The sequence below is a fragment of the Streptomyces sp. NPDC127038 genome, from assembly GCF_042725875.1.
GTDB lineage: Bacteria > Actinomycetota > Actinomycetes > Streptomycetales > Streptomycetaceae > Streptomyces.
This window is the reverse complement of sequence record NZ_JBHXDQ010000008.1, coordinates 57,210-107,834: the sequence shown is the minus strand read 5'-3', so window position 1 is coordinate 107,834 and position 50,625 is coordinate 57,210. Positions and strand designations below refer to the sequence as shown.

Annotated in this window: 81 protein-coding genes (1 of these 81 cut by a window edge); 10 read left to right on the top strand and 71 right to left on the bottom strand. The window is 69.6% G+C overall.

All coding sequences use genetic code 11. The features are described 5' to 3' along the window. The 24 genes from ACFWI4_RS08935 to ACFWI4_RS08820 all read right to left on the bottom strand — a co-directional run. Positions 1-24 carry the start of a hypothetical protein gene (locus ACFWI4_RS08935; RefSeq protein ID WP_387192602.1) on the bottom strand. Its footprint begins 933 nt before the window's first position, so the window shows 24 of its 957 coding nt (coding positions 1-24); the start codon lies at positions 22-24; its stop codon lies beyond the left edge, outside the window. 8 nt (positions 25-32) lie between these two features. Next, a complete protein-coding gene (locus ACFWI4_RS08930) occupies positions 33-230 on the bottom strand; it encodes a hypothetical protein (protein ID WP_387192599.1) in 198 nt (65 codons plus the stop codon). Positions 231-239: 9 nt separating this feature from the next. Further along, positions 240-800: a hypothetical protein gene (locus tag ACFWI4_RS08925; RefSeq protein WP_387192596.1), complete on the bottom strand. Its 561-nt coding sequence runs from the start codon at positions 798-800 to the stop codon at positions 240-242. 9 nt (positions 801-809) lie between these two features. Next, positions 810-3,674: a hypothetical protein gene (locus ACFWI4_RS08920; RefSeq protein WP_387192593.1), complete on the bottom strand. Its 2,865-nt coding sequence runs from the start codon at positions 3,672-3,674 to the stop codon at positions 810-812. A gap of 3 nt (positions 3,675-3,677) precedes the next feature. Continuing rightward, positions 3,678-4,190, bottom strand: coding sequence for a hypothetical protein (locus ACFWI4_RS08915; protein WP_387192590.1), 513 nt, complete (start codon positions 4,188-4,190; stop codon positions 3,678-3,680). A gap of 14 nt (positions 4,191-4,204) precedes the next feature. Continuing rightward, the gene (locus tag ACFWI4_RS08910) at positions 4,205-8,191 is read right to left on the bottom strand and encodes a phage tail tape measure protein (protein ID WP_387192587.1); all 3,987 of its coding nucleotides are present in this window, start codon (positions 8,189-8,191) and stop codon (positions 4,205-4,207) included. Positions 8,192-8,323: 132 nt separating this feature from the next. Next, entirely contained in the window at positions 8,324-8,722 is a 399-nt protein-coding gene (locus tag ACFWI4_RS08905) for a hypothetical protein (RefSeq protein ID WP_387192584.1), read from the bottom strand. A gap of 42 nt (positions 8,723-8,764) precedes the next feature. After that, positions 8,765-9,172, bottom strand: coding sequence for a hypothetical protein (locus ACFWI4_RS08900; protein WP_387192581.1), 408 nt, complete (start codon positions 9,170-9,172; stop codon positions 8,765-8,767). Between the two features lie 3 nt (positions 9,173-9,175). Next, entirely contained in the window at positions 9,176-9,610 is a 435-nt protein-coding gene (locus tag ACFWI4_RS08895; RefSeq protein WP_387192578.1) for a hypothetical protein, read from the bottom strand. Further along, positions 9,610-10,350 (bottom strand): hypothetical protein, encoded by a 741-nt coding sequence (locus ACFWI4_RS08890; protein WP_387192575.1) that lies wholly within the window; start codon positions 10,348-10,350, stop codon positions 9,610-9,612. The genes ACFWI4_RS08895 and ACFWI4_RS08890 overlap by 1 nt, the downstream gene beginning before the upstream one ends. Beyond that, complete coding sequence (locus tag ACFWI4_RS08885) at positions 10,351-10,737, bottom strand: hypothetical protein (RefSeq protein WP_387192572.1); 387 nt, start codon at positions 10,735-10,737, stop codon at positions 10,351-10,353. Between the two features lie 37 nt (positions 10,738-10,774). Continuing rightward, positions 10,775-11,233 (bottom strand): hypothetical protein, encoded by a 459-nt coding sequence (locus tag ACFWI4_RS08880; RefSeq protein WP_387192570.1) that lies wholly within the window; start codon positions 11,231-11,233, stop codon positions 10,775-10,777. After that, the gene (locus tag ACFWI4_RS08875) at positions 11,230-11,814 is read right to left on the bottom strand and encodes a hypothetical protein (protein WP_387192567.1); all 585 of its coding nucleotides are present in this window, start codon (positions 11,812-11,814) and stop codon (positions 11,230-11,232) included. The genes ACFWI4_RS08880 and ACFWI4_RS08875 overlap by 4 nt, the downstream gene beginning before the upstream one ends. Continuing rightward, positions 11,811-12,209 (bottom strand): hypothetical protein, encoded by a 399-nt coding sequence (locus tag ACFWI4_RS08870; RefSeq protein WP_387192564.1) that lies wholly within the window; start codon positions 12,207-12,209, stop codon positions 11,811-11,813. Before ACFWI4_RS08870 ends, ACFWI4_RS08875 begins: the two co-directional genes overlap by 4 nt. 1 nt (position 12,210) lies before the next feature. Then, the gene (locus ACFWI4_RS08865; RefSeq protein ID WP_387192561.1) at positions 12,211-13,260 is read right to left on the bottom strand and encodes a hypothetical protein; all 1,050 of its coding nucleotides are present in this window, start codon (positions 13,258-13,260) and stop codon (positions 12,211-12,213) included. Positions 13,261-13,298: 38 nt separating this feature from the next. Next, the gene (locus ACFWI4_RS08860; RefSeq protein ID WP_387192559.1) at positions 13,299-13,706 is read right to left on the bottom strand and encodes a hypothetical protein; all 408 of its coding nucleotides are present in this window, start codon (positions 13,704-13,706) and stop codon (positions 13,299-13,301) included. 391 nt (positions 13,707-14,097) lie between these two features. Next, entirely contained in the window at positions 14,098-14,616 is a 519-nt protein-coding gene (locus ACFWI4_RS08855; RefSeq protein ID WP_387192556.1) for a hypothetical protein, read from the bottom strand. 95 nt (positions 14,617-14,711) lie between these two features. Then, on the bottom strand, positions 14,712-16,076 hold the full coding sequence (locus ACFWI4_RS08850; protein ID WP_387192553.1) for a phage major capsid protein: 1,365 nt from the start codon (positions 16,074-16,076) through the stop codon (positions 14,712-14,714). 11 nt (positions 16,077-16,087) lie between these two features. Then, positions 16,088-17,167, bottom strand: a complete 1,080-nt coding sequence (locus ACFWI4_RS08845; RefSeq protein ID WP_387192550.1) for a head maturation protease, ClpP-related — start codon at positions 17,165-17,167, stop codon at positions 16,088-16,090. A 55-nt stretch (positions 17,168-17,222) separates the two neighbouring features. Beyond that, positions 17,223-19,250 carry a phage portal protein gene (locus ACFWI4_RS08840; RefSeq protein WP_387192547.1) on the bottom strand — a complete coding sequence of 676 codons (2,028 nt, stop codon included), beginning with the start codon at positions 19,248-19,250 and terminating at the stop codon, positions 17,223-17,225. 190 nt (positions 19,251-19,440) lie between these two features. Further along, on the bottom strand, positions 19,441-20,943 hold the full coding sequence (locus ACFWI4_RS08835) for a hypothetical protein (RefSeq protein WP_387192544.1): 1,503 nt from the start codon (positions 20,941-20,943) through the stop codon (positions 19,441-19,443). Beyond that, on the bottom strand, positions 20,924-21,493 hold the full coding sequence (locus ACFWI4_RS08830; RefSeq protein WP_387192541.1) for a hypothetical protein: 570 nt from the start codon (positions 21,491-21,493) through the stop codon (positions 20,924-20,926). Before ACFWI4_RS08830 ends, ACFWI4_RS08835 begins: the two co-directional genes overlap by 20 nt. A 138-nt stretch (positions 21,494-21,631) precedes the next feature. Continuing rightward, positions 21,632-21,859: a hypothetical protein gene (locus ACFWI4_RS08825; RefSeq protein WP_387192539.1), complete on the bottom strand. Its 228-nt coding sequence runs from the start codon at positions 21,857-21,859 to the stop codon at positions 21,632-21,634. Between the two features lie 57 nt (positions 21,860-21,916). Next, positions 21,917-22,333: a WYL domain-containing protein gene (locus tag ACFWI4_RS08820; RefSeq protein ID WP_387192536.1), complete on the bottom strand. Its 417-nt coding sequence runs from the start codon at positions 22,331-22,333 to the stop codon at positions 21,917-21,919. A 99-nt stretch (positions 22,334-22,432) separates the two neighbouring features. On the opposite strand from ACFWI4_RS08820, the gene ACFWI4_RS08815 reads away from it, so the two are divergent. The 5 genes from ACFWI4_RS08815 to ACFWI4_RS08795 are packed head-to-tail and all read left to right on the top strand — an operon-like array spanning position 22,433 to position 23,781. Continuing rightward, positions 22,433-22,624 (top strand): hypothetical protein, encoded by a 192-nt coding sequence (locus ACFWI4_RS08815; protein WP_387192533.1) that lies wholly within the window; start codon positions 22,433-22,435, stop codon positions 22,622-22,624. After that, positions 22,621-23,106, top strand: coding sequence for an endonuclease domain-containing protein (locus ACFWI4_RS08810; protein WP_387192530.1), 486 nt, complete (start codon positions 22,621-22,623; stop codon positions 23,104-23,106). Before ACFWI4_RS08815 ends, ACFWI4_RS08810 begins: the two co-directional genes overlap by 4 nt. Next, complete coding sequence (locus ACFWI4_RS08805) at positions 23,103-23,372, top strand: hypothetical protein (RefSeq protein WP_387192527.1); 270 nt, start codon at positions 23,103-23,105, stop codon at positions 23,370-23,372. The genes ACFWI4_RS08810 and ACFWI4_RS08805 overlap by 4 nt, the downstream gene beginning before the upstream one ends. Then, positions 23,369-23,539, top strand: coding sequence for a hypothetical protein (locus tag ACFWI4_RS08800; protein WP_387192524.1), 171 nt, complete (start codon positions 23,369-23,371; stop codon positions 23,537-23,539). The genes ACFWI4_RS08805 and ACFWI4_RS08800 overlap by 4 nt, the downstream gene beginning before the upstream one ends. Continuing rightward, positions 23,536-23,781, top strand: a complete 246-nt coding sequence (locus ACFWI4_RS08795) for a hypothetical protein (RefSeq protein WP_387192521.1) — start codon at positions 23,536-23,538, stop codon at positions 23,779-23,781. The genes ACFWI4_RS08800 and ACFWI4_RS08795 overlap by 4 nt, the downstream gene beginning before the upstream one ends. A 62-nt stretch (positions 23,782-23,843) precedes the next feature. Here ACFWI4_RS08795 and ACFWI4_RS08790 read toward each other — a convergent pair whose 3' ends face one another. The 10 genes from ACFWI4_RS08790 to ACFWI4_RS08745 all read right to left on the bottom strand — a co-directional run bounded on the left by ACFWI4_RS08790 (position 23,844) and on the right by ACFWI4_RS08745 (position 28,329). Beyond that, entirely contained in the window at positions 23,844-24,248 is a 405-nt protein-coding gene (locus tag ACFWI4_RS08790; protein ID WP_387192518.1) for a hypothetical protein, read from the bottom strand. A 159-nt stretch (positions 24,249-24,407) separates the two neighbouring features. Beyond that, entirely contained in the window at positions 24,408-24,659 is a 252-nt protein-coding gene (locus ACFWI4_RS08785) for a hypothetical protein (protein ID WP_387192515.1), read from the bottom strand. Beyond that, entirely contained in the window at positions 24,659-25,309 is a 651-nt protein-coding gene (locus ACFWI4_RS08780) for a hypothetical protein (RefSeq protein ID WP_387192512.1), read from the bottom strand. Before ACFWI4_RS08780 ends, ACFWI4_RS08785 begins: the two co-directional genes overlap by 1 nt. Beyond that, entirely contained in the window at positions 25,309-25,821 is a 513-nt protein-coding gene (locus ACFWI4_RS08775) for a hypothetical protein (RefSeq protein WP_387192509.1), read from the bottom strand. Before ACFWI4_RS08775 ends, ACFWI4_RS08780 begins: the two co-directional genes overlap by 1 nt. Positions 25,822-25,834: 13 nt before the next feature. Then, the gene (locus ACFWI4_RS08770) at positions 25,835-26,371 is read right to left on the bottom strand and encodes a hypothetical protein (protein ID WP_387192505.1); all 537 of its coding nucleotides are present in this window, start codon (positions 26,369-26,371) and stop codon (positions 25,835-25,837) included. Then, positions 26,368-27,447, bottom strand: a complete 1,080-nt coding sequence (locus ACFWI4_RS08765; protein WP_387192502.1) for a hypothetical protein — start codon at positions 27,445-27,447, stop codon at positions 26,368-26,370. The genes ACFWI4_RS08770 and ACFWI4_RS08765 overlap by 4 nt, the downstream gene beginning before the upstream one ends. Before the next feature lie 72 nt (positions 27,448-27,519). After that, the gene (locus tag ACFWI4_RS08760; protein WP_387192499.1) at positions 27,520-27,699 is read right to left on the bottom strand and encodes a hypothetical protein; all 180 of its coding nucleotides are present in this window, start codon (positions 27,697-27,699) and stop codon (positions 27,520-27,522) included. Further along, positions 27,699-27,908, bottom strand: a complete 210-nt coding sequence (locus tag ACFWI4_RS08755; protein WP_387192496.1) for a hypothetical protein — start codon at positions 27,906-27,908, stop codon at positions 27,699-27,701. Before ACFWI4_RS08755 ends, ACFWI4_RS08760 begins: the two co-directional genes overlap by 1 nt. Next, positions 27,905-28,138 (bottom strand): hypothetical protein, encoded by a 234-nt coding sequence (locus tag ACFWI4_RS08750; protein ID WP_387192493.1) that lies wholly within the window; start codon positions 28,136-28,138, stop codon positions 27,905-27,907. The genes ACFWI4_RS08755 and ACFWI4_RS08750 overlap by 4 nt, the downstream gene beginning before the upstream one ends. Then, positions 28,135-28,329 (bottom strand): hypothetical protein, encoded by a 195-nt coding sequence (locus ACFWI4_RS08745; protein ID WP_387192490.1) that lies wholly within the window; start codon positions 28,327-28,329, stop codon positions 28,135-28,137. Before ACFWI4_RS08745 ends, ACFWI4_RS08750 begins: the two co-directional genes overlap by 4 nt. Positions 28,330-28,536: 207 nt before the next feature. Between ACFWI4_RS08745 and ACFWI4_RS08740 the strand changes: the two genes are divergently transcribed. From ACFWI4_RS08740 to ACFWI4_RS08730, 3 genes are all read left to right on the top strand, one after another. Then, positions 28,537-28,806 (top strand): hypothetical protein, encoded by a 270-nt coding sequence (locus tag ACFWI4_RS08740; protein ID WP_387192487.1) that lies wholly within the window; start codon positions 28,537-28,539, stop codon positions 28,804-28,806. 5 nt (positions 28,807-28,811) lie between these two features. Continuing rightward, on the top strand, positions 28,812-29,315 hold the full coding sequence (locus ACFWI4_RS08735; protein ID WP_387192483.1) for a hypothetical protein: 504 nt from the start codon (positions 28,812-28,814) through the stop codon (positions 29,313-29,315). A 70-nt stretch (positions 29,316-29,385) separates the two neighbouring features. After that, positions 29,386-29,616: a hypothetical protein gene (locus ACFWI4_RS08730; protein WP_387192480.1), complete on the top strand. Its 231-nt coding sequence runs from the start codon at positions 29,386-29,388 to the stop codon at positions 29,614-29,616. A 47-nt stretch (positions 29,617-29,663) separates the two neighbouring features. Here ACFWI4_RS08730 and ACFWI4_RS08725 read toward each other — a convergent pair whose 3' ends face one another. The 16 genes from ACFWI4_RS08725 to ACFWI4_RS08650 form a co-directional block, all read right to left on the bottom strand. Continuing rightward, positions 29,664-30,443, bottom strand: a complete 780-nt coding sequence (locus ACFWI4_RS08725; protein WP_387192477.1) for a tRNA(His) guanylyltransferase Thg1 family protein — start codon at positions 30,441-30,443, stop codon at positions 29,664-29,666. Then, a complete protein-coding gene (locus ACFWI4_RS08720; RefSeq protein WP_387192474.1) occupies positions 30,440-30,652 on the bottom strand; it encodes a hypothetical protein in 213 nt (70 codons plus the stop codon). The genes ACFWI4_RS08725 and ACFWI4_RS08720 overlap by 4 nt, the downstream gene beginning before the upstream one ends. Beyond that, positions 30,649-30,930, bottom strand: a complete 282-nt coding sequence (locus tag ACFWI4_RS08715) for a hypothetical protein (RefSeq protein WP_387192470.1) — start codon at positions 30,928-30,930, stop codon at positions 30,649-30,651. The genes ACFWI4_RS08720 and ACFWI4_RS08715 overlap by 4 nt, the downstream gene beginning before the upstream one ends. Then, the gene (locus tag ACFWI4_RS08710) at positions 30,930-31,610 is read right to left on the bottom strand and encodes a hypothetical protein (protein WP_387192467.1); all 681 of its coding nucleotides are present in this window, start codon (positions 31,608-31,610) and stop codon (positions 30,930-30,932) included. Before ACFWI4_RS08710 ends, ACFWI4_RS08715 begins: the two co-directional genes overlap by 1 nt. Next, complete coding sequence (locus ACFWI4_RS08705; RefSeq protein ID WP_387192464.1) at positions 31,607-31,825, bottom strand: hypothetical protein; 219 nt, start codon at positions 31,823-31,825, stop codon at positions 31,607-31,609. Before ACFWI4_RS08705 ends, ACFWI4_RS08710 begins: the two co-directional genes overlap by 4 nt. After that, the gene (locus tag ACFWI4_RS08700) at positions 31,822-32,049 is read right to left on the bottom strand and encodes a hypothetical protein (protein ID WP_387192460.1); all 228 of its coding nucleotides are present in this window, start codon (positions 32,047-32,049) and stop codon (positions 31,822-31,824) included. The genes ACFWI4_RS08705 and ACFWI4_RS08700 overlap by 4 nt, the downstream gene beginning before the upstream one ends. Before the next feature lie 171 nt (positions 32,050-32,220). Then, entirely contained in the window at positions 32,221-33,246 is a 1,026-nt protein-coding gene (locus ACFWI4_RS08695) for a hypothetical protein (protein WP_387192458.1), read from the bottom strand. Between the two features lie 81 nt (positions 33,247-33,327). Beyond that, positions 33,328-33,672: a hypothetical protein gene (locus ACFWI4_RS08690; protein ID WP_387192455.1), complete on the bottom strand. Its 345-nt coding sequence runs from the start codon at positions 33,670-33,672 to the stop codon at positions 33,328-33,330. A gap of 35 nt (positions 33,673-33,707) precedes the next feature. Then, the gene (locus tag ACFWI4_RS08685; protein ID WP_387192452.1) at positions 33,708-34,307 is read right to left on the bottom strand and encodes a hypothetical protein; all 600 of its coding nucleotides are present in this window, start codon (positions 34,305-34,307) and stop codon (positions 33,708-33,710) included. Positions 34,308-34,399: 92 nt separating this feature from the next. Then, the gene (locus ACFWI4_RS08680) at positions 34,400-34,603 is read right to left on the bottom strand and encodes a hypothetical protein (protein ID WP_387192449.1); all 204 of its coding nucleotides are present in this window, start codon (positions 34,601-34,603) and stop codon (positions 34,400-34,402) included. Next, the gene (locus ACFWI4_RS08675) at positions 34,600-34,869 is read right to left on the bottom strand and encodes a hypothetical protein (protein WP_387192446.1); all 270 of its coding nucleotides are present in this window, start codon (positions 34,867-34,869) and stop codon (positions 34,600-34,602) included. Before ACFWI4_RS08675 ends, ACFWI4_RS08680 begins: the two co-directional genes overlap by 4 nt. A gap of 181 nt (positions 34,870-35,050) precedes the next feature. Continuing rightward, positions 35,051-35,680 (bottom strand): hypothetical protein, encoded by a 630-nt coding sequence (locus tag ACFWI4_RS08670; RefSeq protein ID WP_387192443.1) that lies wholly within the window; start codon positions 35,678-35,680, stop codon positions 35,051-35,053. After that, positions 35,677-36,132: a hypothetical protein gene (locus tag ACFWI4_RS08665; protein WP_387192440.1), complete on the bottom strand. Its 456-nt coding sequence runs from the start codon at positions 36,130-36,132 to the stop codon at positions 35,677-35,679. The genes ACFWI4_RS08670 and ACFWI4_RS08665 overlap by 4 nt, the downstream gene beginning before the upstream one ends. Next, positions 36,129-37,067 (bottom strand): hypothetical protein, encoded by a 939-nt coding sequence (locus ACFWI4_RS08660; RefSeq protein WP_387192437.1) that lies wholly within the window; start codon positions 37,065-37,067, stop codon positions 36,129-36,131. Before ACFWI4_RS08660 ends, ACFWI4_RS08665 begins: the two co-directional genes overlap by 4 nt. A 71-nt stretch (positions 37,068-37,138) precedes the next feature. Then, entirely contained in the window at positions 37,139-37,975 is an 837-nt protein-coding gene (locus ACFWI4_RS08655) for a hypothetical protein (RefSeq protein WP_387192434.1), read from the bottom strand. After that, a complete protein-coding gene (locus ACFWI4_RS08650; RefSeq protein ID WP_387192432.1) occupies positions 37,972-38,760 on the bottom strand; it encodes a hypothetical protein in 789 nt (262 codons plus the stop codon). The genes ACFWI4_RS08655 and ACFWI4_RS08650 overlap by 4 nt, the downstream gene beginning before the upstream one ends. Before the next feature lie 106 nt (positions 38,761-38,866). Here ACFWI4_RS08650 and ACFWI4_RS08645 point away from each other — a divergent pair, with 106 nt between their 5' ends. Continuing rightward, positions 38,867-39,217: a hypothetical protein gene (locus ACFWI4_RS08645; protein ID WP_387192429.1), complete on the top strand. Its 351-nt coding sequence runs from the start codon at positions 38,867-38,869 to the stop codon at positions 39,215-39,217. A gap of 60 nt (positions 39,218-39,277) precedes the next feature. On the opposite strand, the gene ACFWI4_RS08640 is transcribed toward ACFWI4_RS08645, so the two are convergent. The 21 genes from ACFWI4_RS08640 to ACFWI4_RS08540 all read right to left on the bottom strand — a co-directional run bounded on the left by ACFWI4_RS08640 (position 39,278) and on the right by ACFWI4_RS08540 (position 49,879). Further along, positions 39,278-40,480: a T4 RnlA family RNA ligase gene (locus ACFWI4_RS08640; protein ID WP_387192426.1), complete on the bottom strand. Its 1,203-nt coding sequence runs from the start codon at positions 40,478-40,480 to the stop codon at positions 39,278-39,280. A gap of 23 nt (positions 40,481-40,503) precedes the next feature. After that, positions 40,504-40,815 (bottom strand): hypothetical protein, encoded by a 312-nt coding sequence (locus tag ACFWI4_RS08635; RefSeq protein ID WP_387192423.1) that lies wholly within the window; start codon positions 40,813-40,815, stop codon positions 40,504-40,506. Positions 40,816-41,216: 401 nt separating this feature from the next. Then, the gene (locus ACFWI4_RS08630; protein WP_387192420.1) at positions 41,217-41,705 is read right to left on the bottom strand and encodes a WhiB family transcriptional regulator; all 489 of its coding nucleotides are present in this window, start codon (positions 41,703-41,705) and stop codon (positions 41,217-41,219) included. Further along, positions 41,702-42,286 carry a hypothetical protein gene (locus ACFWI4_RS08625; RefSeq protein WP_387192417.1) on the bottom strand — a complete coding sequence of 195 codons (585 nt, stop codon included), beginning with the start codon at positions 42,284-42,286 and terminating at the stop codon, positions 41,702-41,704. The genes ACFWI4_RS08630 and ACFWI4_RS08625 overlap by 4 nt, the downstream gene beginning before the upstream one ends. Then, on the bottom strand, positions 42,283-42,684 hold the full coding sequence (locus ACFWI4_RS08620; RefSeq protein ID WP_387192414.1) for a DUF6205 family protein: 402 nt from the start codon (positions 42,682-42,684) through the stop codon (positions 42,283-42,285). Before ACFWI4_RS08620 ends, ACFWI4_RS08625 begins: the two co-directional genes overlap by 4 nt. Before the next feature lie 3 nt (positions 42,685-42,687). Then, complete coding sequence (locus ACFWI4_RS08615; protein WP_387192411.1) at positions 42,688-42,948, bottom strand: hypothetical protein; 261 nt, start codon at positions 42,946-42,948, stop codon at positions 42,688-42,690. After that, complete coding sequence (locus ACFWI4_RS08610; protein ID WP_387192408.1) at positions 42,945-43,208, bottom strand: hypothetical protein; 264 nt, start codon at positions 43,206-43,208, stop codon at positions 42,945-42,947. The genes ACFWI4_RS08615 and ACFWI4_RS08610 overlap by 4 nt, the downstream gene beginning before the upstream one ends. Continuing rightward, entirely contained in the window at positions 43,205-43,510 is a 306-nt protein-coding gene (locus ACFWI4_RS08605) for a hypothetical protein (protein ID WP_387192405.1), read from the bottom strand. The genes ACFWI4_RS08610 and ACFWI4_RS08605 overlap by 4 nt, the downstream gene beginning before the upstream one ends. After that, positions 43,507-44,226 carry an exonuclease domain-containing protein gene (locus tag ACFWI4_RS08600; protein ID WP_387192402.1) on the bottom strand — a complete coding sequence of 240 codons (720 nt, stop codon included), beginning with the start codon at positions 44,224-44,226 and terminating at the stop codon, positions 43,507-43,509. The genes ACFWI4_RS08605 and ACFWI4_RS08600 overlap by 4 nt, the downstream gene beginning before the upstream one ends. Further along, positions 44,223-45,044: a phage antirepressor N-terminal domain-containing protein gene (locus tag ACFWI4_RS08595; RefSeq protein WP_387192399.1), complete on the bottom strand. Its 822-nt coding sequence runs from the start codon at positions 45,042-45,044 to the stop codon at positions 44,223-44,225. Before ACFWI4_RS08595 ends, ACFWI4_RS08600 begins: the two co-directional genes overlap by 4 nt. Next, complete coding sequence (locus ACFWI4_RS08590) at positions 45,041-45,571, bottom strand: hypothetical protein (protein WP_387192396.1); 531 nt, start codon at positions 45,569-45,571, stop codon at positions 45,041-45,043. Before ACFWI4_RS08590 ends, ACFWI4_RS08595 begins: the two co-directional genes overlap by 4 nt. Further along, the gene (locus tag ACFWI4_RS08585) at positions 45,568-45,915 is read right to left on the bottom strand and encodes a hypothetical protein (protein WP_387192393.1); all 348 of its coding nucleotides are present in this window, start codon (positions 45,913-45,915) and stop codon (positions 45,568-45,570) included. The genes ACFWI4_RS08590 and ACFWI4_RS08585 overlap by 4 nt, the downstream gene beginning before the upstream one ends. A gap of 82 nt (positions 45,916-45,997) precedes the next feature. Next, positions 45,998-47,200: a hypothetical protein gene (locus tag ACFWI4_RS08580; protein ID WP_387192390.1), complete on the bottom strand. Its 1,203-nt coding sequence runs from the start codon at positions 47,198-47,200 to the stop codon at positions 45,998-46,000. Continuing rightward, positions 47,197-47,496 carry a hypothetical protein gene (locus ACFWI4_RS08575; protein ID WP_387192387.1) on the bottom strand — a complete coding sequence of 100 codons (300 nt, stop codon included), beginning with the start codon at positions 47,494-47,496 and terminating at the stop codon, positions 47,197-47,199. Before ACFWI4_RS08575 ends, ACFWI4_RS08580 begins: the two co-directional genes overlap by 4 nt. Beyond that, positions 47,493-47,681, bottom strand: coding sequence for a hypothetical protein (locus ACFWI4_RS08570; protein ID WP_387192384.1), 189 nt, complete (start codon positions 47,679-47,681; stop codon positions 47,493-47,495). The genes ACFWI4_RS08575 and ACFWI4_RS08570 overlap by 4 nt, the downstream gene beginning before the upstream one ends. Beyond that, positions 47,678-48,109 carry a hypothetical protein gene (locus ACFWI4_RS08565; protein WP_387192382.1) on the bottom strand — a complete coding sequence of 144 codons (432 nt, stop codon included), beginning with the start codon at positions 48,107-48,109 and terminating at the stop codon, positions 47,678-47,680. The genes ACFWI4_RS08570 and ACFWI4_RS08565 overlap by 4 nt, the downstream gene beginning before the upstream one ends. After that, a complete protein-coding gene (locus ACFWI4_RS08560) occupies positions 48,106-48,303 on the bottom strand; it encodes a hypothetical protein (RefSeq protein WP_387192379.1) in 198 nt (65 codons plus the stop codon). The genes ACFWI4_RS08565 and ACFWI4_RS08560 overlap by 4 nt, the downstream gene beginning before the upstream one ends. Continuing rightward, complete coding sequence (locus ACFWI4_RS08555; protein ID WP_387192376.1) at positions 48,300-48,752, bottom strand: hypothetical protein; 453 nt, start codon at positions 48,750-48,752, stop codon at positions 48,300-48,302. The genes ACFWI4_RS08560 and ACFWI4_RS08555 overlap by 4 nt, the downstream gene beginning before the upstream one ends. 80 nt (positions 48,753-48,832) lie before the next feature. Next, positions 48,833-49,222 (bottom strand): hypothetical protein, encoded by a 390-nt coding sequence (locus tag ACFWI4_RS08550; RefSeq protein ID WP_387192372.1) that lies wholly within the window; start codon positions 49,220-49,222, stop codon positions 48,833-48,835. A gap of 81 nt (positions 49,223-49,303) precedes the next feature. Beyond that, positions 49,304-49,612 (bottom strand): DNA-binding protein, encoded by a 309-nt coding sequence (locus tag ACFWI4_RS08545; protein WP_387192370.1) that lies wholly within the window; start codon positions 49,610-49,612, stop codon positions 49,304-49,306. A 3-nt stretch (positions 49,613-49,615) separates the two neighbouring features. Beyond that, on the bottom strand, positions 49,616-49,879 hold the full coding sequence (locus ACFWI4_RS08540) for a helix-turn-helix transcriptional regulator (protein ID WP_387192367.1): 264 nt from the start codon (positions 49,877-49,879) through the stop codon (positions 49,616-49,618). 175 nt (positions 49,880-50,054) lie between these two features. On the opposite strand from ACFWI4_RS08540, the gene ACFWI4_RS08535 reads away from it, so the two are divergent. Then, positions 50,055-50,468, top strand: coding sequence for a hypothetical protein (locus ACFWI4_RS08535; protein ID WP_387192364.1), 414 nt, complete (start codon positions 50,055-50,057; stop codon positions 50,466-50,468). Positions 50,469-50,625: the final 157 nt, after the last annotated feature.

The window sequence follows — 50,625 nt, the reverse complement described above, 5'->3', positions numbered from 1 at the left end:
ATACTTGCGGATGCTGCCTGTCATGGTGCTCCTCATATGACGGTGATGACCTGCTCGTACTTCTGCGCCACCACCGACCCGATCTCGGGCAGCCCGGTCAGAAAGCCACGGACTGCGTTGACCACGTCGATGTCGTCGACGACGTGCACCTCCTGGTTGATCCCGGAGACTTGCACCGAGACCAGCGGTTCCCCGTCGGGGCTCCGGCCTGTGATCACGTAGGTAGCCATGGGGTCTCCTCAGGCCGTCCGCAGCAGTGACAGCCACGAGTCCGTGTACAGGGTCACCGCGGTCGCGTTGCTGACGAGCTGCGCCCAGTCCAGCGAGAACGTGCCCGGGGTCGTCGAGGTGCGGAGGGTGCCGTACACCCAGACCGTGAGCGGCGTACCGCCCGTACCGAGGCAGCCGTAAGACCGCGCGCTGGTGACGTCGTTGGTCTCGAAACGGGTCAGGTAGCCGCGCGCGTCCTGGGTGTCGGTCAAGAACGCCGGCGCTGCCGAGGCGCCGATCACCGGGGAGTGGCCGATACCGATGGCACCCCACTCGCCGAGACTCGATGCCGGCGCCGAGAAGTCCAGGCTGAGGTCAGCGGCCGTCGGCCCGTCGTACTTGACCCAGCCCGACCACCGATACGCCGCGTTCGCCGCCACCTCGAACTGAAGGTGCGGATCCGCAAACGTCGTCGTCACCGCAGTCCGCGGAGTGTCGGACGTCTTGCGGGCGACCTGCTCCTGCGAGGAGCGCAGCAGCGCCGCCGTGATCCGCTGCCCAGCCAGGAACGTGGGGTAGGCCTCAGCCATGGTGCCTCCTTACAGGGAGAAGTAGGTGGGAGTCGCGAGCCTGATGTCGGTGCCTGCGGCCTGCGCCTTGACGACGCCGTTGATCGAGCGGGTCACGGTGAAGGTCTGCGGGTTGACCACGGCCAAGTTGTCGTAGGACACGACCGGGGACACGTTCGTGTTGCCCACTTCGAGAATCGACCGGGTCCCGACACTCGTCGCCGACGAATGCGAACCATCCGCCACCGTCACCTGCCACTCCGGCGTCTCAATCAGATCCGCCACCGGCCAGGCTTTCGCCCGCAGACGGGCACCCTGCCCCTGGAACCGGATCCGGAAGAACGCGCCCGGCGTGTACGTGTACGACAGGACGCTGGAGGCGAGCACCGACTCCGCGCCACCAATCCGCCGCACGATCGCCATCGTCAACACGTTCGCCGTGGAGAACGCCAGCCGGGCCATGAACATGCCGTCGATGTCGATGTACCGGCCGACGAGCGCCGCGTAGATCGGCGCACCCGTCGCCGCAGCACTCGTGGTGACGCTGCCGTAAAGATCGAAATTGGCGTACCCGATGTCGGTGAAACACCGGCGGCTCACGTCCACGCTCCCCAGCGTGTGCGTACCCACCCCAGACCCGACCGCGTAATCGGTGCCGGTGCCGCCCGACGTCGTCCACGCCTGACCGCTGTCCGCACTACCCCAACTACTCGACGAGGTACGGCCGAACGCATCCACCAGCTTCGAGGAGACCGCGGTCACCCGCATCACCTCACCGCCGACCCGGATGTCCCACGGCACCTCGGCCGTGTCGGTGGTCCACAGCATCGACGGATCATTCACCGGCGCCACATCCAACGACGTCGCCCCCGACGACACCGCGGCGAGCAGCGCCGAGTCGTCCGTATCGATCCGCGCTGTCGACCCGTCCAGGTAGCCGATCTGATTGAACGGCGACGCGGGCTGGCAGTTGAACGTCAACCTGTGCTCGAACCGGCTGATCGTCTCCGACGTGCCGAGGACCAGCTGGTCGATCGTGTCCGGCGGCAGCCACACCGGCGGGTTCGTGATCTGGATCCGGTCGCCCGCGCGGATCGCGAGGATCGCCCGGCGCATCGTCGGCGTAATCGACGGGTGTGCGAGGTTCACGGAGACCGTGGGGAAGCGGGCCTCGTCAACGGTGCCGAGGTGTACGCGCCAGGCCGCGTGATCGAGCAGCGTCGGCGTATCCGAGGTGGCCAGGTTCAGCGTCGTGTCCTGCCCGTACACGCCCACACCGGCCGGCGGCAGCGCCGTCGACAGGCGTCCTGACGTCTCCTCGTAGGTGCCCGTGATCCCGTTCACCGTCACGGTGACCCGGTTTTGGATGTACCGGTCGTCCTCCACCGGCGTCGGAACCTGCGCCAACGCCGCGCCCGCGTAGTCCAGCGCGAGCACCGCGTCCTGGTTGCAGAGAGACGCCCGCGTGCGGTAGCCGAGCCCGAGCACGCTGCGGTTCTCGTACAGCATCCCGCCGTCCGCGAGCACCGCCTCCTGAACCAGCGACAGCATGTTCTGCTTGCCCTGCGCGCCGAGCGGCACCGTGTCGTCGAGGTCGCCAACCCAGTCGAACGGAATGCCCTCCTCACTGCACAACCGCTGAATCCGGCGCCCGGCCGGCTCCCCGACAGGATTCAGCCGGCGCCCCAGCGCATCGACCGCGCTGATCGCGTTCTCCACGGTGCAGTGTCCGACTGCGACGCCGGGCAGGTACTGGGTGCCGATCGGGCTCGTCACCGAGCGGGATGCCGGGCCAAACTGAACCCGGGTCACACGGGTCAGCTGGGTCAGACCAGCGGTGCTGGACACGTTGGCCGTGGCCCCGGTGGAAACGTTGGTGATGCGGACGGCGCGAGTGATGCCCGTGCCCGACTCCTGCAACTCGACCGAGACGTACAGCAGTTTCCCGCGGACGTCGTAGTCCGACTCCAGGTCAGCACCCAGATTGGTGCCGTCAGAAGCACAGGTCCGCAGCGTCAGCGACGTCGACGTGCCGGCGAAATTGCCGTAGTACAGCTCCCAGAACTGGGTGGCGCCCGCGCTGTAGTCGACCTGGTCGATCGAACAGATCACCTTGCCCGTGGTCAGCCCCGTCGCCGGGATGAAGACAAGGAAGCGGACCTGGGTCGCCGTCGGGTCGTCATACTTGGCGACACCGCCGGACACGTACCCGGAGGACAGGTCGGGCAGCGGGTCCGACGCCCCGAACCCCGTGTACGAGGCGAGCTCCGGCGTACCCGTCATCGTCATCGGCGACCCCGACGGCAGCCCGGAAGCCAGCTTCGTCGACCCGGACACATCCTCCATCGGCCAGTACCCGACCACCTGCGAGCCGATCGGGTCCGTCACCGCGTTGTAGATCACCGAGCGGTCCGGCACCGGGCCCTGCGCGAGGCGCCGCAGGATCCCGGCCGCCGTCGCATCCGTCCACACGTCGCTGCCGCTGGTGTCCCAGTTCGGGACCCACTCCGAGATCTCCCCCCACACCCGGTAGCTCTTGCCACCCATCCCGTCCGGCACCGACACCCTGACCGGGGTGTTCCTGCCGATTGCCCCGAAGTACGGGCCCATCGGGTTCCGCGGCGAGAACCGGCCGTCCCGGTTGTCCAGTTGGAGCGAGCAGGTCCCGGCCTCAGTCTGTGAGCCCTCGTCCCGGATACCACGGCTGAGGCTGATGTTCCCGGAGTCGTCCCGGACCAGCGTGTAGCCGGTGATATCCACCCACGCCCCGGACACCCACAGCTCCACCAGGACCGGGTTGCCGTCCGAGGCCTCACCCGAGCTGCGCGCCGGGGCAGGCAGCAGCGCCAGACGGCGCCGCAACCCGGCAACCTGGGGAACGAGGCCCGGGGCCATAGGTCAGCCCACCTCCACGAAGGTGATGAAGCACCGCATGTCGCTCGCGGTTGTCGGGCACGTCGCCCGGATGCGGAGGAACTTCGAGAGCGCGACGATCGGCCGGTCGTCCGGCATGAACGTCCGCACATAGGACAGCCCGGACTCACCCGACACCGAGGACAGCGACACCGTGTCGAACACACGCGTCGCCGTGATCGTCCCCTCGGCCGTGGCGGTGTAGCCGGTGAGCGCGCTGCCGCCGATGCACAGGGAGTTGGTGCCGTTCGGGTCCAGGTTGATGATCCCGGTGGCGGTCGTATGCGCGGTCACCGTGGCCGCGACGTCCGTCTGGAGCAGCTCGATGACACCGTCGGCGCCCGGCGGGTCGTCGAGGCTGAAACCCCACTCCAGGATCTGGATCATCCTGGTGCTCGGGGTCGCCACCTGGAGCATGGTCTTGATCGCGGTCCCCGTGGTAACCGACTGCTGCGCCGCCGTAGTCGGCGCCGGCCCGTTCCAAGTCGTGTACGGCATACGTTCCTCTCCTCTTACCGGCCGCGAGGCGGCTGGAGTGTTGCCTCGATGCCGCCGCGGGCCCGGACCTGCTTGCGGCCCGTGTCCACCCACAGCTCGCCGAAGTCCTTGTCGCCGATGCGAAGCTGAATCACGAGCGGCGCACCGTCCCCACCCGCCGGCGCCCCGCCAGCAGCAGCAGGAGCCCGGCGGGGGGTGTTGAGCATCGACGCCCACGGAGCCTGAGCCAGAGCGAGCCGCCGCATGCTGTCCGGGTTCGACAACACCCGCGACCCCACCGGCAGCTCCGCCAGCTCGGGCCCCTGCTCGCCCACCCACGTCAGCCCCGACCGGATACCGCCCGTGGCGGCCGCGCCGACGATCCCGCCGCTGGCTTTGCCCTTGATCGCCTTCTCGATCAGCTTCTCCATGGACTTGGCCAGCTTGTCCATGCTCTTCTTCAGGCTGTTCTGCGACGCGGTCAGCGACTTCACGACCGCGGTCTGCGCCTTGATCGCAGCCCCATACACCGCATCCGAGGTGGTCTTGCCTGCCGAGCCAGCAGCAGACTCGATCTGCCCCTGCACCGAGTTGATCGACGACACCTCAGACGACGACGCCTCCAGCAGCGCCCCGGCCGTCTCCAGGCCGCCGCCGTCGACACCGGCCTCAGCGACCTGCTGAATGATGCTCTTGCTGTAGCCCTTCGCCTTGAGCTGCTTCAGCGCGGACGCGAACGCGGTCACCTTGTCCCGCGACATCGTCATCTGCCCGCGGATCGACCCCAGCGTCACCGTGGTGTCTGCCCCGGCGCCCTTGGTGATGTTCGCCGAGCTGATCAGGCTGGACTTCACCGAGTCCTTCAGCTGCGATGCCGCGTCCTTCAGCGAGTTCAGCTTGTCCTTCGCCTTGTCCAGCGACGCAGTGACCGAGGTCAGCTTCTTCTCGTAGTTGATCAGGCTCTTGCCCACCGAGTTGAGGTGCTTGAGCAGGTTCGACTCGGTGCGTCCGTGGAACGCGGCCTTGATCTGCCCCGCCGCCTCGTTCAGCGACGACACCAGCGCGTTCACATCCGACGGCGCACCCAGATTGTGCTCGAACGGGGTCCGCTTGTAGCCCGCCGCCCGCCCGAAGTAGCTGATGCCGAACTCGCCGTGCAGCTCGTGACGGGCGTCGGACTCGGCCTTCGCGGCAGCCTTCGCCTGGGCCTGCGCCTTCTTCTGCGCCTTGGTCAGCTTGACCTTGCCGCCCTTGGCGAAGTGCGGCACCCGGTCCTCGTTGATCGCCTCCAGCAACGCCCGGTACTTCGACGTCTGCTTCTTGTTGACGATGAACTCGCCGCCCATCGCCAGCAGCGGCACATCATCCTGCGTGCCCGAGCCGCCCTCGATACCACCGCCGTCGGCGTAGCGGCGCACCATGCCGCCGGCCGCGTACTTGCCGCCCTCGTGGAACACGGAGCCCGCATTCGACGTGGACGTCTTGGTGATGACGTAGGTGGTGGCCGTCTTCCCATCCACGGCGTTCATCGCAGCGTTGACGTTCGAGATCGCGCCGAGGGCCTGGCCGTCCTTCGCGATGATCTGCACCTGGCCGTTCTTCAGGTGCTTGATCTTGAACCCGAAGGCTTCCAAGACCTTCTCGCCGCTCTTGGACAGCGCCTTCAGCGTCACAGACTTCGAGCCGGGCGTCTTCTTCACGGCTGCGTTGAACGACTTGAGGTCCGCCTCCGCCGCCTTCTTGTCGACCTTCAGCTTTGTGGCCTGCGCCTTCGGGGGATTGAGGAGCAGCTTGGCCAGCTTCTCTGCTTCCTTGCGGGTGTCACCCATCGCCATCGCCGTGTCGATGAACGCCTTCCGGCCCTTGGCGTAGGCCTTGTCGACCTGGTCAGCAGCGAAGTGCTGCTTGTTCATCTTGTCGATGTAGTCCTCGGTCTTGGCCGCGAGATCCGACAGCACAGCACGGTTCTTCCGGCCCGCGTCCGTGTGGATGTTGAGGGTGCGCCCGTTCTCCTTCACAGCCTTCGAGGAGTCGGAGATGGCCTGCTCGAACGCCGTCTCAGCGTCGAACGCAGCGCGGTGTACCGCGTTGAGCGCCATGATCGACTGCTCCAAGCCCTTGGCGCTCATCGCCTCAGCGTCGAGAGACTTCTGGGTGTCCACGGCGGCCTGGCCGAACGTGCCCATCGAGTCGGCCGACAGCTTCTCGCCCAGACTCACGCCCCCGAGCGCGCCCTCGTAGTCGTCCATCGTCGCCTTGAACCGCTTCGCCGACCCGCCCCCGGCGATCCACGCCTTCTCCAGACGCTCAGCGGCAGCGCGCGCAGTGTCCGCATGCCCGTTCTGCACCAGATTCGCGAGGCTCTTGTCGACCGCGTCGACGTTCTCCTTCGCCCGCGAAATACCCGGCCCGCTCGCGAGACCACTCCACGCACCGAAGTCCGAGACCCAGGTGGCGAGCTTGTTGTCAGAGGCGCCCTTCGACACCATCGCGATGCTCGTACTCAGATCCGCCAGGTTGTGCTGAAGCTCGCCCGTCACCTTCCCGGACCGCCCCAGATTCCCCAGCGACGTCGTCAGCCGGTCCACGTCGATCGGCGCCCGGTCGTACCCGGCAAGCTCATGCAGCGCCAGGACCACCGCGCCGATGCCGGCGGCCACCACGCCCAGCTTCGCGCCGGTGCTCAGCGTCGAGAACGCGGCCCCGAGACCACGGACCCCGCCGCCAGCCGCGACGAATGCCCCGCGCATGTACATCGCCTTCAGAGCGACCGTCTCGAACACGCCCTGGACTGCGACGGCGCCCTTCGAGAGACCGCCCCACACCAGCTTTGCCGCGGCGATCGCCTTGATAGCGACAGAGACCGTGACGGCTGCCGCCGCGAGCCCCACGAGAGCGCCAGCGAAAGCAACTGTTGCGCCCTTGTGCGCGAGCATCACCCCGACCACCGACTGAAGCGGCGGGATCAGCTTCTCCCCGACGGTGATCGACAGCGCCTCGAACCCGTACTGCAACTCCTTCATCTGAACTGCGAAAGTCTTCTGCGTGTCCTCCCAGCTCTTGCCGAACTTGTGCGCCCCCTCTGACAGTGCCGGGTACTTCGACTCCAGGCGATCCATCTGCGACACGAGAACGTTCAGGCCCGCGCCCGCCTTTCGGCCGAACGCCTCAGTGATGACCTGACCCTGCTCCTTCGAGGAGATCCCGGCCTTCTTCATTCGGGCGACAAGGTCTTCCAGAGCGAGCTTCAAGCCACCCTTCTGCATGTCCTTCGCGAGAGTGTTCTGGGTCAGACCGAGCGTCTTGAGGGCGGCCTCGGACCCCTTGATCGGGTTGGCCAGAGCCATCACCGACATACGGAGCTGGTTGCCCGCCAACGCCCCGCGAATGTTGTTGTCGCCAAATACCGCCAACGCCGCACCGACGTCGTTGATGTTGAGGCCGAATCCCTTGACCGTGGCAACCATGCCACTACCAAAAGCCGAGGCGAGATCCTGCATCTTCATGTCGCCGACACCGACAGTGGCGTTGAGGACACCCATCGCCTTGTCGAAGTTCTGCACACCGGGAATGCCCGAAGCGACAGCGGCCGTCAGCGCATTGGTGACGTCGACGAGATCCGCGTGACCGACAGTCGCGCCCTTCGCTGCAGTCTCGGTCAGCGCCAGAGCCTTCTTCGACGAGATGCCCATGGACTCGAAGTTCGACTCGACGTGGAACAGCGACTCCGCGAGGCTGTCGGGGTCCTGCCCGACCTTCGCCGCGAGACTGAGCACGCCCGACTTCAGCCCGGCCATCTTCGATTGCGCCACACCCGCCTGCGTGTGCAGCAGCGTCATACTGGAGTCGAAGTGTGCGGCCATCTTGATCGACTCGACGCCGATTGCAGCCAGCCCCGCGCCTGCGAGCAACGCCGTCTTGTGGAATGTCTTCATTCCCGAACCGGCCTTATTCACCTCGGCGTTAACCGAAGCCATCGCGGGGCCGGTGAGATTCTTAGCCGTAACCAGAATCTCCACCACGTTCGCCATCTTCTGGATTCACCCCCAATCGCTCGATCTCCAGCAGGCGGAATGTCTCAGCAGGCTCGGCCTCAATCTCCGACGGCGTCTTATGCCACCGGTCGCAGAGGTTGAGAATCAGTTGGGCGTAGGTCAGCTCGCCAGGCTCGGTGACAGGGCTTCCGTCGGAATGGAGGCCACCTGGGAAATCTCGCCAGAGGGTGAGGGCATCTCCAAAGGGGCGGGGACCCCGGAGACGGCTTCCATCCACTTGTTGATGATGTCGAGGATCAGGTCGTCGTCCTCGCCTTTCATCGCCTCCAGCGTGGCCGGGACCGGAGTGCCCTGCTCGTCTTCGAGGTTCCAGTCGACGATCCGGTCGGCGAGGAGCTCGACGGTGCCCTCCAGGCCGTCCTTCCCGCTGGCGCTCTTCCCGGACTTGGCTTCCAGGAGCTGGCCCATGTTGAGGGAGCGGATGGACACTTCGAGGCCGGAGTAGTCACCGTCCTCCCACTTCAGGCGGTAGATCTTGGGGTTGCGCTTGAAGCCCACGTGGGCCCCCTCTCTAGAAGCTGACAAAGCGGGACGTTTAGGTCAGGCCCAGGTCGGAACTGCGCCGTCCGCGAGCACGCCAGGCACGGCAAACGTGAGCTCGCCGCCGTCCGCCCTGGTCAACGGGTAGTCGGTGAACAGCACTTCGTTGGCGAGCGTCTTGCCGGACACGGTGAGCGTCACCGTGCGGTTCACCGACGTGGACGGCACGGTCTTGAACACGTCGTGCGACATGTTCGACGCGGGGTTGAAGACGCCGTTCAGCGTCACCGAGAAGTCGGCGAGCAGCAGCAGCCGCTCGTAGGCCGACTTGTCCACGCCAGTGATGTCCTGCACGCCGCGCGGGGTGGCGAACTGGAGGTTCGTGAAGTCGTTCTTGATGGCCTGCGGCGTGCCCGACGAGTCGTCCACCGATGCGGTCGACCATCCGAGGCCCGAGCTCTTCGCCATGGGTCAGCCCCTCTCAATCTGATCTGCGATGTTCTGCTGGTGCTCGCCGAAGTCCTCCACCCAGAACTCGGGCTTCTGGTGCATCCGCGTCTTGGTGCGGCGGGGGTTGCCGCGGTGATCGCCGTCCCGGACGAGGTACAGCTCCGGCTTGTCCAGGCGCAGCCGGTGCTCGCCGGCGCGGAAGCAGGGCTGGCCGGCCTCGAAGTGCAGCCACGTCTCGCCCGCCGCGATCGGCATCTCGACGAACCGGCGGCCGGACGTCTTCGCCGCGTGCAGCAACTCCTCGTCCAGGCCCTCGACGCGGACGCGCCAGCCGTTGAGGTAGTCGGGGCAGTCCGTCTCGGCGCAGGTGGCCTTGCGGAAGTGCGATGAGGCGGGCGCGACGATGGAGTACGTCTTGTAGGCCTCGGCGCCCATCTGGGGCTGGATCCGGTTCATCAGAAGCTCACCGCCGTCGCGTTCTTCACCACGACGACCGAGAACGTCAGCGAGGAGAACCCGCCAGTCGTCGTGGTCACGGCGCGGAGGTAGCGGCGCACGGTCGCCGCGGACGTGGTGGCGACCCGCTCGCTGGTGGGCCCGGCGGTGATCTGCGTGAAGGTGAGCCCGGTGACGTCGGCGAAGCTGGAGTTGTCCGCCGAGTCCTGGATCTTCACCGTGGCGTCCGTGCCCGTGAACGGCGCGAAGACCTGGAGGTACGCCTGCGCGCCGAACGCGGCTGATGCCGTCGTATCGATCGATGTTCCGTTTGTCGCCGCAGTGTCCGTGCGCTTCCCGGCGGTGAGCTGCTGGCCCCACTCCACGCCGAAGCCGTTGCACTGCGCCTCGACCGCGAACGTGAACTCGCCGCCGTCGGCCCTCGTGCCGTCGTAGTTGATCTGCTTCGACGTCTGGCACGCCGCCGGGTTCCCGAGGGTGGTGCCGCGCGCATACGTGCAGATCACGTTCGCTGTGGGGAGCGCCGCGAGCACGTCGTGCGTCAGCCCCAGCGTCGGGTTGAAGAAGGCCTTCCACGACATCGCGCCCGTGCGCACGCCACCGATCCGCTCATGCGCACTCTTGTCGATGCCGGTCACGTCGAGCGTCGCCGGGCCCCCGGACACCGTGATGCTGCCGATGTCACCGGACATGTCGTAGCCCGCGATGTAGAAGTTGTCGCCCAGCCCGCTGCTCTTCATCTACGCCTCCTGCGACTTGTAAGGGCGCCAGTTCCGCGACGCAAAGCCGTGACGGCGTCGGTTCTTTGCCTGCTGAGAGCGAGTTGCCCACCGGCAGTTCTCCGGCGAGTAGGGGCCGTCGTTGTCGATCCGATCAAGGGTGAGCCCCTCCGGGCGACGGCCCATGTCTGCGATGAAGTTCTCGAAGCGCATCCAGCGCTCGCAGACGGTGATGCCTCGGCCGCCGTAGTCCTTCCACGCCGGGTCGCGAGGACGCAGGCAACGGCGCTTCATCGCCTCCCAGACCTTGTATTCCGGGAGCTTTGACATGCCGTGAGTGGTCCGTGCTTCGGCAACCTTGCGGCGCCCCTCGGCGCCGAGGGCGTGACCCGTCATGGCCGCGCTCATCTTGGCCCGGTACTCGGGAGACCGGACGTACTCGCCCCTAGGCACTTTGGCTCCAAAGATCATTGACGATGAGGGGAAGGGTGATCGTGAGCACCCGGTATTCGGCCCCCGACGTCGTCAGGTAGCCGGCGCGCGCCCCGAGCGGGTCGCCGTAGTGGCCGAGAAGGTCGACTTGGCGGACGAGGCCGTCGAGTTCGAAGTCGCCTGAGTAGGCGGCCATGAGCGCGTCGAGGGCGGTCATCATGTCGGGGTCGATGGCGTCTTCCGGCTCGGACACCATCGACGTGTAGAGGCGGACGTTGAGTGCGAGGCGGGCGCTGGTCGAGTCCAGGCCGGAGCCACCGCGGGCGGGCCCGATCTGCTCCACCCACACCGCGCAGGTAATCCCCGACTGCGGCGCGCTCTTCGGTTCGTGACCGTTCACCGCGGAGAAGAACCCGCTGCTCAGGGCGTGGGACTCCACCGCGTCGAGGATGGTGCGAATGTCGAGGCTCACTCGAACCTCCCCTCTCGCTTACGAATGCGCACGATGGTCGTCTTGCCGCAGCCCAGGGCGTCGGCCAGTTCCTGGAGGGTCTTGTTCGGGTTCGCGCGGACCCACGCAACGTCGGCGTCGGAGAGCGTCACCTTCCGGCTGTTCGCCGCCTGCTGACGTGTCGTCGCCCAACGGCAGTTCTCCGGCGCGTAGGGGCCGTTGTTGTCGATCCGGTCGATCGACATGCCGGGCGGCCGCTCGCCCATGTCCGTGAGGAAGTTCTTGAACTCCCGCCACCGCTCGCACACCGTGATGCCCCGGCCGCCGTAGTCCTTCCAGTCGGCGTTGTTCGTGTTGGTGCAGCGCTGGAGCATGGCGCCCCAGATGTAGTACGTCGCGGTGCCCTGTCGCTGCTCGGGGCGGCGGCGGGCGTGCCCGTGCTTGGTCCGGTCGCGGGACATGCGCTCGCGTGCCTCGTCAGAGATGACGCGCGGGATCGCGCGCATGGCGGCGGAGCGGTTCCGCTCGGCCACGTCGGGGCGCTTTTTGCCCCTCTTCGATTCGGCGATCTTCCGGCGCCGTTCCAGTTCTTTCGCGCTCACAGCAGCCCCATCGCCTTGTACCGGGCCAGCAGTTGAACCGCGATCTGACGCGCCTTCTGGTCCACCAGGGGCTTCGTCCGACGAAATGTCGAGTACCCCGGGAACCTGGTCACCGGGCTGTTCCTGCTTGAAGTTCCTTCTAGCCATGGGCCATAGATTACGTTGCCGTCAGACACCCGATAGCCCTGTCCGGCCCGGTCCACGCTGATCCTGGACTCGTAGTAGCCGGTCGGGTGCTGGAGCACAGCCTTGAGTCGCTGGCGGATGAGCTTTTCGCCCTGCTCGGCGATCCGCAGGCTGATCTCGTCCTGGAACCGGTGCATGGCCGCGGCGGTGCGCCCGTCGAACATGGGGCCCCTCTTGGCGACCCGGATGTCGAACATCGCTTCAGGCATGTCACACCGCCCTGTGGCGGGCTTTACGCCCGTGCTCGGTGTACGTCTGATCCCGCAGCGTCTGGAGCGCGTCCGCGGACACCTTCGCCGCGCTGTTGCCGGTGGTGGAGGCCTTCAGGAACCAGCCGGAGCGCTCCTGCGTGAGGATGGTGATCGCCTCGGCCTTGGCGAGCTGGTGGACCAGGCCGGGCGGGACCCAGCGGTTCACCGTGGTGCCCGAGTTGTGGCTCGCGGTGGTGGTGCCGAGCGCGCCGCGGGTCACGGTCAGCGTCCGCGGCGCGTAGATCGGCGCGCTCGTGTGCGCGGCCAGGACGGTCCCGTCGTAGGCCCGCTCGACAGCCAGCACGTTCCCTGCGATGTCGTCGATCCGGATTCGCTCCGCGTCGAGGAGCAGCACCTCGTCCACCGCGTATTCGGTGCCGTCGGCGACGGTGAGGGCGACGTCGCTCTTCCCGCCGCCGAGCGTCCCGGTCTGCCCCGTGGACGCCTGCGTGCGGCCGATGACGATCAGGCGCTCGGAGCCCAGGCGCAGCAGCGACCCGACCCCGACCTCAGCGGACGTGGCGCCGTCCACCGTCACCGTGGTCTGCGTGTCGTCGATCGCGCCGACCGTGTCGCCGAGCGCGGCCTCTACGAGCGCGCAGCCAGCCCACACGCCGTCGACTTGGATGTCGCGCTGGTAGGTGGGGCCGCCGCCGAACGAGGCGTCGGAGCCGATGTTGAGTTCGAGCCTGCTGTAGGGAGGCCCGGTCCGGTTCGGCTCCAGCAGGACGTCAGAGGTGGAGATCGTCGTGCCGCCGCTGCTGATCGAGTTCAGCGAGGCGAGCTCACTGTCGTCGAGCCACACCCGCCACGCCGTCCCGTACTGCGGAGCCGGCCAGTCGAAGTACTTCGTGGCCAGCACCGGGTAGAACGTGCGGTGGCAGAGGCTGTCGACGCTGCGGGAGGCGGCGGCGAGAGCACTGTCGATCTCCCGCCGGTTACGGGCCGACTCCTTCACGTCGAGGGCACGCATGACGTCCTCGCGGGTCGCGTACACGGGCTCGTCCATCTCTCGTCACCTCCTCTCAGGTGCTGATGTGCTGTCGGTCAGGCGCGGCCGTACAGGCTGAACCCGACCCCGGTGAATGTGGGCGAGGCACTGCCAGTGATGGCCCAGCGGATGCGGCCCTGGTTGCCGAGGCTGTAGCCATTGGTGATCTGGCCGTAGGTGTAGCCCGAGCTGTTGAGGACGGCGCCGCTGATCGCGGTCGCGTTCGAGGTGAGGACCCAGTTCCCGAACTCGTCCGCGACCTCGAAGAACACCGCGAGCGTGGGGCTGGTGCCGGTGGGGGCGTTGGGGGCGTGGACGACGAGCAGGCCGCTGGAGATCGTCGAGATGTCGATCGCCTCGATACGCCCGGTCTGCGCGTTCGTCACGCCCGCGCTGACGTGGTTGGTGCTGGAGTTCAGCATCAGCCCGGACGCCTTGAAGATCAGGTTGTCGCGGATGGTCACCGTCGTCCCTCCCCTCAGCCCTCGTCGTCAGCAGTGCCGGTCTCGGGGCCACTGCCATCCGTCGAACCGGCAGTGGAGGACGCCGCTGTCCGGCCCGGCTTCGAGCGGCTCCCCGCACCGCGGGCACGCGATGGGCGGGCGGGCTCGCTCGGCCCGGAACTCGGCGACGGCGTCTCGCTGGATGTCGAGGAGCTCGTACCAGCTGATACGTCCTCACCTCCTTCACCCTCGGCGGCGTTCGTGGCGCCGCCATGGACGCTGATCTTCGCCATCTCGTCCTCCTCCGAAGGCTGCGTCTTCTCGTTGACTCGCACGGTCGACCCGCACTGCGGACACCGCGGAGCGCCCACCGAATAGGCGGTGGTGCACTCCGCGCACTCCCAGACCGCCATCAGCCCAGCGCCGCCGCGAGGTTCGCCGGCGCGCGGCCCGCGGTCAGGTCGTGGAGCAGGTAGAGCACGCAACCGAGCTGCGCGTTCGTGCCGACATCCGCGACGTCCAGGGACACGTAGGAGTAGCCGTCCGACAGGCTGGTGCCGAGGACGGGGATGGCGATGATCTGCTGCGACTCGGCCGACGTGCCGGCGCCGCCCGGGTCGGCGATCGTCGCGGCCGCGGCCTGCGACACCCGGGACCAGGTCTCCGTGCCCGCGAGGGTGGTCGCGTTCTTCAGGTAGTAGTGGTCGATGACCGCGAGGTTCGACGACGTACCCGAGGACGACGCGGTGTGCTGCTTCAGCGTCACCGTCGGGTCGTCACCGGCCGTGCCCGCCGCCTTGAAGACGACGATCGTCAGCGCGCCCGCCTTCTTCAGGCTCACCCGCTTGCCGGTGGTCGCAGCAGCGGACAGGTCGACCGGAGCCGCGCCGATGCTGATGTCGAACAGCCTGCCAAGTCCTTCGGATGCCATGGGCTTTCTCCTGTCTGGATATCCGGTCCGGGGCGACACTGCCGGCCCGGTCGAAGCCGGCCGCGGGGTGTAAATGCCGCGGCCGGCCAAGGGTGTTACGCGGCGAGCTCGATGAACGGGCTCAGCTTGTTGGTGCTGCCGTTCTGGGGGGTGATGGCGGCCTGGATCCAGGGGCGGCCGTCGACGCGCTGGATGATCCGGAACGTCGTCTTGTCGGAGCCGAAGTTGTAGTCCGTGCTGGAGTCGGCGGTCATGATCTGCCGGTCGCCCACGAGGTAGTACGACAGGTCGACGAAGGACAGGTCACCGCGGGCGCCGAGCGCGCCAGCCTTCTCCGTGATGATCAGCGGGCGGCCGAAGATGGACATCGGCATCCCGGCGGCCGCGTTGACGACGAACACGCTGTTGCCGCCGGTGCCCACGGTGAGGCTCATCTGGAGGAGCTGCGGCAGGACGTCCGGGGAGCACATCCACACGGCGCGCGAGAGGCTGGAGGGCAGCATCTGCGCGAACATGTTGACGACGTCGGGGTACTTGACCTGGCTGGTCGTCGTGCGCGCTACCGCGATCGCGGCCGAGTTCGTAGCGCCGCGGAAGCCCTGGGGTTCACCGGTGCCGGAGCCGGTCTGGAACTTGGCGTCCTCCTCGAACGCGAGGGCCTGCGGCCACAGCGTCTCGATGAGGGCGGAGAACGAGACGATGCTGTCCTGGAGCAGCTCGTTCGGCACCGCGGAGAGGCCGGTGAGCTTCTTCGCGTCGAGGGTGACACGGCCGAACTTCGGGTTCGAGTCGGTGAGCGCTGCGCCTTCCTCACCCCAGTAGGCGACCATGCCGCCGAACACCGAACCGCTGTTGGTGGTGGTGTCGATCATCGGGAACGGCACGCGCGCGCTGTCCATGGGGACGACCGTGGCGAGAGGGCGGACGACCGACTGCTCCAGCGCGAGCTGAAGGAGCTGGCTGCGCAGGGTCTCCGGAACGAGGAACCCGCCGTCCGCAGGCGACACCGACGACGCCGCGTTGCGCAGGGCGCCGAGCTTCTCCGCGTCCGCGTTCGGGTTCTTGTGCCAGATGTTGCGCACGTAGTCGATCGAGTTCTCGAAGTGCTTGTCCACCTGCGCGCCAGCCGCGGCCGCGTTGTAGGCGGTGCCCTGCCGGTGCGAGGTGAGCATGCCGCCGCGCTTGGCCTGCGGGTCGAGGTCGAGCCGCTTGATCGCCTGCGCGGCGTCCTTCTGGCTGGCGTCGGCGCCATGGTCGCGGAGCATGGCGGCGAACTGGCGCTGCGTTTCCTCGGCGATCTGCCGGTTCAGTTCGGTGCCGTCGCCCTGCTGCCGGTTGGCGTACTGGGTGATGAAGTTCGTCAGCGTCTCGGGAGACTCGACGATGGGTGCGGCCGTGGCCGGGTCCGAAAGCATCTCCGCCAGCTCGGCGTCGTTGCTCGGGAGTGTAGGTGTTGCCACTGGTGCCTCCTTCAGGCTTCCTGCGTCGCCGAGCTGTCCGCCGACGTGCTGGGGGTGAAGCGGGCCACGAGTGCGGCCCAGGGGTCTCGTGCTGGCTGGATGAGGCGGGCGACAGCGGCCGTCCACGGGTCGACCGCTGGCGCTGCCGGTTCGGGCTGGAGGTCGAGGAGTTCGGGCCCGTGCTCGCCGCGCACCTCAGCCGTGGGCGCTTCCGGCACGGCCTCGTGAACTGGCTCGGGCTCCGGAGCCGGGGTGACGGCGGCACGGAGCTGCGCGGCGACTTCCTCGCCGATCAGGGAGCGGACGTCCGCGGTCAGCGTGGGCTCGTCGGTCTGCGGCTCAGCCTGTGCGACGGGCGGCGGGGTGGGCTGCGGCGCCTCCGGCCGGGCGGGTCCGGTGTAGCCGTAGGCGGTGAGGTCGAACTGCTGCCGCATCTCCGGCTCCTCAGGCCCCGCCGCCCGGCTCGGGCCTACCTCGTCAGCAAGCCCAGCAGCCACGGCCTCGTCGGCCAGGAACCACGTCTCGTCGACCATCCGCTGACGCCACTCGTCACGGGTCCCGCCGGCCTTCGCGGCGTACATATCGGCGATATTTGCCGAGAGGGTGTCGAGGACTTCGGCCATCTTGGCCATCACCGACGAGTCCCCGCACGCCTCTCCGGCGGCTTCGTGAATCATCAGCGTCGCCCCGGGCATGACCACGAGCCGATCGCCTGCCAGCGCGATGACGGACGCGATGCTCGCGGCGATCCCGTCCACCCGCACCGTGATGTCCGCCGGGTGTGTGCGCAGCGCCGAGGCGATGGCCAGACCCTGGAACACCGAACCGCCGGGGCTGTTAAGACGGACCGTCAGCCGGGGTGCGCTGATGGCGTTGAGTTCTTCGACGAACTCGTCCGCATAGGTGCCGAACCATCCGCCGATGTCGTTGTAGAGGAGCAGTTCAGCCTCGTCCGGGGACGCGGCGTTGGTGATGCGGTAGCAGCGGCGCCCGTCGTCGGCGGCCTGTGCCTGCGGACCGCGGGCCCTGGCTTGCACGTTGACGAACGCGGACACCTCGGCGGACGGGTTGAAGCCCTGCATGCGGCTCATGGCGTGGCCTCCTCCTCTGACCGGCTGACCCGCAGCGTGTGCGGCTGACGGGCGCTCATCCGTTGTCTCCCTGATCCCAGAAAGCCTCGACGGTGCCGCGGCAGCGGATGCCGCCCTCGCAGTCGATGTACGAGCCGGCCCCGTAGGCGGCGGTCACCTCGTCGAGCGTGGTGAACTCGGTGCCGTCGACTGCGGCGCAGGGCTGGCAGGTGTTGATGTCGTTCGCCTCGCTGGCAATCCAGCGCGCGGTCGGTGCGGCCTTCAGCGTTGCGATCCGGCCGGTGTTCTGCGCCCGGTGGACAGCACCGCCGAGCTGGTCGCGCTTGAACGTCCCCTTCAGGGTGCGGAGCATGCTCTTCACCGCGGCCGCCACCTCAGCCGCGGACACCCCAGGCAGGAACCGCCGCACAGCCTCCTGCGCCGCCGTCGAAGCGAAATTCGAGGCGATCAGCGCGGCAACAGCAGACGCGATAGCCGTCACCAGCCCGGCAACCTGCGGCACTGCCACAGCCATACCCTGCCGGCGTGCCTCGTCGGCCATACGGTCTGCGGCCTGCTGCGCTGCGTCTTCGAGCGCGGTCCGCACCACATCAGCGGCGCGCGTGGAGTCGAGGGAGAGTGCGGCCAGGGCTGCCGCGTCGGCAGCGTTGACGGCCTGCTCGATCTGAATGCCGAGGTTGACGATCCAGTCGTCTTCGACCGGGGCGAACGCGAGGAGCAGCGCGGCGAGCGCGGCCTCGTGGTCGCGCCGCATCTGGTCAGTGTCGCTGCTCGCGTTCCGGATGGCCGGGGCGGAGCCGAGGAGCCCGGACACGGATGCCGTCCATGCGGCGGCCGGCTCGGGCGGTGCGGGAGGCAGGGCACGCGCTGCCGGTGCGCCGGTGAACGCGATCTCGGGCAGTCCGACTGCGGAGAGGACGTCGGCCGGGTCGAAGCCTGCGGCGACCAGCTGTGCTGCTGCTCCGGATTGGGCGGTGAGCTGCTTGGATTCCATCTCGACGTCCCCGGTGACGGGGTCCTCGAAGTCGAACTCCAGGCCCTTGCCCATTGCCCCGTACATCGGCAGTAGGCGCGTGTTGAGGACTTCCTGGATGCGGCGCAGCCGAGGCCGGATGAGCCAGCGGCTGAACATGTCGACGGCCGCCTCCATATTGGCTCTGTTGGCGTCGTCGACGGTTCCCAACATCGGCTTGGGGAAAGCGAAGGCCTCGCGGATGACCTCGCGGGATGCGTTGCGGAGCTCCGCGAACTGCATGTCCGCCATCGAGTAGCTGCGGTCGACCCACTCCAGGCCGTTCTCCAGCAGGGCAACCCTGTGGGCGTTCTGCACGCCCCGGTGCTGTTCGTTCCAGCGGTCGCGGAACTCGTTGAACTCGTCATCGCTGAGCCGCTGGCTGGCCTGGACGATGCCGCCAGGCTGCGCCGAGTTCCTGAAGAAATTGGCGTTCCACTCGGCGCTCGCGCGGCTGGAGTCGAGGTCGGCGAGGAGCGTCTGTACCGGGCCCCACCCGCGGTACGGGTCCAAGGGGTTCGGCCTGCGGAGCATGATGACGTCGTCGAGTTCGAGGGGGACCTGCTCCCCTGTGGGCGACGAGTACTTGTACCCGGACAGGAAAGTGTCGCGGTCCGGGATCGGGACCATGCGGTCGGGACGGGCGAACCAGAGTTCCAGCGGGATGTCGAACCGCTCGTCCTTGGTGATGATCCACCACTGCTCGCCGGTCAGTTCCTCGTGCTGCTGCGTCGCCTCACGCCACTGCGGGCCGGTCATGAACGGGTTCGGCTGGTTCCACAGGTCGAGGGCGGCGTGGGAGGTGACCTCGACCCGGTCCTCCGGGCGGCCCGACTTGGCGCTGCGGTACAGCTTCCACTCGACCTGGCTGTACGAAGTGGTGATCCGCTCGACGATCGCAAAGAGAGTGCCCACCGACCCCATGGCCCGCATCTGGGCCTCTTGGCCGGCGGGGCGGAGGTAGTTGGTGATGAGCCCGGAGCGGCCCGCAGTGGGGGCAAGGGCGATGGGTGAGCGGTTGGTGAAGGTGGAGACGGTTTTACCGAGGGAGCCGAAGAGCGTCTTGCCCATCGGCCACCTCCTTCACGTCAGTCGCTGTCGAGCACCCACTGGAGGACGCACGTGAGGATTCCTCCGGCGATGAGACCAACCCCTGTGCCGAAGATATTCCAGCATCCTGCTGTGATGAGTGTAAATCCTCCTGTCAAGAGGGTGGCAGGCCGCAAATCTTTCAGTCTCTTTAGGTTCACGTGACCTCTCCTCATCCGACGAACCTCACCCTCGGGCGGCCCGCCGCGTAGTACGCGAGCAGCAGTGCGTCCGCGTTGTCCGGGCTCCGGCCGAGCCGCTTCCTGATCTCGTCCTTCGGCTCCACCCGGATCCGCCCCTTCGGGTCCACGTCCCAGCGGGGTTCCAGCAGTTGGGCGACCGTCGTGTCGCCGTTCTCCATCGACGCCAGATCCCAGCCGCCCGACTCGGACAGGCCGCGGCCCAGCTCCCACCACATCTCGGCCCGCAGGTTGATGAACTTTTTCGGCTGTGAGGCCGCCTCTGCCACGTTCACGGCCATGACGTGCGCATGGTGCTCGCCGCGGCCGGCTGCATTGCGGAGTTCGCCGATCACGCCGAAGCCGACGCCGATGCTGTCGACCTTCACGGCGGTGGCTCCGGACTCTTTGATGGCTTGCAGGACGAGCGGCGCGATCTTCTCCGGCCGGTCTGTATGCGCCCGCCACTCCCGGCCCGCACGCCGGCCGCGGCGCTCCCGGATGACGGTCTCGTCCCCGCCGCCACCGACGTCGACGCCGAGCTCCACGGGCAGAAGGTCGTCGGCGGCCGGCCGCCTCTCGGGGTCGATGCGGCAGCGTGCCACGTCGGATGCACGGACGACCTTGTTCGGGGCGTCCTCGCTGAACTCGCCGAGCACCTTGGACTTATAGAGAGGGTTGTCCTCGCCCCACTCGCGGGCCTTCTCCTCCACCCACTCACGGCCGACGAGGGCCTGCGCCACCTCGTCAGGGACTTCCTCGCCAGTCAGGTTGGGCGACTCGAACGCGCTGATCCCGATGACGTGCCAGCCGGAGCCGGGCTGGCACACCTTCCGGAAATGCGACGACGGATTGTCGGGGTTGCCAATGGCGAGGATCCGGCAGTCCGCGTTCGTCGTCAGCGCATCCGCGGCCACCCACAGCTGCTCGGGGATGCCGCAGGCTTCGTCGAGGATGACGAGGACGTAGCGGGCGTGGATGCCCTGGAACGCGGACTCGTCGTGGTCGGCGGGCTTGCGGCCGAACGCCACGAGTTCGTCGTCGAGGTGCCATTCGGTCTGGTTCACGCGGCCGGCGAGCTTGCCGCGGCGGTGGGTGCGGCGGATGTACCGCCAGAGGATGGCCCGGACTTGAGCAAAGGTCGGTGCGCTGGTTACGACGAAGGCTTCGCCGGGCGGGTGGGTGTCGAGCCACCACGACGCAACCAGACTGGCCGTGTGGGACTTGCCGACGCCGTGACAACTGCGGACGGCGGTGCGCCGGTTGTCGCGGACGGACAGCATGATCTCGCGCTGCTTCGACCACACCACCTGCCGCAGTCGCTCCTGCACCCAGCCGACGGGGTTGCCCGCGTACAGGCGGGACCGCTGTTTCAGGTTGCGGTGGTCTACCTTCCGTTGCAGCCCGTCCCGGATCTCCTTCAGCGCCTTCGTGTCCCCGGCGCGCACCAGCTGCTGAATCTGCTGGTGCACCTCTTCACGCGTCGGTGTCGTCACCAGCCGCCTCGCCCGGGTCGTCGAGGGCCGCGTCGAGGAGCCGGCCAATCTCGCGGCCGAGTTGCTCGGCTTCGATGCTGACGCGGGAGGGTGCGTCGAGGCCGAGGAGCTTGCGGCGGGATTCGCCGTTGCGGCGCCGGGAGTCTTCGATCTTCAGGAGCCGGTCGATGGCTTGGAGGACGGGCGCGTCGTCGAGAAGGGGTTCGCCCTGGTGGTGAACGATCTGGCCGCCGGCGGAGACGGTGACGTGGTGGCGTTCGAGGACTTCGCGGGCTGCGGTTTCGAGCTGTTCGAGGCGGCCGAGTTCGGCGTCGAGGCGTTCGAGTTCGAAGTGGATGGCGGCTTCGGCGGGTTCGCGGGCGATGTCGTTGATGGCGCGGCGGACAGCGTGGTGGGCTTCGCCGCGGTCGCTGTAGCCGAGTTCGTCGGCGATCTGCTGGTAGGTGCGGCCTTTGGCGCGGAGGTCTGCTGCGGCTGCGTCGCGGCGGGCGTGGTCGGGGGTGCGGGCGAAGCGGCCTTGGCGGTCGTGGGCGGGTTCGGGGTTGGCCACGGCTTCCCCTTCCTGGCGTTATACGTATGACGGTGGGCGTGCTTTGATGTTAGCGATGCGTGCAAGGCGGGCGGCGTGGCGCGCAGGGCGAAGGCCCCGGTCCTGGATGGCAACCGGGGCCTTCTGCTGTAGCGGGGGTCAGGGCTGGATGTCGTCCAGGCCGTAGATCTTGTCGAGGCTGGCGGCCGCGTCGCGGAACGTCTGCTGGAACTGGGAGCGCGCGGCCTGCCAGTTGTCGATGACGTCGCCTGCGCCTGCCTCGGTGAAGCCGCCGCGCTGCGCGAGGGCGGCGATGGCGGCGTCGCGGGTCATGTCTCCTGCGTCGACTGCGCGGCCGTAGAACTCGATGTCGTCGGCGATGGCCATGGGGTCAGTGTCCTCCGTGCGCGGCGGTCATGGGGTTCATCCTGTCGTGTCGGCGGGTCAGGCGGCGAGTGCGTCGGCGAGGATCTCGACGCGGCGGGCGATGGGGCAGTCGACCGGGTAGAGGACAACCACGGTGGCGAGGCTGGTGGTCCGGGCCGGCTTGTCGCTGGCGGCCGGGCGCTCCACCAGGTAGCGGGTGCGGTGGATCGAGTAGGTCCGGATGCGGTCGAGACGGAAGGAGCGAGCTTCACCGGTGCTGCGGTCCATGGCCTTGATGAGGATGTCGCCGGCCTGGCTGATGACCACGTCGAAGATCTCGACGGTCCGGACCGTCTCGACGAGGGCGCCGGTCTTGCGGCCGGCTTCGCCCTTCTCTTCCTTCAGGTAGGCGACGGTGACGGGGTGCTGGCGGTCGAGTGCCTTGATGAGGCGGGTGAGGGTGGCGGTGGTGGTCTCGCGTGCGGTGTGCCTCATCGGTGGTCCCCTTGCTCGGTGGCGATGCCTCATAGGATAGGCCTAATCCATGAGGCATGTCAACTAGGCTAGGCCTAGTTCATGAGGCATACTGGGGGTATGGTCACCCGAGACGACGTCACCAAGATCCGACAGGCCTACGACGAGGCCATCGCCGAAGCTGAGCAGCAGCGCGCCAAGGGCCTCGCCGAAGCAGCCGACCACCTGCCGCAGAAGGACATCATCGAAGCCACCGGCTACAGCCGAGAGACCGTCAGGCGCCTGATCATGGAAGGGCGGGCGGCTCAGTGAAGTCTGGCCACGCGTCCTGCTACCACACGGGTTACTCGCTGACCTGTGCCGAGTACGACGACCTGCGTCGCCTCGCCAAGGGACGCTGCAAGATCTGCAAGGCGGAGACGGCTCGTCTCTTCATCGACCACGACCATGCGCTTGGCGTGTGGGCGGTGCGCGGGTTGATCTGCCACCGCTGTAACCAACACCTCAAGGTTGTGGACGCGGGACGCGGCGCCCCCGGTCCCGACGTAACGCGCTACCTCGCGAATGCGTGGCACCGGCGTCAGAGGTCCAGCGCTGCGAAGGCGGCGCGTGTGAAGGCGCAGCGCGATTGTCCCGCGTGCGGGAAGCTGACGAGCGTATACGCCAACGGCAACCTGCACCGCCACTGGTCCCGGCTGCCGGGCCAGCACGACACGATCTGCCCCGGCGCGACCCTGCCCGAGCGGCCGGAGCGCCTGGTTCGCATGGTGAGCAACGAGGAGAACAGCGCATGATCACCGACGCCTACGTGCAAGAAGCCGCCGCCCCCTTGGTCTTCGCCTTCCGGCAGATGGGCGGCATCGAAGGCGAGGTGACCGTGAGCGCGCTCGATGCCGACGGAGTCACCCACACCCCGAGCCGGGTCGACATGCGCCACCCGTACACCGGCTTCCTGGTGGAGATTCGGGTGAGCCTCGACCCGGGCTGGGCGTACCCGGCGCGGGTGATGGTGGACTGGGCGGAGGAGCGCCCGGTGGGCAGCGAGGAGAAGACCGCATGAGCGATGTCGACTGCCCGCACTGCCACGCCACGTTCGACAACCTGGACGTGCGCCTCGTCGCCCCCGGGCCGGGTGGAAAGCCTGTCGCGATCAAGCACACGAAGGACTGCGTCGACTACCCGGGGGACGCGGGTTCGGTGCGCCCGGGTGAGGGGCCGACCCCATGAGCGGCAGAGCCACGCTGAGCGGCCACCCCGACGGCCCCGTCGTCGTCGCCCTGCCAGACGCCTGGAACGAGCCGCCCCCTCTCGCCTACGTACACAAGCTCAGCGAGGCGGGCCGCTACCTCAGCGACTCGCCAGGCGTGTTCGGGACTCCGTTCCGGCTCATGACGCGAGGGGACGGCACCCCGGTCGTCCTGCCAGACGGAACGCTGGAGTACTGGTACGCCCCGGAAGCAGGGCGCTGACCCACTGCATGACGGAGGCCCCGCCGGACCGAGATCCGAGCGGGGCCTCGCTACGCCCGGGGTCAGTACTCGCCCGACGCCCGCAACTCGTCCAACACGGCGCCCGAGTTCTTCGGGCAGTACACCTTCACCCCGGCCACGAGCAGCGTGTCCGCGTCCGCCTTCGCCGTACCCCAGTCCTCACCGACCGGGTACAGGCCACCGTCGTGGATCCCGAACAGCCACTTCACCGAATGCCCGGCGTCGAGGCCCTTGCACCACAAGTCCGGGTACAGCAGCAGATCCCCGTCGGTCGGCGTCCCGTTGAACTTGATCTGTCTCGCTGCCTTCAGGTAGCGGGCGTCGTTGCCCGCGGTGGATGAAGCGGACGGCTTCGCGGCCGACTTGTCGTCGCCGCCGCTCGACCCGCATCCGGTGGCGGCCCCGGCGAGCAGCAGGCAGGCGAGCAGAACGGTGGTGTGGCGCATGGTCCCCCCAAGGCGTTGGTGCCGGGGATGCTAGCGCCGGCCACCCACAGCCGGGGCGGGAATGCGGACAGCTCCACCGCATCGAGGGGGCGTTGCGGTGGAGGCGTCTCCCAGGGTGCCGGTTCGCGGCCGACGCTCCGGCCAGTGTGGCAGCCGCAGTTACCGCCCAAAGGCGCGAACGAGGAACTCGGCCAGGGCCAGCAGCCCCAGCAGGCCGAGCGCCGCGCCCGTGCTCACGTACCGGCCGTCCGGGTCCGGGGTGCTGCCAGGGACGCGGACGATGGCCTCGCCGTGCGGGACGAGTCCGCCGTGTTCGGTGTCGCGGTGCTGCTGCCGGGCGTCCTCGGCGGCGCGCCGCGGGCCGGGCGGGCTGGAGGCGCGGCAGCTGGCGCAGCGGTAGACGTAGGGCATCAGGCGCTCTCCAACCGCTCTCCGGCCGACTCTCCACCCGGAGAATCTACGGCCTGACCTGCGTCTCCATCCGGCTCTCCGTCCAACTCTCCGACTGGGGAGGGGAGTGCTTCGAGAGCGGCCCGCGCCACGCCCGAGCGGCCAGCGACGCCGCCGATGCGGAGGCTGCGTTTGACGGGCACGCCGAGGGTGCGCAGCGCGGCCCTGAGGTCGGGGTCGCTGCGCCCCTCGTGGCCGGGCAGTTGGCGCATCGCGGGGTACAGCTCGCGGAGGTGGATGCCGGGGCGGTCGCCGATGAGGTCGAGGAGCCATCGGACGAACGCGTCACGGGCATCCGGAGCAGCCACCTCGAAGGGCTCCTCGGCGGGGGCTGGTGGTGCTGCCCACCACGCTGCCACGCACCAGGTGACGACGGCTCCGGGGACCGCGAACTGGGCCGCGCGGGGGGCGTGAACGGCTCCGTAGCCGACGAGGTAGCCGGCCACGGCTAGGCCGCCGAGCCGTTCCCACAGGCTGTACCGCTCCCCGAGCCGGGCCCAGCAGCGGCGGACGAGGATGCACGTCCCGGCCCACAGGGCGTAGCCCGCCCCCGTGAATACGAGGACGGGCCGGATCTCCGCCGTGAGCCACGCGGGCAGGCGCGGCTTCATCACAGGACACCGATCGCGTGCGCCCCGGTGAGGATCAGGGCCTGCGGCAGGCCCCAGATCCCTCCCGCCTGCGCCCACACCCCTGCGGCGACGATCCCGGTGATCGCTGCCTTCCCGGGGGGCAGCTCACGGAAGTACATGAGGCCGGCGAGCACGAGGGATACGGCGCCCATGCCAGCTGCGCCGAACCCGCCGTTGGTGAACATCCCGGCGAACGCATCGGAGACGTTGCGGCCGATGGTCCAGATCGACCCAGCCGTCATGTACAGCGTGCCCGCGGCGACACCGGTCCACTGGGCCTGCTCGGAGGTGAGGCGCTTGCGGATGCGGGACTTCTTCCCCCCGCCCCCACTGCCGGGCGCGCCTCCAGCTGCTGCGCCCTTGGGCTCGCGGATCCCGGCGACGAGGATCACGGTGAGGGCCGTGGCGATGCCGCCGGCACCGACCGACCCAAGGATCTTCCCGCCCTCGACGCTGATCTCGGGTGCGGTAGCGAGCATGTTCGCGATCACGTGTTCGTCCTGTTCAGGAGGCTGCGGGCGCCCAGAGGGCGAGAGCGAGGATGGCGGTGGCGAGGGGGATGCGAGCAGCCCAGGCGATGCCGGGCCACCAGTGCCGGGTACGCCGGTCCCAGAAGTGCGCGACGACCACGCAGCCGCCGACGCCGAGGACCAGGGCGCCGCTGACGCTGTACTGCCGGCCGCAGTCGGCGAGCGCGTGCGCGCACTGCTGGTAGAGGCCGAGCCCCCACCCGGCCCCGGCGGCCGACGCGTTGTAGAGGGCGCGGCGGGTCTTGGGGCTGACCGCAGCAGCGGCACGGTCCGGGACCGCGGTGAACACGGCGGGCATGTGGGGGCGCGGGTAGTAGTCGGGGACCGGGGCGAACACCGGGCCCCGCTGCTGCTCCTCCTGCTCGTCGTCGGCCTTCGTGTCCGTCTCGTCGTAGAGGTCGTTCCACCAGTCGTCGGTGGCCATGAGGTCTCCGTGCGCGTCGGGGCCCACGCCGTGGCGGCGGAGCCAGTGCTGTACGCGGCGCTCGTCGGGGCCAGGGGTGCGGCTCACGGGTAGAACCCCGTTCCTTCGCTGAGCCGGCGCTGTGCGGCCTTGAGCCGGCGGCCGCCGGTGGCCGGGCTCACGCCGAGGAGTTGAGCCGCGGTGGTCTTGGTGAGCTGGTCTCCGGCCCTGAGCCGTGAGGCGATGGTGATGATCTGCTGCTCGATCTGATCCGCCTCCGGCTCACGGTCTGGCTCACGCGGCTCAGGGCTCGGCTCAGCGGGGCTCGCGGTGAGCGGCTCAGGCGGGCTCAAGACGGGCTCACGTGATCCCTGCTGGTCAACGGGCTGCACAGGCAGCGGAGGTGCGGCCGGTGCAGGCTGGGGCGCGGCAACGACGAGCGCCGTCTGAACGGTCGTCTCGAAGCCCGGCTCACGCGCGGGCTCAACGCCCGAGTCGGGCTCAGGCTCACGGCTCACAGGCTCAGCAGGGAGCAGCTCAGGGCGAGCCGGCCGCCCGGTCAGCAGCTCACCAAGCGCCTCGTCCGCGCCCTCAGTGAGCCGCTCCCGCTGCACCGTGACGAGCCCGGCACCGAGCTGCACGTCGCCCTCGCCAGCCCGGCTCAGGAGCCGCCACACCTTGAGCGTCGACCGCTTGCGCACCCACTTCCACGGGTGGCGTTCGGCGCGCGCCCGGTGGTAGGCGATCTGCCGCAGCGTCGAGGCGTTGCGGCGCTGCGCCTCGATGTCGATGTCGGTGCGGTGCACGACGATCCGGCGGGCGAGGAAGGAGATGCCTTCGGCGGCCGCGGTCATGGCAAGAGGGGTGAGGGCGAAGACGACTGCCTCGGCCAGGGTGGGCGCGATAGCGAGGCCCATCACGGAAGCCGCGGCGGGGAGCAGCCAGAGTGCTGCGCGGACGATGCGGGGCGCGGTCTGGCCGAGCATCGTCACGACGATCATGACGAGCGCTGCGACGAGGGTGGCGCCTTCGCCCGCGGCAACAACGCCGAGCGCGGTCTCCTTGCGGTGGAGGACGGAGTCCGCGTTGGCGTAGGTGCCGATGGCGCCGCCGATCCCGACCGCGATCATGGGAATCGTGGTGATGACGAGGACGGTGATCTGTCCGCCGGTCAGCTTCTTCACGGTGGGTCTCCGGGGTGGAGATGGGGCCGCCCCGAGCGGGGGGATTTTCGCTCGGGGCGGCGGTCGGTGGGGTCAGGTCCAGTCGCGGCGGCCGCGGAACTTCTGGCCGGCTTGGTCGCCGTCGCGGAAGACGCGGGCGCGGTGGCCCTCTCTGCGCTTACGGGCGGCTGTCTCGCTGGCGGACTCGCGACCCTGGTACTGGGTCTTGGCGCGTTGGCGGTCGTCGCCGAGGACGCGGTCGAGCCAGCCCATCACGCGTCCTCCGTTCGGACGGTGGCGCGCATGAGTTCGGCGCGGGTGTGGCCGGCGGCTTGGGCTTCGGCCCAGAGTTGTTCGATGCGGGTTTCGTTGGCGCGCCAGGCGGGGTTCTCGTCGTAGCGGGCGCCGACCTGGCGGGCGATGTCGCGGCCGGTTTGGACGGCGGCGGCGTAGCGGGCGACGAGGGGCGGCAGGCCGCTCATGCGGTCGCCTCCGGTCGGGGCAGGGCGCGGCAGCGCTCGGCGTGGCCTTGGGCGAGTTCGCGGGTGCGGCGCTCGTTGAACGAGGCGTAGCCCTCCCCGCAACCGAGGCACGTCATGACGCCGTGGTCGCTACCGCCTTGGACGTCCACGGTGGCGCCGCCGACGGTGAGGTACCGGCCGATTACGCCGTCGGGCCACGGCGCGGCGAAGGGGCCGGACTGCTGGCTCATGCGGTCACCGCCGCGGTGAGGTTCTGGTCGGCGCGCTTCCACAGCTTCCGGGCGCGGGGCTCGTCGCCGGCCGTCTCCGCGTCGTGGGCGGCGTTCGCGTAGAGGAGCCCGGCGAGGTGGGTGAGCGCGTCGGCTTCCGCGAGGGCTGCGGGGGTGGGCGTACTTGCCGTACCGCCAGTAAAGTCGTGCACGTTGTTCCTCCTGGTCACATCAGGCAGGGATGGCGCCCGGCCCGGCGTGTCACCGCCGGACCGGGGTTGAGGCGGGGCCCGGTGTGTCACCACCGGGTCTCGCCGTCGTTCAGCCCCGGCCCGCGTGTCACCGCGGGTCGGGGCTTTGCGTTGTCGAGACTACGGGGAGTACTGGCGCTTTGACAAGTACTCTGGGAAGGTGAGGGCATGCCCGACGCAGGAGAAGGGGGCGGGTTCCCTGAAATGGTGACTTTCACCGAGATCGCCAAGCGGCTCAACGCGGGCGACTACATGCCCCGTCCGATCACGCGTCAGGGCGTCCGGCACATCGCGGAGACCGACCCTGCGTGGCCGGTGCCGCGCGACCGGTGGATGCGGATCGGCAACGCGTGGGCGCTGCCGTGGAAGCCGGTCGAGGAGTTCTTCAAGGCGCGCACCACGCGGGGACGTGGGCCGACGAAGCAGACGGAGGCGTAAACGCTATGAGCACCATCGACCTGATCGGCCGCATCCGTGCCGCCACCCCTGGCGAGGTTGTCGGCATGCTGTACGACGCCAGGGACTTACTGCGGACCGCCGAGTGGGAGGACGCCGTGCAGGCCGCTTTGACCGCCGGGCCTCACGACCGGACGAACCCCTACGACGACAATGCGGCCATGATGTGGACCGCTGTCGAAGCCCTCGTCGAGGACGCGGTCGACAACATCGCCGAGTACGTTGCCGACGACAACGACGTCGCCGAGGTCGCACTCTGGCGTTCCGTCTGCCAGCCGGACCCGTACAGCAGCATCCGGACGGTGCCCGTTCAGCAGCTCGTCACGTGGGAGAACGTCCGCGACGCGATCAAAGATGCTGCGCTGCCTGCCGTGCGGTTGGCGATCGCGCACGCGGCGGGCGGCGGGGCTGTGAAGGAGTTCATCACCCCGGAGCAGTACGCGACGCTGACGGCGTTCGTGCCGGGCGGCAGGGAGCCGAGCGAGCCGTAGCCTGCCGCGCCCTGGGCCCCTGCCGCGCGCCGTGGTGGGGGCCTTCTGCTGCCCGTGCCATGATCATCGTGTGGACCTTCCCGATGATCTGATCACCCTCGAAACCACCGCCGAGACGGAGCGGGCGAAGCTGGAAGGGCTGGCTGGCGCTGAGCATGGCGCGCAGTGGCGGGCCTGGCGCGACGCGGCGGAGCGGGTGCAGGCGGCGATCACCGCGCACGCGACGGCGGTCGGGGCGAACCGGGTGGACGTCGAGATGGCGGTGAAGCGGATCGTCCGGCACGAGGGGCCGGCAGAGTAGCCGGACGCGACGACGCCCCGCCTCGGGGGACGAGGCAGGGCGCAGCGTCAGATCGCGGTCAGGATGGGCAGCGGCGGCACCACCCCGGCCAGCCATCCGCCCGGCTCGGTCGTGAAGTGCGGGGCCGGGCTCGACTCCCACCACGACCGCATCGCCACCACGGTGCGCAGCTCCCGGGTCCGCTTGTGGGTGAACGTCGTCTCCCGCTGCCCGACCCGGCGCACGGCGATGCGGCCGCGTTTGCAGCCGTCGGGGTAGTCGTTCCAGTTCACCCCGGCCTCGGACCACAGCAGCTCTTGCATGCCGCCGCTGTTGACGCCGTGGAGCCGTTTGTGGGGGAAGTGCGCCTGTGCGGCCATGCTGATGCTGTTGCGGACGGCGTCGCGTTGGCGCCACAGGAAGTAGTTCGCGACCTCGACGGGGTCGCTGATCGTGAAGACGCGGGCATCGAACAGCGCCCGGTGGCCGGGCCGGCGCTCGTTGAGCACGGCCGTCGCGAGGGACGCGGCGATGGACAGCTGCTTGGCGACGACGCCGCCGAACCAGGGCTCCGTGTTGTGGGCGCCGAAGTCCGTGGCCAGGACGCTGATCTCGTCGGACTGGGTGTAGGCGAACCGGGCTCCGGCGATCTCGGCGCAGAGGGCTTCGGCGACGGCGTTCATGTCGGCCATGAACTGCTCGTCGAACGGCTTGGTGGCGCCGCGGAGGTAGGAGTGGAAGGCGCGCCCGTCGACGCGGAGGATCGTGTACGTGCGGCGCGGGAGGAGCGTGCGGGTGGTGGCCTCGTAGCGCTTCATGCGGTCGCCGATGGCGCTGTTGTCGGTCACTGCTGCTCCTGTCCGTCGAGGGCGCGGATGGTCGGGCACGGATACGGCACGCCGGACTCGTGGGTGCACTCGGCGCAGGTCCCGTACTCGTCCCGGTGGAGGGCGCGGACGCGCTTGATCCGGGCGCACGCGGCGGCGTGCATCTCGGCGAGTTGGGCCGCGTCGTAGGCGATGAGCAGCGCCTCGGCTGCGGGGGTGGGCTCGGTCATCGCTGCTCCTTCGGCATCAGCGCCTGGATGTACTTCGTGATCTCCGCAGCGGTGAGCGGCGGTGGCGCGCCCGGGGTGGGACGGCAGTGCACCTCGCCCGGTGGGATCTTGTCGTCGTAGACGAGGGGCCAGCCCGTCAGCCGGGCCGCGGCGAGGACTTCCGGGTCGGCGCGGGGCTCGTGGTCCTTGGGTCGGAGGATGTCGCGCAGCAGGTCGAGAGTGCCGGGCTCGACGGCGACCTCTTGGACGGGGTCGACGCGGACGAAGAGGATCTCCATCAGTGCTGCTCCTTCGCGGCAGCGTCGTGTCGCGTGGCGCCGGCACTGTGGTCCGTCCACAAGGTCCGGCCCGCCGTGCCGCGCTTCGGCCCGACGTGGTTCTCCGGGTGGCCCGCCTCGCGGGTGCACTGGACGGGCCCGCCGCCGAGGACATGAGGGCCGTCGATCGTCGCGGTGCAGAGGGGCTTGTCGGTGGTGGTCATGGGCTGCTCCGAGTGTTCTTCGGCGAGGATGGTGTCGAGGGCGTCGGCGATGTAGCGGGCGCCGGTGATCTCACGGAGGTCTGCGCGGAGTTCGCGGACGCGGGCGAGGGCGGACTCGGCCTGCCTCTGGCCGGATGCGTGCTCGCACTCGGTCACGTGGGCGTGGCGCAGCACCTCGTCGGCGGAGGCCGGGTTCCGGCAGTCGCTGGTCGCGCAGGTGACGTGCCCACCGAAGCCGAGGAAGAGGCTGGCCCGCCCGCAGGCGGGGCAGTGGCCTTGGACTTGGGGGAGCCCGGCGGCGAGGGGTGCGGTCGAGGCGGGCTGGTTTGCCTCGACCGTGGCGTACAGCTCGGCGGTGGTGAGCAGCCCTTGCCGGTGGAGGATGACGGCGTCGCGGACGCGGGCGAGTTGGTCGTAGAGCTGGTCGAGGTCGTCGTCGTTGATGGTGTCGGCGGTGTGGCGGATGGGTTCGGTCACGGTGCTGGCCTTTCGTCGCGTGCGGCGCACCAGGGGCAGTCGGTGACGGTTGTCGGGTGGTGCTGGTCGTGGGTGTCCCAGTGGTGGGTGCATCGGTCGCGGCCGAGGATGCGGACCGCGGTGTCGGTGAGGGCTGCTGCGAGTACCGGGTTGGTGATGCCGTGGGCGGCGAGGGTGCGGGTGAGCGCTGTGTGGAGCGGGTCGGAGGCGGTCATGACTCCCCCTCGGCGCGGGGCGGTTCGAGGCCGAGTTGGACGGCGGCGAGGGCGACGGCGTCCCGGATGGACAGCCCTTCTTCGGAGGCGGCTCGGAGGGCGAGGGCTCGGGTGTGGAGGTCGTCGGCGAGGGCGAGTTGTTCGGGGGTGAGGGCGCCGGGTCCGGTGCGTCGGTGGAGCTTGTCGGGGCGGCTTGGCTGCCAGCGGTCTTCGGTGTCAGGCATTTGGGCCTCTTCTCGGGGCGTGAGCGGGGCATGGAGGGGCGTTGGGGGCTGAGTGAGAGTGCGCGGCGGGAGAGGGGGGTTCAGGGGCTCAGGGAGTTAACGGGCGGGTAACTTCGGGCGGGGCCCCGTCACGGCCCCGGCTGCCCGCATCGACAGCCGGGGCACGGTGGGTCAGGGGCTCGGGTCCCGGTGCGCGGGCGCGGCCTTCGGGTTGCCCAGCCCCAACTCCCGCTCCGGTCCGCACGCGTCGTACAGGGCCGACACCTCCCGCCACGCCGGGTCTCGGGCGTCCGGGTAGGCGGCGCCCTGGGGCCGCTGACTGCGCTGCCGGGCCGCGTACAGCTCGGCGGTGAACCCTTCGGCGCCGAGGGCCTTCAGGTCCGCATAGGCCTGCTCCAGAACCGGGAGAGTGTCGGGGGTGATGGGCTCGCAGTCGGCGCCGCCCCACGCGAAGACGTCGGAGACGTTGGCGTTCAGGTGGACGGTGCCGTTGTCGACGCGCCAGAGCAGGTCGTCGTAGGCGTCGGCGTGGGACATGGAGAAGATCTCCAGGACGCGGGTGACGAAGGCGGGATCCTGCGTCTCGGCTTGTCCGGTCGTGTCGTCCGTGTCGTGCGGGCCGGACACGGCAGCCATGCGGCGAAGCTCGGTCATCACGTCCAGGGCGCCGTTGCTGCGCTCGAACTCGTGGTGCTTGCGCAGGCTCTCGGCGACGTCCTCGGCGATGTCGGCCGCCCGGGTCAGTGCGGCGGCCCGGTCGGTGGTCTGGTTGGCGGGCAGCACGGCCAGCACCGCGGCCACGTCCCTCAGAAGGCCCTCGGGGTACTGGCCGCTACGGTCACGGCTTCCTGGCCGCAGCGCCTCGGCAATGCGGTCGCGGAGTGCGGTCTCGTCGGTGGGCGCGGACGCCGGGACCGAGACGGCGGCGGGCTCGTACCGCTCGGCGAAGTCGGCGGCGGCCAGCACGGCCCAGTCGCCGCTGGCGGGGCGGACGATCCAGTCGCCGGGCTGTGCGAGTTGCTCGCCTTCCGGGGTGTCGAGCAGCAGGGTCGTGGTCTCGCCCATGCCGGACGGGTGGCGGAAGCGGACGCCGTTGCCGAGCAAGGTGCCGACGATGGCGCCTGCGTCGATCATGCTTCCGGGGTTCCACTGCAAGGCGGCGATCTCGATGGGACGGTGGCGGTAGCGGTCGGTCACGTCAGGGCTCCAGGGGTACGAGAGGATGGACGGTGCGGGCCACCCGCCTGTTACCGGCAGGCAGGTGGCCCGTGCTCGTGATCACGGGGTGCGAGGCGGCTTGCCGACACCCGGGCAGGGCTTGCCGGTCGAGAAGCCGGACGGGCTGACGCCGGTGTGGCGGTGCATGGTGCCGTCGGCCTTCACGCGGTACGGGAAGCCGCATTCGCCACAGGGCTGCGAAGTGCCGACGATGGCGCGGGCCTTGATCTCGTGGGCGATCCGGCCGACCTCTTCGAGGACCAGGTCGCGCTCAGCCTCGTTCGGGAAGTAGTGCTCCGGGTCCCAGCCGGCGCGCAGTGCGGTGATGAGGATCATGGCGGCGTGGTGGGTGGCTGAGCGGCGTAGCTCCTTCGCGCGGGCCGGGGTGATCAGGGGGTCGGTCATCGGGTTCCTTTCGCGGGTTTGGGTGCGGGCGGTGGTCAACGGGCGGGCACGACAGCAGGCGCGGCGGGGTCGGCGGCCCACTCGGCGGTGTCCGCGCGGTGGTGGCCGTCGTGGCCGGGCTCCAGCTCGCACCAGTCGCCGTCGTTCGGGTCACCACAGATCGGGTCCGCGTCGGGCTCGTCCGCGACGGCGCGCATCTCCTCGGCGGCCGGGACGTCGACGGTGCGCAGCAGGTACGCGGCATTCGTCTCGCCGGTCTCGTGCAGCCACGCGGCGGCGTCGGCGATGCCCCGCGCCCGGATGGCGGCGAGTTCGGTGCGGAGGCGGCGGACTTCAGCGACGAGCGCGGTTGCCACCTCGGGCGGCATCGCGGCGATGTACGCGGCGTCGGCCTGGACCTGCGCCCAGTCCTCCTCCGCGGTCCAGTCGCGGTGCGTGGGGTCGTTGTCGAGGGGCTCCTCGTCGAGGCGGGCGATGGTGCGGCGGGCCGTGTAGCCGCAGCCGGTGTCCTGGAGGTCGGCGGCGATCTCGATGAGGCTGTCTCCGCCGTACTGGTAGATGCCCCACGGTCCGGGGGTGGCGGCGTTGGCGCGGGTTTCGATGGCGTCGAGGTCGAGGGGCTTCGGGTCGGTCATGATCGCTCCTTGTTGACTGAAAGTCAGTGGTTGGTTTGGCTGCGGTGTTGGTCTCGGGTGGTGTCGTGGGCCGCGACCGAGTGGGGCACGGGTCAGGCGGCTTCGGTTCGGATGAGTCGGAGGTGGCGGCGGGTGGTGGAGAGGCTGGGGTCGTCTTGCCAGTGCCAGTTGTGGAGGGCGTCGAGGAGGCCGGCTCGGTGGGCTGCCTGCTGCTCGGGGGTCCAGGGGGCGCGGCCGGGGGCGGGGGCCGGCCGGACCGGGATCTCTTCCTGGAGGAGCCGTTCCAGCGGGCTCACAGCTGGTGCTCCTTGATGTGGGCGGCTTCCTCGGCGGCGTCGGCGTCGAAGCAGCGGACGCAGAGTTTCTCGGGCGGCAGGCCCTCGATGCGGCGGGTGCACCAGTGGTCGCCCTGGTCTTCGATCTCGGAGATCAGGCGGGCGGCTTCGATGAGGTCGACGCGGCCGAGGACGTCGATGCAGTCGTGGTCGGGCTTGCGGGGGAAGAGCGGGCGGGTTTGGCGGCAGCGCCCGCATTTGCCTTCGGGGGGCGAGGTGGTGGTCATCAGAGGCTCCAGAGGGTTGGTTGCATGGGGCGGAGGTCGAGTGCGGTCTGTCCGTCGATCTGGCCGGTGGTCGGGGTGCGGATGACGGGCGGCAGTGCGCGGAGTCGTCGGGCGCAGGTGGGTCCGTAGGGGCCGGGGCTCGAACGGAGGGGGCGGTGGCAGCCGGCGCAGCGGCGGGCGGTCACGCGGCTCCTCCTGCGGCGTCGACGCGGGCTTGGTGGGCGTCCTTGCGGGTGCGGCCGTGGGGGGTCTTGCACGGCTGCCGGGCGGCGGCCTTGCATCCGTCCTTCGGGCAGGGCACCGAGAGCTCGGGCGGACGGGCGTCCATACCGACGGACTCGCGGAAGTCGGCGGGCATGTACGGCTGGTCGTCGTCCGCGGGGATGAGCCGGCCGACGCCTTCGAGTTGGCGGACGACGCGGGGGTGGGGTCCGCCGGTGAGGGCGCCGACGGGGATGGCTTGCTCGCGTCCGTCGGCGATGGCTGCGAGTTGGGCGCGGCGGCGGGTGACGAAGTCGGCGCCGGTCTCCGGGGAGACGGGGGGTTCGTAGGCGGGGATGGTGGGGCCGAGGCGTTCTTCGCGGATCTTCGTGCGGGTGGTGCGGACGTGGTGGGGTTCGATCCAGCGGCGGCCGGTCTCGCCGGGCTGGGCGGGTGCGCTGTAGAAGCGGGCGACGGCGTCGAAGGTGTCGTTGTCGAGGGGCAGGTCGCGCAACGCGGCGGCCCATGCCTGCTTGGCGATCTCGCTCGGCTGCCGGTTGTCGAAGGCGGCGCAGGCGGCAAGGAGGCGGGCAGCCTCGTCCGGGGTCATCGGCCTTCCGCCTTCCTCTTGCGCTCGACGTAGGCGCGCAGCGAGACGACGGCCATGTCGTAAAGCGCGCGCAGTCCGACGCCGAGGTCGTCCGGGCTGTCGCGGTAGAGCGCCATGTACAGGGCGTCCGCGGTGTCCTCGTCCCGGTTCGCCCGGGCGGTGATGAACTGGCTGGCGAAGCGGATGCCGGGCGGGAAGGCGTCGATGCTGCCTGCTTCGCCGGTGTCGATGTTCTCCACCACGATCCCGAAGTGCTCGCCCGGGCGCTGGTTCTGGAGTGCGTCGAACGAGGCGGCCTCGGCGAGGGCGCAGAAGGTGGCGTACATGGCCTGGTTGCTGCGGCGCACGATCGGGTCGAGCAGGCTCCAGGCGGTGTCGTCGTCGCCTGCGCATCCGTGGGTGAGGGCTTCGAAGATCTGGCGGCTGTCGGCTTCGGTCTGGGGGTTCTTCACTGGGTGTCGTCTCCTGAGGCGAGGGCGAGCCAGCCGGCGACCTTGGCGTCGGTGCCGGTGAGCGGGGCGCCTGGTTGGCCGGGAAGGGCGATGACGTTCGAGGCGCCGAAGCTGGGGCGGCGGTCCGCGGTGCGCTTGGCCTCTTCGCGGATCCACTTCTGCCAGGCGTCGGGCCAGGACTTCCGGCGGGCGCCGGTCGAGCGGTAGTGCGAGATGAACTGGGCGGTGACGAAGTCGATGTCGATCAGCGAGGCGTAGCCGTCCCGGTGTGCCCAGCGGCGCATGCCATCGGTGAGGGCGAAGTTCGCGGCGTCGATCGGCGCGAGGGGATCAAGGTCAGCGCCGCTACTACCGGTAGATCCCTCTCCTACATCAGCCACGTCGTAGTTATGGGAGGGGAGGGGAGGGGAGGGGACAACCGTTGCACCCTCATGGGTGTCACGCCGTGACAGGTCGTCCTGACCTGCGGTGGAGTCTTCAAACAGGGGGTCTTTTCGGGCCCGATTCGGAGCCGAATCCGACTCGTTTCCGCTCCGATTCGGAGCCGAATCCGAGCCGATTCCCGCGTGATTCCGGTTCGCGCGGGCCGTTTCCCGCCCCCGGTTCTGCCTCTTCCGGGCGGCCTCGCGGGCGGCCTCGATCTGCGCGCGGGACTTGTTGTAGTCGAGGTAGTCGTGGATGACGTAGTCGCCGTCGGCCGGCTGCTGGCAGCGCGGGCAGGCGTGCCCGGCGCCGTGGAGCATGCCGACGGCGATCAGCTTGCGGACGTTGGGTTCGGTGCCGTAGCTGCGGACGATGTCGCCGTCGAGGTGGCCCTCGGTGAGGTGCCGAGTCGCGTGCACGCCGAGGCGCACGAAGAGGCCGACCGCGGCGTTGCCCGCCTTGCGCACCTTGGGGTGCGTGTCGAACCCGTCATCGAGGGCGAACCAGGCCATGAAGTGCTTCTCTCGTCCGTGCTGATCAGGGAGATGGGCGGGGCCGCCCGGGAGCGGCCCCGCGGGTGGGGCTACTTCGGCATCGGGAACTTCTCGGGGCTTGCGCCGCCCGGCTTGTAGCGGAGGAACGTGAGCTGCTCGCCGTCCCGGTACGCGTTCCACGCCTTGATCACGAAGGCGAGGAGGAAGTCCTCGGGTACGCGGCCGGCCTTGTCCGCCTCCGCCTGGATGCGCTTGCGGAGAATGAGGACGGGGTGGGTCTCCGGGACGATGGCGCCGCTGATGAGCAGGTGGAAGAACTCGGCCGCGTCACCGGTGTCGAGCCGGGAGAACAGCCAGTGCGTCAGGCCGGCCACCGACCCGGGGAGCGGGATGGCTGTGCGTACCTGCACCGCGAGCTGCGCGGAGCGGCGGAGTTCCGGGTGCTCCTCGAAGAAGCTGAGGGACTCCTGGTTGGTCGGCGGCTTGGCGCCGACGTTGCGGTAGATCCCCTGCGTCCACATGTGAGCGCGTCGGATGATGGCGGCCGTGGCGACGGCGTTGGATTCGCCGCGGAGGGTGAGGGCGTCGGCGAGAGTGCGCTTGCGGCCGTCGTCCATGGTTTCCTGCGCGGTCGATTCCAGCCCGGTGACGACCAGCATGGGCAGGGTGACCTTGGCGAGGGTGATGGCGGCCAGGCGGTGCTGCCCGTCGAGGAGGGTTCCGTCTGCGGCGAACTTGATGCTCTCGCCGTTCTCGGCCCAGCGGCCGGCCTCCATGTCGCGGGCGTAGCCGAAGACGGCGCTCTCGCGGACCCTGCGGTTGTGCGTGTTGTTGGCGAGCCACTTCTCGGCGAGTTCGGGAGTGACCTTGACGATGGCGTAGGACGGGCCGTCGGCGTCTGCGCTGGCTACGATGGTGTTGTTCACTGCTGCTCCTGTTCGAGGGAGTTGGCGACGTCGGTCAGGGCGTCGGAGATTTTGTGGAGGCTCGTCGCCCACCAGCGGCGGGCCTCTTCGTTTGCCTGGGCCTGGTCGAGGCGCATGGCCTGGATCAGACGGGTGGTGTTGTCCAGCGCGCCGAGGAGTTCGGGGAGCTGGTGGTGGGTGGTGTCCCGGTTCTTGGTGAACCGGTCGTCTTGGGTGAGGCGGTCGAGGCGTTCGGCGGCGCGGGAGAGGTCGCGGCCGGCTTCGGTGAATGCCTCGGGGAGCGGGCGGCGCTTGGGCTTGGGGGGCTCGGGCCTGGTCGGCTCGTCGACGATCTCGGCGTCGACCACCTCGTCCGCGCCCGGCTCGACCCAGAAGTTCTCTTCCGCGGCTGATGCGGGGCGGGTAGCGGGACGCTCCCTGCCGTCTAGCGAGAGCACTGTGCGCGGCTCGTCTGTCGGAAATCCGACAGACGACTGAACGTCGCGATTCACGGTGTCGTGGTGCACCCCGATAGCCGCTCCGATGGCGCGAGTGGACATGCCCGCGGCGGACATTCCGGCGACGATCTCGCGGCGCTGTTCGCGCGGGAGTCGCACACGGTGCTCGCCGTACTCGCCGTCGAGGTAGGCGTCCCACGTCTCGTAGCCGAGGGTCTCCCAGTCGCGGGCGGCGTAGGCGGCGATGACGTCGGTCTGCCATTCGGCGAGGACGCGCATGCCGGAGCGGATGCGGTCGGCTCGGGCGCGGGCTTCCTCAGTGTCGGGTGCCTGCACGATCTCGGTCACGCAGTCCTCCTTTCGGTTGTTGGGCGTGGCTGGATCTGCGCTCTGGCGGTGCCGGGGCAGCACTGCCATACTACTTTAAAGGTTGGAAAGACTGGAAGGATTGGCAATGACTTACACTCTGGCCATGGCCCTGCACCCGAAGATCGAGATCAAGAAGGACGGCGTCGCCGAAGTCGGGATGACTGACGCGCGCGCCGCGCTGACGTCGTTGATCCGCGAGGTCAGCTGGGGCCAACGACCGGGCGCCTTCACCGAGCGCGGGACCCGGGTAGCGATGCTGGTGCCGCCCGAGTTCTACGCACAGGCGGTCCGGGACCGGGCGATCATCGACGAGCTGCACCGCAGGACGGAGCCAGTCGAGGGCGTCAAGCCCGACCAGGTGCTCATCTCCCGCACCGTTCGCGAGGCGCTGCACTCCGCGGCGCTGGCCGTGGACGCACGGGCTGCTGAGTCCTGACACCGTCTCCTCCTCCCTGTCGCCGGGCCTCGCCGTGTGCGGGGCCTTCGTGCTGTGCGGCTACTCGTCGTCCTGCACGTAGGGCGCGACGTGCTCGGGCCGGATGGCCCGCCACAGGTGGAGTCCGGTCGGCTTGCCGTCGAGGCGGAGGAACATCGCGGCCTTGGTGCCGGGGTCGGTGATCGTCTGCACGGCTCGGGCGAACGCGCCGCGGTCGTGGGCAAGGCCGGAGACGCCTGCGTAGGCCAGCTCGACGAGCCCCAGGCGCTGCGTGTGCTCGTTCTCCAGGCGGGCGGCGACGGATCGGACCCACTGGTCGAACTCGTCGGGTACGGCGTCGAGGAGCGCTGCGAGCGGGTCACCCGTGGTGGCGCCGACTTCGGCCGCGGGGCAGCCGAGCGCCTTCGCCACGAGGTTGGCGGGCTGGTCGGCGAACTTGCGGAGGCCGAGCATCCGCCAGATGTCCCGCTCGGTGATCCCGGTCAGCACCTTGTGGAGGCGGACGTACTCCGACAGCTTGACCTTGGCGCGCTGGCCGGAGGCGTAGCGGATGACGTAGCCCTCGGTGGAGATCCCGCTCGTCGGGGTGCCGTCGGGGCGGGAGTTGGCTTCGGCGAGCTTCACGAGGTCGGCAAGCGGCAGGGTGCCCAGACCCCACCAGGAGCGGACGACGGATCCGATCGGCTCCCAGTCCGGGGCCGCCCACTCCAGCTGCGCCTCGCGGCCGTCGGGCCAGTAGGCGCCGAGGAGGATGAGGTCTTGACGGTCGCCGTAGTCGACGACGATCCGGTTCTCCGGGTAGACGATCTCGCACAGGTAGGTGACGCCCGGGATGAGCCAGCCGCTGTCGGCGGTGTTGAGGCGGGCCTGCGCCCACGCCGCCTGCTCCGAGGTGAACGAGCCCTTGGAGGCGACGTGCCAGCGGCCGTCGTAGTGGAAGACGATCCCGAGCGACCCGTCGGCCTTGTCGTAGATCCGGAACGGCTCGTCGGGCAACGGCGCCGCGTAGTCGTGGCCGAGCTGGTGCTCGCCGACGTTGAAGAACTTCGGGAACGGCCACGCCACGATCTCGCCGGTGGTGTCGTCGGCGATGAGGCCGCGGCACCGGAGCGTCGCGGTCGTCCACTGCCGGGAGTACTGCGCGGTCCGCGTGTAGGTGTAGATCGACAGCGGCAGGGTGGGGTGCTGCTTGCGGGTGACGAGGCCAGCGTCGATCGCGGCAGCCAGGTCGGCGGCGGGGATGAGGTCGTGGAGCTGGGTCATCGGATGTCCTCAGGTGGTGGTGGTCAGGCGATACGTGCGGCCTGCGCTGCCCGGGTGCCGCGCCAGCGTCGGCAGGCGGACTTGTCCCGGGCGAGGCCGAACCCGTCGTAGCGGACGACACCGTCGCGACGGAGGTGGCTCATGAGCCGGGCCCAGTGGAGTTCCTGGCAGGGCGGCTGGGGCAGGTCGTGGGCTTGGGCGATGCGCCAGCAGACGAACGGCCGGCCCGACCGGGCGGCGGCCACGAACGTGGGCCAGACCGTGGTCTCCCAGGTGTCGTAGTCGTCTGCGGGGGTGGGGAGGGTGCCTTCGAGCTGGGGTTGTTGTGCGGGCATGGGGTCCTCCTGTCGTGCTGGGTGGGGTGGGCGCCCCGCCGGGGAGGTGGCGGGGCGCCCGGTGACGGCCGCAGCGCCGCTGGGGGGAAGGGCGCTGTGGGGCCGGCCGTCGATTCAGGTGGTCTTCTGGACTGCGGCCTGCGCCGCCCGGTACGCCTGCTGGCTGGAGCGCCGCTTGCCACTGGCCACGGCCCGGTCGTCATGGACCCGGGAGTCAGACAGCGGAGACGGCGTCGTCCACGCGGTAGCCGGGAGACCCGGGCCCGGCGGCGCCTCCGGCAGTCCACGGATCGCGTTCGGCGTATGCCGCGAGCAGCGCCACCCCGCAGGGAACAGCCGTGGCCGGTCCAGCCCGTGAGGCAGCCACGGCACGTCACACCCGCGGCGGCGCCGGGGCCCGCTCACGCCGCGACCTTCGACGTGCCCGTGCGCCGCAGTCGGTTGTCCGCGTCCGTGTTCGCCTGACGACACGGGGCGCAGATCGCCGACTTCTCCCGCTGGTGCTTCTGATAGCCGGCGCGGGTCCCGCACTTCGCGGGCTCCCGCTTCTTCACCGGCGGCTTCGGCTCGGCCTGCTCGGTCTTCGGCTGCCGGGACTGGCGCGCCTGCTCGTACCGGCTGCGGCGCCCCTTCGGACCCAGCCCGCCGCGGATGCCGTGTCGGCTCTCGCCCCCGCGCCCGCCCTCAACGCGCATGGCATCGGCGAGACACTCGGCTGCCACCGGACAGGCGGCGCAGATCTGCTTCGCGGCGGCGGCCTTGGCCGTCTCTCCGGGGAGAGGGAAGAACAACTCCCGGTAAGGGGCCATGTCCTCGCGGGCGCAGAGGGCTTCGGTGCGCCAGTCGACGGGGCGTTCGGTGGCGGGGACGGATCCCGTGTAGTGGCTCACCGCTGCACCGCCTCGCGCTCGGGCCACTTCACGCCGGCCAGCGCCTGCATCTGCCGGTCCGGGATGTCCGCGAGCGGCAGCCCGAGCCAGGCGTAGCCGGCGGCGGCGAGAGCGAACCCGTCGCACTCGTCCGCCGCGGCCGGGCCCTCGAAGGTGCGGCCGTAGTGCTGTTCCGCGGCGGCGCGCATGGTGCTTTTGGAGGCGGCGCCGTGGCCGGTGAAGAACAGCTTCAGCGAGCTGGGCGGGACGATCGCGAACGGGATCTCGCGGCGCCACAGCCAGTGCTGGACCATGCCGCGGAGCCAGGCGAGTTCCTCATGGCCGCCGAGTCCGGCGTGGCCGAACGAGGGGCCTTCGAGGACGACGAGGTCCGCGTTGCGCAGGTACGAGCCGATCTCCTGGACGAGGAACGCGAGCCGCGGGTGGCCGGTCAGACTCTTGGGCCGGACCGCGTCGGTCCAGTCCGCAGACCCGAGCCCGGTCGATCGGAGCGAAAGATCCGCCCCGATCACCAGCGGCTGGCCCGCGGCCGCGACCACGGGGGCCGGCGGCTTCGGGGCGAGTTCGAAGAGGGTGGTCACGCCTGTCCCTCCTCGTCGGGCCAGAGGATGCTCGGGGTGACCTTCACGGCCCGGCCGTTGCGGACGACGACCCGCCACAGGTCCCCGGCTTCCTCGCCCTCGCAATCCAGACGGCCGCTGAAGGTGTGGCCGGGGAAGGCGTCGATCATGTGCTGGACGTGGTCGACGAGGTGGTACGCCTTGAAGGAGTCGTCCCAGGCGGGCACGAGCGCCGAGCAGGTCTTGCGGACGAGCTGGCCGTCGTCGGTGTCGACGGTCTCCTCGTCGATCTTCAGCCGGACGTCGTACTCGGCGCGGCCGGCCGAGGTCTCGGGCAGGAGCGGGTTGTTCTTGATCTCCGCCCAGGTGAGGGGCGGTTCGATGCGGATCTCTCCGTCGACGCGGGTGTAGTAGCCCATGGGTCAGTTCCCCTCGGTGTCGTCGTTGATGGCCTGCTGGATCCGGTCGAACCCCGCGTCGGGGTCGGCCTCGGGCAGGTCCCAGATGAGGGCGCACGCCTCGTGCAGCGCGCTGTCAGTGCCCCAGCGGGACTCGTCCTCCGCCGGGGTGAGCTCGGCCGGCATGACCGTGACGCGCGTCCGTGGACGGGCCCGGTAGATGGCGATGGCCAGGGCGATCAGCCCGACCGCGACCGCGATGTTCGCGGCGTTGGCCCCGGTCATCGGGCGTTCTCCCGGGTGAGGTGGCCGCACTCGCACAACCGGCCACCCAGCCGCAGGAAGTGATGCCGCCGGTCCCGGTTCTCCAGCGGGCAGTACGCGACACCGGTCTCCAGCACCTCCCGCGACCGCATCGGCGAACGACCCAACCGACGCCGGCCCGTCGTGCGCGGGGCGGCCGGCGCGGGCCACAGACGGGCGACCGCCGTGGCCCCGGCGAGGCTGAGGAGGAGCGCGCACGCGCCCACCGAGATCGGGTTCACAGCGGCCTCCGTTCCATCCGCGAGAGTTCGATCCGCAGGTCCACACCTCGCGCCCGGAACGCGTGCTGCAACGCGGCCGCCATCGACGGGGCGTCCGTCAGCGCGGACGACGGGTCGCTGGCAGCGGCGATGTGGTGGGCCACCACGTCCTTGAGGACGGACAGTTCGCCCGACACCCGCAGCAGCGCGGACGCGGTGGCTCGGGCCTCTTCGATGTGGGCGTTGCGGTCTTCGATCAGGGCCTCGATCCGCGCGGCGCGCTCGTCAACGCGTGCGGACCGGGAGCGGCGGAGCAGTCTCATGCCGCACCCCCGCGCTGCGCCGGGATCAGCGGCCACTCCGGCGCGCAGTACGCGCTCGGATCCGACTTACGGAAATGCGCCTGGAGCCCCGCCTGCTGCTCCTCACGCCACGCCTGCTGCGCCAGATACAGGCGCTGCGGGTCATAGGAGTTGAGCCGCGGGTGCCGCTCGTACAAGGCGTCGACGATGCCCAGCGCGGCAATCGCGTCGGCCTCCGCCTCGTGCCAGTTCTCCAGGTGCACGCCGTAGTGAGCGGCGACGACCTTCAACTTCCGCGAGCCCTTGCGGTACCTGTCCGCCTGCTTGTCCAGGACCAGGCCGTCGACGAGCGTGAACGCCGGCCCGCCGAGCCGGTCGGCCATCGTCGGCAGGCCGTGCCGCAGCAGCTCGAAGTGCAAGACCGACCAGTCGTAGGCCATGTTGAACGCGACCAGCGGCATGCCGTATCGGATGGTCCGGGCCATCGTCTCGGCCATCTCTTCCAGCGCGGCCTTCGGTTCGACGCCCTCGGCCTGCGCTTTGGCGTCGTCGATTCCGTGGATCGCGGTGGTCTCGGGCGGGATCGGTACGCCGGGGTTGATGAGCCACGTCTGTACGTGTTCCGGGGACGGTCCGCCGCGTCCGACGAGGGCGGCGGTGACGATGCGTGCCTCCGACGGGTTGGTCGAGGTGGTCTCCGTGTCCCAGCCGATCCGACGGGAGTCGAGGTACGTCATGCCGCACCCCCGAGCTGCTGCTGAGCCGGGTATCGGTCCGCGAAGAACGCCTTCCACACCTTGTCGAACAGGGGCCGGTCCGACTCCGTGTACGACTTGACCGGCCGCTCCCGACCGTCGACCAACCCGAACGACTCCTTCGGCGCCTGGCCGTTGTGCTCCAGCTTGTAGGCGGCCACGAGCTGTCGGCCGAAGGGCGAGCGCACCGCGCGGCACTCATCCCGGGACAGGCCACGGTCCTTCAGGTAGGTCTCCACCAGCAGCGCCCGGTCCTCCGGAGCGATCTCCGGGACCTCACCCGTTGCCTCGGCGTAGTGGTGCAACTGACGCGAGCGCTTCCACCGCGGATCGACGCTGTCGTCCATCGCAGCGATGATCTGGATCAGGCCGAGCGCGCGACGCGCACGGCGCTCCTCGATCTGCTGCTCCAGCGCGTCGAGTTGATCGTCCGTGGCGCGCTCGTTGATGGCCCCGCCCTGCGTCCAGTAGTCGTTGACCGCTGAGGCGGTCTCACGCTGGTAGGCGACAAGCAGCGGGCGGGTGGCCTCGGCGACCCTGGCCTCGTTGACCGTGGCCAGCCACATGAGGAAGGTGCGGACGTCGACTGCGACCATGCGGTACGTCTTGCCGTCGGCACCAGTCGTTGCGATATCGCTACGACTGGCCCACGACCGGTCGTTCAGCTTTCGCAGCTGGGCCGGGTAGCTGAGGCCGATCGCCTCGACCGCTGGACGGAAGACGACGTGCGGTTCCCCGTCGACCATGACCGTCTCGACGGCCCCAGCGGAGAGGTTGATGCGTGCGATCTCGGTGCTCATTCGGCTCCTCCGGCAGTGAGTTCGGGCAGGGCAACAGCGGCGAGGCGGCCGTCACGCCAGGCCTGCATGACCTGGTCGCGGCCGTCCTTCTTGAAGCGCAGCGAGTGGGTGCGCGCGCGGGACGGGGCGATGGCTACGCCCGGCACCTCGTGGATCACGCCGGTGTCCGGGTCCGCCCAGTCCGTGCTCCCCGCCGCGGTGAGCGCGCCGAGGACCTTGTCCCGGAACGCGGCCCGCACCTCGGTCACGAACCGGCGCTCAACCTCGGTCCCGTAGTGGGCGATCACCCAGGCCGTGAATGCCTCCTCGTCGGTCACCTTCGCCGCCGCCTCACCGGAGGAGAGGCTGACGGTGGCAATGTCCGGGCCGTCAGGGAGGGCGGCAGCGACTTGACGGGCGCCCGACTCCTCAGCTGCCGCTTCGAGCGCGGTCCGGGTGTCCTTGCGGGCGGCGTCGTAGGCGCCCTTGACGGTGTCGAGCAGCGTCTTCAACGCGGCTTCCCGCATCGCTGCTTCCTTGAGGTTCATCGCAGAACCCCCCGCGCCTTGAGCACGAGCGCCCCGGCGTCGGCCTTGGCCGCCTCGGTCTCGGACTCCGACCAGTAGCCCTCGGCGCCCTGCTTGATCCGGTCGTTGAGGTGGTCGATGAGGGTCTGCGGTCGGTCGATGTGGGTGAGGCCGTCGCGGCCGGTCATGTTGAACGGGGACGGGCACGAGCAGCCGGAGTCGTCGGCGAAGTACAAGGCTCCGGTGGTGGTGTCCTGCCAGACGACGGTGAGGTCGAAGCTGTAGCAGGCATCGCCCCACTGGACCTCGCCGATGGTGCGGAGCCCGTACTTCTCGGGGCTCCCGTAGATGTCGCTGTACGACATGGGTGGTGTGGTCTCCTTGCTGGGAGGGGCCGGCCTGCCTGCTGTCGACGGGCAGGGCGGCCCCGTGCTGCTGACGGTGGGATCAGGCGGCAGAGCCGGTGAGGAGCGCGGTCATCTCCCGCAGTTGCGGGGCGCCGGCCTCGCCGATGGGCAGGCCGAAGCTGCGCTCGAACTCCTCGTCGAGGTTGTCGAGCCCAGCCGTCGCGGCGGCCGCCCGGAGATCGCGCTCGGCGATGTCGGCCTCGGTCTCGCCCTCGGCCACAACTTCGACGTCCGTCACGCCCTCGTCGGCCTGCTGCTCGCTCGGCTTCGGCAGGACCGCCCACCGGCGCCCCAGGTATTCGCGCAGCGTGTCGGGCTGCTCCGTGTCCGGGGCGACGATGCGGGCGTCCGCGGGCAGGTCCCGCTTCGCCTCGTCCACCAGGCAGTTCAGGACCATCCGGTCCTCGGCCGCGGCGGCACGGGCTGCGAGGGCCTGCGCGTCAGCGTGCGGCTCGAACGTCTCGGGATGCGGGCCGGGCGCTGACCACGGGTCCTGCTCACCTGGCTGCACCCGGCGGAGCTGCTGCACCTGCGCGTCCATCGGCACGCCGTCCTCACCGACGTTCGCGCTCAACTCCTCCGGCGTGTAGTGCAGCCCGAACAGCACCTCCTCACACGCATCCCGAGCCACCTGCGAGATCGCGCGCGCCTTGAGCATCGACGCCGCGTACTTCTTCCACACGTCCTTGTTCAGCAGCCCCGCCTCCTCGGCGGACGGGTTGCCGTTGGCGTTGCGCCGCAGCTCCCACGTCACCGAGTAGGTGAACTCCGGGTCGTCCGAGCGGATGATCTGCGCGGTCGCGGACTGCCCGTTGCCGGTGACCCGCAGCTTGTGGCCGGCCTGCCGCACGAGCCCGGAGATCAGGGCTGCCGACGCGGACGGCTTGCCCTCGATGACGTGGATGCCGGTGATCGCGGCGATCGGCGTGATGCCGAGGGTTCGGCCGTACTCCATGGCGTAGAGCACGTTGGCGGGCTGCCTGCGGTACTGGCCGGGCAGCAGGTTCGCGTTGGAGAGTTGCTCGGCGTAGCGGACCATGTCGGGAAGCGAGGCCCCGTTCATGGCCTGGTGCTTGACGAGTTCAGTGCTCACTTGCTGTGGTCCTTCCGAGAGTTGCGGGCTGCGCCACTCGACGCCGTCCTCGCTTGCGTGCCACTCGTGCGGGCCGCGCTGAATGCAGCGGCGCAGCAGGTCGATGTCGGGGCTGTACAGGCCTTCCGGACACTGAGGGGTAGTGGTCAAGACGGCACCTCCGTCATGACGTGGCGCTCCCACGCCGCCCCGAACACGTCGTCCCGGAACCGGTCCGGCCGAACCATGCCGAGCTGCTTGCCGCACTGGCAGGTGCCGTAGAACTCGCAGTCCCCGTACTCGACGATCAACGCGTGACCGCCTTCGAGCGTGGTCTGAAACTCGGGGTCACCGAGCCCGGTCGGGGTGCGGGGCTCCTTGTCGGCGGCCTCCATCCGGGAGGTGGCTTCGCGGTCCTTGTAGCCGGCGCGCTGGAGGGCGCCGAGGATGTCGGTGCGGGCGGTCACGAGCGGGCCTTTCGGTGGCAGGGGCAGGGGAGTACGGCGAGGGCGACGGCTGCGGAAGCGGTGCCGGTGGCCACGCACAGCGCCCATCCGGTAGTCGGGTCGGCGACGGGCAGGAGACTGACCGCGAGGACGGCGGCGCAGGCGATGGTCAGGACGGCGACGACGTAGCCGAGACTGCGGATCACGCTGACCGCCTGTCCTGCTGCTCCGGCAGGGGCTGCGCCTTCAGGAACTGGCGAGTCGGCCGCATCGCCGGGTGCTTGATCTCCGACGCCCCCTGCTGGAACCGCGACGTCACCCGCTCCACCACCGTCACCTCGGCCAACAGCCGACGCACATCCGGCGCCTTCACCTCGACCTGCGCCGTCTCCATCCCCGCGGCGTCCTCCACCTGCTCGACCGCCGCATCCAACTCGCCCTCCCGGCCCGTGCCGGCGACGACCGCGGCCAGCTCGTCGAGCGCGGCGATGATCTCCTCACGGGTCTTCTCGTCCGCCCACCCGGTGACGAGCTGGGTCAGGGTGTCGAGACGGATCCGGTCGGCGCGGACGACGCCGTGGAGGCGGTTGGAGCCGACGGTGATGGACAGTTGGGGCTTCGAGGACTCGTTCATGACGTGGCGCCCTTCGACGGTGCGGCGAGGATGAGAAGGAGGAGGACAGCGCAGGTCAACGGCAACTGCCGGAGCCAGCGCGGGGTGAGGTGGTCGGCGCGCGCCCACCGCATCAGCGGCAGCAGCGTGGCCAGGACCAGGCCGGCCGAGCCGGCGACGATCGCGGTGATCTCGGAGGCGGACTCGTGGATCACTGGGCACCGCCCGGGGCGGGCAGGTCACGGCCAAGCCGCCATTCGTGGTGCAGCGGCGACTCGTACTGGTCCTCAACCTCGGCCCGCAGCACGTGCACCGGCACGGTCAGCCGCGTGATCCCGTCCAGCGGGGCGGCCAACGGAATCCCGAAGATCTGCCGCAACTCCGGCTGCGAGACGTAGTCCTCACTGACCAGACGGCCCCGCTCCCAGGACTGGCCGGCCCGCAGACGCTCCGCGAGAGCCGCACGCTGCGTCTCCAGCTCGGCCAGCCGGGCCCGCAGTGCCTCGTTGGTCGTCTCCAACTCGGCGATCTGGTCCCGCTTCTCACGCAGCGCCCGGGCCGCGTCGTCCACCGACTCGTTCGTCGAATGCCGTTCCTCCCGCAGACGGACCAGCTCCGCCGCCGCCTCCGGGGACATCAGCAGCTGCGCCGCATCCAGCGCCATCGCGACACCCGCAGCCGTCCGACGCCCCTGCGCCCACGCCGCCTGCACCACACCAGCCGCCGCGTTCACCGCTCTGGCGTTCACCGGGCCACCGCCGCAGCGATCTCGTGCATCACCGGGGCGCCCGTCGCCTGGACCACCGTCACGAACACCGGCACCACCGGGAAGTTCGGCGAGTCCGACCACGTCCGCGTCGCCAGCGTCCACACGGTCTGACCTGACGGCAGGTCAACCGTCGTGATCTTCCCGCCCATCACGAACAGCCACTCGGCGATCACGTCCAGGTCCGTCGCCGTTACCAACACCCGGTCCGACAGCGCCTGGTGGGCGACGTGTCCCGAGTCCGGCAGCTCGCGGTAGAGGACCGTGCTGCGGTACGCGGAGTCGTTCCGCTCCTGTGCGTCATGCTGCTGGCCGAAGGTCAACTCGACCGTGGGCGCGGGGGTGAGGGTCTGAGAGAATGTGGTCACGTGATCCACTCCTTGCTTCGTGCTCAGTGGGTTGCGAAGGGGTCGTCGCCGGGTCCAGCCGGGGGCGGCCCCGCATTGCGTTCAGGAACCGGCGAGCGCCGGCTTGCGGGCGGCCGGGCGGCGGCGCTGACGGGCGACCGTGCGGCCCTGCCGCGGGTCTCCGGCGCTGCGGATCGCGTGGATCGCGGCGCGCTGCTCGCGGTCGGTGACGATCCGTCCGCCCCGTCCCTGGCCGTTGCGGCCGCACAAGTTCGGGTTGTCCCGCAGGAGTTGGCGGAGCCACGCCATCCCGCAGCGCAGGACGAACGCCGTCTCCTGGACGGTCATGAACTCCTGGTTCAGGTCGGCCGGCTCCTGCGGCTGGTGGTACTTGCTCTTGTCCGTGGGCACGGATCAGTCCCTTTCGTGGCGTGGGGGTGGGTCCTCGGTGGGGCGAGGAGGGATTCGCCGGAGGCGCTCGTCAGTCGCTTTGAGGGCGGTGCGGAGCGCGATGTACAGCTCGGGCGACGGATGCCTGCGGGTGCCGTTTTCGAGGTGGCAGATGTAGCGGCGGCTGGTTCCCACCTGTCTGGCCAACTCGACGCGGCTCAAGCCCGCTTGCATGCGCTCCTCGCGGATCGCGTCCCCGTCGACCTCGAAGGTCGTCGGTTGGTGCATGGGTAGAAACTAACCCTAGTTGACTCTGGTTGTCTACCCTTTGATGGACCTAACTGACCCGAGTTAACCCGTGTGCCGAAACGTCGCTGGTTGGAGATGGTTGGGCCGTCTCGAATTCCGGCCGTTTACCTAGTTGGAACTGGTTGGAACTGGCTCGTGCTGCCAAGATGTCGACATGGCAACCCGCGATCTAGGCCGCCTCGCGACCCGCGTAAAGGCGCACCGACACGAGCAGTACCCGTCGCGCGACGCCGCGGCCGCTGCCGCCGGTGTCACCCGCAACACGTGGAAACGCGTCGAAGAGGGGCTGGAGGTCCGCGAACTCACCTACGCCAAGGTCGACAAGGCACTCGGCTGGGTCACCGGGAGCTGCATCCTCATCGCCGAGGGCGGCGAACCGTTTCTTGCAGCCACCTTCCCCCCGCACCAGCCGGCCCCGCTGGTCCCCTCAGAGGACGAGGCGCGCAAGGCCGCTTACGAGGCGGCCCGAGGGGCCATGCCAAAGGCCCCGATCGGCGAGGTCGACGACTTCGTCGAACGGTTTGTGAAAGCCCTGCGCCAGACCGGTCAGATCGGCGACGATGCCTGATCAGGGGCGATCGGCGTACAACCTTTTCACCGTTACCGGATCGTAACCAATCGGCTTGAACGAAAGTTCAACAACACTCTGTTGCACACCGGTCACTCGTGTAAGTCTGGCGGTCCACCCGGGGAGGTCCCACGGCGACACCAAAGGGGGACCGGTG

Coding starts and splice junctions, on each gene's coding strand:
- ACFWI4_RS08930 (WP_387192599.1), bottom strand. CDS start 230: ATGGCTACCTACGTGATCACAGGCCGGAGCCCCGACGGGGAACCGCTG.
- ACFWI4_RS08925 (WP_387192596.1), bottom strand. CDS start 800: ATGGCTGAGGCCTACCCCACGTTCCTGGCTGGGCAGCGGATCACGGCG.
- ACFWI4_RS08920 (WP_387192593.1), bottom strand. CDS start 3,674: ATGGCCCCGGGCCTCGTTCCCCAGGTTGCCGGGTTGCGGCGCCGTCTG.
- ACFWI4_RS08915 (WP_387192590.1), bottom strand. CDS start 4,190: ATGCCGTACACGACTTGGAACGGGCCGGCGCCGACTACGGCGGCGCAG.
- ACFWI4_RS08900 (WP_387192581.1), bottom strand. CDS start 9,172: ATGGCGAAGAGCTCGGGCCTCGGATGGTCGACCGCATCGGTGGACGAC.
- ACFWI4_RS08895 (WP_387192578.1), bottom strand. CDS start 9,610: ATGAACCGGATCCAGCCCCAGATGGGCGCCGAGGCCTACAAGACGTAC.
- ACFWI4_RS08890 (WP_387192575.1), bottom strand. CDS start 10,350: ATGAAGAGCAGCGGGCTGGGCGACAACTTCTACATCGCGGGCTACGAC.
- ACFWI4_RS08885 (WP_387192572.1), bottom strand. CDS start 10,737: ATGAGCGCGGCCATGACGGGTCACGCCCTCGGCGCCGAGGGGCGCCGC.
- ACFWI4_RS08870 (WP_387192564.1), bottom strand. CDS start 12,209: ATGCCTGAAGCGATGTTCGACATCCGGGTCGCCAAGAGGGGCCCCATG.
- ACFWI4_RS08865 (WP_387192561.1), bottom strand. CDS start 13,260: ATGGACGAGCCCGTGTACGCGACCCGCGAGGACGTCATGCGTGCCCTC.
- ACFWI4_RS08855 (WP_387192556.1), bottom strand. CDS start 14,616: ATGGCATCCGAAGGACTTGGCAGGCTGTTCGACATCAGCATCGGCGCG.
- ACFWI4_RS08845 (WP_387192550.1), bottom strand. CDS start 17,167: ATGAGCCGCATGCAGGGCTTCAACCCGTCCGCCGAGGTGTCCGCGTTC.
- ACFWI4_RS08840 (WP_387192547.1), bottom strand. CDS start 19,250: ATGGGCAAGACGCTCTTCGGCTCCCTCGGTAAAACCGTCTCCACCTTC.
- ACFWI4_RS08825 (WP_387192539.1), bottom strand. CDS start 21,859: ATGGCCATCGCCGACGACATCGAGTTCTACGGCCGCGCAGTCGACGCA.
- ACFWI4_RS08820 (WP_387192536.1), bottom strand. CDS start 22,333: ATGAGGCACACCGCACGCGAGACCACCACCGCCACCCTCACCCGCCTC.
- ACFWI4_RS08815 (WP_387192533.1), top strand. CDS start 22,433: ATGGTCACCCGAGACGACGTCACCAAGATCCGACAGGCCTACGACGAG.
- ACFWI4_RS08805 (WP_387192527.1), top strand. CDS start 23,103: ATGATCACCGACGCCTACGTGCAAGAAGCCGCCGCCCCCTTGGTCTTC.
- ACFWI4_RS08800 (WP_387192524.1), top strand. CDS start 23,369: ATGAGCGATGTCGACTGCCCGCACTGCCACGCCACGTTCGACAACCTG.
- ACFWI4_RS08795 (WP_387192521.1), top strand. CDS start 23,536: ATGAGCGGCAGAGCCACGCTGAGCGGCCACCCCGACGGCCCCGTCGTC.
- ACFWI4_RS08790 (WP_387192518.1), bottom strand. CDS start 24,248: ATGCGCCACACCACCGTTCTGCTCGCCTGCCTGCTGCTCGCCGGGGCC.
- ACFWI4_RS08785 (WP_387192515.1), bottom strand. CDS start 24,659: ATGCCCTACGTCTACCGCTGCGCCAGCTGCCGCGCCTCCAGCCCGCCC.
- ACFWI4_RS08780 (WP_387192512.1), bottom strand. CDS start 25,309: ATGAAGCCGCGCCTGCCCGCGTGGCTCACGGCGGAGATCCGGCCCGTC.
- ACFWI4_RS08760 (WP_387192499.1), bottom strand. CDS start 27,699: ATGGGCTGGCTCGACCGCGTCCTCGGCGACGACCGCCAACGCGCCAAG.
- ACFWI4_RS08755 (WP_387192496.1), bottom strand. CDS start 27,908: ATGAGCGGCCTGCCGCCCCTCGTCGCCCGCTACGCCGCCGCCGTCCAA.
- ACFWI4_RS08750 (WP_387192493.1), bottom strand. CDS start 28,138: ATGAGCCAGCAGTCCGGCCCCTTCGCCGCGCCGTGGCCCGACGGCGTA.
- ACFWI4_RS08740 (WP_387192487.1), top strand. CDS start 28,537: ATGCCCGACGCAGGAGAAGGGGGCGGGTTCCCTGAAATGGTGACTTTC.
- ACFWI4_RS08735 (WP_387192483.1), top strand. CDS start 28,812: ATGAGCACCATCGACCTGATCGGCCGCATCCGTGCCGCCACCCCTGGC.
- ACFWI4_RS08720 (WP_387192474.1), bottom strand. CDS start 30,652: ATGACCGAGCCCACCCCCGCAGCCGAGGCGCTGCTCATCGCCTACGAC.
- ACFWI4_RS08715 (WP_387192470.1), bottom strand. CDS start 30,930: ATGGAGATCCTCTTCGTCCGCGTCGACCCCGTCCAAGAGGTCGCCGTC.
- ACFWI4_RS08705 (WP_387192464.1), bottom strand. CDS start 31,825: ATGACCGCCTCCGACCCGCTCCACACAGCGCTCACCCGCACCCTCGCC.
- ACFWI4_RS08700 (WP_387192460.1), bottom strand. CDS start 32,049: ATGCCTGACACCGAAGACCGCTGGCAGCCAAGCCGCCCCGACAAGCTC.
- ACFWI4_RS08690 (WP_387192455.1), bottom strand. CDS start 33,672: ATGACCGACCCCCTGATCACCCCGGCCCGCGCGAAGGAGCTACGCCGC.
- ACFWI4_RS08685 (WP_387192452.1), bottom strand. CDS start 34,307: ATGACCGACCCGAAGCCCCTCGACCTCGACGCCATCGAAACCCGCGCC.
- ACFWI4_RS08675 (WP_387192446.1), bottom strand. CDS start 34,869: ATGACCACCACCTCGCCCCCCGAAGGCAAATGCGGGCGCTGCCGCCAA.
- ACFWI4_RS08670 (WP_387192443.1), bottom strand. CDS start 35,680: ATGACCCCGGACGAGGCTGCCCGCCTCCTTGCCGCCTGCGCCGCCTTC.
- ACFWI4_RS08660 (WP_387192437.1), bottom strand. CDS start 37,067: ATGGCCTGGTTCGCCCTCGATGACGGGTTCGACACGCACCCCAAGGTG.
- ACFWI4_RS08645 (WP_387192429.1), top strand. CDS start 38,867: ATGACTTACACTCTGGCCATGGCCCTGCACCCGAAGATCGAGATCAAG.
- ACFWI4_RS08640 (WP_387192426.1), bottom strand. CDS start 40,480: ATGACCCAGCTCCACGACCTCATCCCCGCCGCCGACCTGGCTGCCGCG.
- ACFWI4_RS08635 (WP_387192423.1), bottom strand. CDS start 40,815: ATGCCCGCACAACAACCCCAGCTCGAAGGCACCCTCCCCACCCCCGCA.
- ACFWI4_RS08620 (WP_387192414.1), bottom strand. CDS start 42,684: ATGGGCTACTACACCCGCGTCGACGGAGAGATCCGCATCGAACCGCCC.
- ACFWI4_RS08615 (WP_387192411.1), bottom strand. CDS start 42,948: ATGACCGGGGCCAACGCCGCGAACATCGCGGTCGCGGTCGGGCTGATC.
- ACFWI4_RS08605 (WP_387192405.1), bottom strand. CDS start 43,510: ATGAGACTGCTCCGCCGCTCCCGGTCCGCACGCGTTGACGAGCGCGCC.
- ACFWI4_RS08600 (WP_387192402.1), bottom strand. CDS start 44,226: ATGACGTACCTCGACTCCCGTCGGATCGGCTGGGACACGGAGACCACC.
- ACFWI4_RS08595 (WP_387192399.1), bottom strand. CDS start 45,044: ATGAGCACCGAGATCGCACGCATCAACCTCTCCGCTGGGGCCGTCGAG.
- ACFWI4_RS08590 (WP_387192396.1), bottom strand. CDS start 45,571: ATGAACCTCAAGGAAGCAGCGATGCGGGAAGCCGCGTTGAAGACGCTG.
- ACFWI4_RS08585 (WP_387192393.1), bottom strand. CDS start 45,915: ATGTCGTACAGCGACATCTACGGGAGCCCCGAGAAGTACGGGCTCCGC.
- ACFWI4_RS08565 (WP_387192382.1), bottom strand. CDS start 48,109: ATGAACGAGTCCTCGAAGCCCCAACTGTCCATCACCGTCGGCTCCAAC.
- ACFWI4_RS08555 (WP_387192376.1), bottom strand. CDS start 48,752: ATGGCGCTGGATGCGGCGCAGCTGCTGATGTCCCCGGAGGCGGCGGCG.
- ACFWI4_RS08540 (WP_387192367.1), bottom strand. CDS start 49,879: ATGCACCAACCGACGACCTTCGAGGTCGACGGGGACGCGATCCGCGAG.
- ACFWI4_RS08535 (WP_387192364.1), top strand. CDS start 50,055: ATGGCAACCCGCGATCTAGGCCGCCTCGCGACCCGCGTAAAGGCGCAC.